The organism is Myroides sp. C15-4 (assembly GCF_050522745.1).
Classification (GTDB): domain Bacteria; phylum Bacteroidota; class Bacteroidia; order Flavobacteriales; family Flavobacteriaceae; genus Flavobacterium.
Map to the genome: position 1 here is coordinate 1 of NZ_JBMVQX010000023.1, position 57,671 is coordinate 57,671.

The window sequence follows — 57,671 nt, forward strand, 5'->3', positions numbered from 1 at the left end:
TTGTGGTGCCTCCAGGAATCGAACCAGGGACACAAGGATTTTCAGTCCTTTGCTCTACCAACTGAGCTAAGGCACCAATTGGCTTTTAGTAAGTGAACTTTTGTTCTCTTAAGCGGTTGCAAATATATAATACTTTTTTATTCTTACAAAACATCCAAGTCAATTTTTCTTTAATTATCTTTGTTCTACAAAGCAATGGAACCATGATTTACACCCTTGATATCGGCAATACAAGAACCAAACTCGCTATGTTTGAAAACGATAGCCTTGTAAACACCACTTATCTTTCAACGAAAAACCTACAAAAAGAATTATTATTTTTTTTTCAAAAAAATAGTAAAAAACCTAAAATTGTCTTGGCAAGTGTCGGTCATTTGGACGATACGCTTCTCGAATGGCTCGAAAAAAACACCGATTTAACCCAAATTACCCATACAACCCCCTTGCCTTTATCCAACAAATACAAAACTCCACATACCTTAGGCATCGATCGCCTAGCCGTTGCTGCTGGGGCAACCATACAATACCCCAATACGGCCCGCTTAATTATCGATGCAGGCACCTGTATTACCTATGATTTTGTCAATGCTGAGAATGAGTACCTGGGTGGATCCATTTCGCCTGGTTTACAATTGCGATATAAAGCTTTACATGACTATACGGCTAAACTACCTTTATTGGAAATGGAAGATATTTCGTATTTCATTGGCCAAAATACACATGAATCGATTCAATCCGGCGTGATCAATGGAATTATTGCAGAAATCGATAATATTATTAACCGTTATAAAAAAGATTATGCTGATTTAACAATAATTTTAACGGGTGGGGATGCAGTTTTTTTGGCTAAAAGATTAAAAAATATAATATTTGCTAATCCAAACTTTCTTTCCGAGAGTTTGAACCATATATATCAATACATAATTGAAAATGATAAAAAGAATCATTCTTAGCTTTAGCCTTATTTTATCCGCTCAAGCTTTCGCTCAGCAAGGAACTGCGTCTCCTTATTCGTTTTACGGAATTGGAGATTTAGGTTACAATGGTACAAATGAATATAAAGCTATGGGAGGTAATAGTGTCTATTCAGATAGTTTACACCTAAACTTAATGAATCCTGCTGCTATTAGCCAACTAAAGGCGACGACCTTTTCGGTTGGAAGTACCTCAAAATTCTATAATTTCAAATCCGATCAAGGATCTGACAATATCAAACGTCAATCCCTCGACTATTTCGCCTTGGGATTGCCTCTTACGAAAAAATACAGCGTTATTTTTGGATTACAACCCTATTCGAATGTAGGTTATAAAATCGAAAATGAACAAACCAACACCCTCAATCAGAAGACCAATAACCAACTCGAAGGAGAAGGTGGGGTAAACCGCGTTTTCTTGGGGGCTGGATATGAAATCAACAAAAATATTCAAGTAGGAGTTCAGGCGAGCTACTATTTTGGTAATACCAAACACACGGATTTAATTACCATGACTGATGCGGGGGATGGATTTGGTCTAACTTCTAGAACAAGTGAAGTACGTCGAATTGACTATACAGGATACGAAATCCGAGCAGCAGTGCAGTACCAAGGAAAATACAAAGAGTACGATTGGCAAGCCAACCTAACCTATAGCCCTGAAACAAAACTTACTGCCGATAATTTGACTAATTTAAGAATCTTAAATGCCAATGGTGGAATTGTTGACTCTAGAGAAGTATTCAATGGAAGTACAAACCTAAAGAAACCACAAGAACTCGCTATTGGAGCCGGTATTGGTAAAAATTTAAAGTGGTTTGTTTCAGGACAGTTCACATACCTTGAAAATAGCAAATTGGGAAATAGTTGGAATCAATCTGCTTATTCAGGATTTGAAGACACAAAGCGCTATGCTATTGGTGGATTCTACATCCCGAAATACAACTCATTTACGAGCTATTTTGATCGCGTTGTGTATCGCGCTGGATTTCGTTATGAAAATACTGGATTGGTGTTGAAAAACGAAAGCATCAACGATTATGCCGTATCTGTAGGTGCAGGATTTCCATTATTTGGACGTACGTTATCCAACGTAAACATTGGACTTGAATACGGAAGTAGAGGAACAAAAAACAGTGGATTGATCAAAGAAAACTACTTCAACTTATCGATTGGTTTATCGTTGAACGATTTCTGGTTTATGAAACGCAAATTTGACTAATACCATTTGGGCATGTTATTCACAAAGAAAACACCTTTAATTCTTCTAGGATTTTGTATCCTAACCCTGTTGTCTTGTGAAAGCAATTTTAGAGATATTCAGAAAATACACCACAAAGCTCCCTTTTATCCTGCGGGAATTGCGGAAAATATGCAAGGCCAATTTGTGGATTCAGGGAGAGTAAAAGCGATACTAGTAAGTAATAAAATGCTTGATTACTCTACGGTTAAATATAAATTTACCGAATTTCCTGAAGGCATTCACCTGACTTTCTTTGACAATGACAACAATAAAAACACCGTAGTTGCTGATTACGCCATTCAGTATACAACAACTGAATTAGTCGATTTAAGAGGAAATGTAGTTATTACAACCCACGACAATAAGAAGCTAGAATCAGATCAGCTGTACTATGATCAAAAACGCGATTGGTTTTACACCAACGGAAAATACAAAGCGTCAACAGACAAAGAAAACTTTACCCAAGGCGTAGGCGTTGATTTTGACGGCAAACTCAACGTAATTAAAGCTAGAAATAGCTATGCAGAAAGTATTAAAAAAGAAAACTAAATTATGAAAGCATTACAAATTATACCTTTTCTCTATTTATTCATTGCAGGTTTATTCATTTATGATGCCATCACTAAAATTGCAGTAAACGAACCTTTCTCCAGTTATTGGTTGAGTTTTGCAGCGGCAGCATTGTGTATTTTTATGTTTTTATTCAGAAGAAAATACAGCAAAAGAATGGTAGATCATTACAAGAAAAAATAATATTCCATACAAAATAACCAAGAGTCGTCCTGCTAATTTCAGCTAGACGACTTTTTTTTGCGGTTCTTCCTCTCTTTTAATTTTTATAATTTTATCTTTTTCCTTTACCTAAATGCTTATTTTTACTAGGTCAAATCAAGCTTTAGCTAAAAAATTTTATTTTTTAACAGTAAAATTCATTGAGAAACGTATTCTTTCTTCAAAATAATGGGTTTACCCCTTTTATTATTAAAGAGATAATTGTATTTTCGCTCTCTGAAAAAAATTACACATAATAAAAAAACATGGCAGTTTTATCAAAAATTAGACAAAAGTCGGCGCTGTTAATTGCAGTAATTGGTATTGCTTTATTAGCATTCGTTATTGGAGACGTGGTTAGAAGCGGTGGTGCTGGTGCTTCAAGAAATATTGGAAGCGTAAATGGTGAAGATATCAATACGCAGATCTTTCAACAGAAGGTTTCCCAAGCAGAGCAAGGGAATCAAATGAGCAGAAATCAAGCCTTTCAAATGGTTTGGAATAACGAAGTGAATAATATACTGCTAAAAACCGAGTTCGAAAAATTAGGTTTACAAATTGGAAAAGACCAATTAATGAACGTAGTGAAAACCAACCCTATGTTTGCTAATAGTCCAGAGTTCCAAAATCAATTAGGACAATTTGACATGGCTAAGTTTAATGCTTGGGTTATGGGAATGAAACAAGCTGGTCCAGAACAATGGCAAGCTTGGTTAAACTATGAAGTTGAACTAGAAAAATTTGGTCTTCAACAAATGTATAACGCTTTAGTTAAAGGAGGAATCTATACTACTCAAACCGAGGCGAAATACTCTTATCATGGAGAAAACAGCAAAGTAACTTTTGATTACGTTACTGTTCCATATAGCACAATCAACGATGACGAAGCAAAAGTAAGTGATGATGAAATCGTTGGTTACATGAAAAAACACGAGAATAGATTCAAATCAGAACCTACACGTGAATTGACTTATGCCTATATTGAAAGCAAACCATCAGACAAAGACAAAGAAGATATCAAAGAAACAGTAGAGGCGTTCTTATTGCCAACAGTGCAATACAATGCTGAAACAAAAAAGAATGATACAATCGCAGGTTTCAAAGCAACGAGAGATTTAGCTGCTTTCATCAACGCGAATTCTGATGTAAAATTTGACAGTGTATATTACGCGAAAAAAGATTTACCACTAGAATACCAAGAACAACTATACAACCTACAACCAGGAGAAGTATTCGGTCCTTATTTATTTAATGATCACTACTGTATTTCTCGTATTGTAGATAAAAAAGCAGGAGCTAAAGCAAATGCTGCTCATATTTTAATCTCTTATGCAGGTGCTCCACAAAGTGCAGCAACAAGAACAAAAGAAGAGGCTAAAGCAAAAGCAGACGAAATCTTGAAAAAAGCAACTGCTGCTAACTTCGCTGAATTAGCTGCTGCTGAATCAGAAGATCCAGGATCTAAAGCTAATGGTGGTAAATATGAAGATATCGCTAAAGGACAAATGGTAAAACCATTCGAGGATTTTATTTTCAACAATGCTACTGGTAAAATTGGTGTTGTAGAAACTGATTACGGTTTCCACGTAATTCAAGTATTAGGGAAATCTGAAGGGGTACAAATTGCTACTTTAGCTAGAAAAGTAGAAGTATCTGAAGGAACAGCTGACGAAACATTTGCTAAAGCAACAGCAATTGAATCTGCAGCTAGTACAGCTAACTTTGTAGCTGAAGCAGAAAAATTAAATGCAATCGTTCAACAAGATGTAACTGTTCGTCCTTTTGATGAGTACTTACAAGCAGTTGGAGCTAGAAGCGAAATCGTTTCATGGGCATTTAACAAAGAGACAAAAGACGGAGAAGCAAAGCGTTTTGACATTCCTGATGGCTATATCGTTGCTAAATTAACTTCTACAAACAATACAGGTCTATTGCCAATTGAAGAAGCTAGAAAAATAGTTGAGCCCGTTTTAATGAATGAGAAAAAAGCGGTGATGATTAGACAAAAGATGACTGCTTCAACAGTAGAAGAGGTATCAAAACAAACGAATGCTTCTGTTTCGTTAGTTATGGATGTAACAAGACAGAATCCATTAATTACAAATATTGGTAACGAACCATTAGTAGTAGGAACTGCATTTGGAACACCAGTGAATCAAAACTCAAAACTTATTGATGGAGTAAAAGGAGTTTACATGGTAAAAACAACAAGAATTAATCTTGCTCCAGAATTAGATCACTACAACAGTTACAGAACTAAGACAGACAATGTAGTTCGTGCAAGTGCATCGACTAAAGTATTACAAGCTTTAAAAGATCAAGCAAAAATTAAAGACAATCGAATTGGAATTATCCAATAAATCATATCAAAAGCCATCTATCTTCAGATGGCTTTTTTTATTCCTTTTCGTTTAACTGAGAAAAATACCTTATTTTTGCCTCGAATCTATATTTTAATACTAAACTTATGAAAGCATACGTTTTCCCTGGTCAAGGTGCTCAGTTCACTGGAATGGGTAAAGATTTATACGAAAGTTCAGCAATTGCAAAAGAGTTATTCGATCAAGCGAATAACATTCTTGGTTTCGATATTACAACTATTATGTTTGAAGGAACTGCAGAACAATTAAAAGAAACCAAAGTGACGCAACCTGCTGTATTTTTACATTCAGTGATTTTGGCAAAAACAATCGAAAACTTTAAACCAGAGATGGTTGCTGGACATTCATTAGGTGAATTTTCTGCTTTAGTTGCCAATGGTACTTTAGCATTTGAAGACGCCTTGCGTTTAGTATCTCAACGTGCAATGGCCATGCAAAAAGCATGCGAAATTACTCCTTCTACCATGGCAGCTGTGTTAGGATTAGAAGATGCAATCGTAGAACAAGTATGCAATGAAATTGACGGTGTTGTAGTCGCTGCAAACTATAACTGTCCAGGTCAATTAGTAATTTCAGGAGAAACTGGAGCTGTTGAACAAGCTTGTGAAAAATTAAAAGAAGCAGGAGCCAAAAGAGCGTTATTGCTTCCTGTAGGTGGTGGTTTCCACTCTCCTATGATGGAACCTGCTCGAACAGAATTGGCTGCAGCAATCGAAGCAACTACCTTTAATCAACCAACATGTCCCATTTATCAAAATGTACCTGCTACTGCAGTAAGTGACCCAGAGGTTATTAAGAAGAACTTAATTGTTCAATTAACTGCACCAGTGAAATGGACACAATCCATACAGCAAATGATTGCAGACGGAGCTACTAACTTTACTGAAGTAGGTCCTGGAAAAGTGTTAACAGGCTTAATCAAAAAGATTGATAAAGAGGCTGAAACCTTCAATATCTAAAAAAATCAACAACAATATAACGAAATCCTTGATCCCAAAAACATCAAGGATTTTCTATTTCATTTAAAACTGTGGATAAATTATCACTTCAAGAGTGGGTTTTAATCTTTACTTTGGCGAGTCTTACCGCATTAGGTCCTCTAGCCATTGATATGTATTTACCTGCTTTTACCAAAATAGCTGCAGACCTACAAACTGATGTTAGCTATGTTCAAGTATCTTTGTCAACCTTCTTAGGTGGCTTAGCTGTAGGTCAACTCTTTTGGGGGCCTATCTCGGATAAATACGGAGCCAAAAAACCAATTATCCTATCCTTGAGTATCTTTATTCTAACGTCTTTTGCTTGTCTCTATGTTACGGACATCAAAATGATGTGGGCCTATCGCTTTTTACAAGCCTTTGGAAGTAGCGGTGGACTTGTGATTGCACGTTCTATTGTCAACAAGCGATTTGACAAAGATAAAACGCTAAAAATATTCAGCATCTTGGCACTCGTAGGAGGAGTTGCTCCTATTGTTGCTCCTATACTCGGTAATGCCGTATTGAAATACTTTGATTGGCCGCATATTTTTACCGCCATGGGACTATTTGCCCTATTCAGTATTGCCATGACCTTTACCTTTTTAAAAGAAGATTTTTCTAATCGATTGCCTACTTTGGAAGTCAAGTCAATTATTCAGAACTACCTGAGGCTATTTAAAAATAAAACCTTCATTACCTATACCCTAATTGGAAGTATTGCCTTCAGCTGCTTGATGCTTTACATTTCCAATTCACCCGTTCTTGTCATGAAAGTAGGTGGATTAAGCAGCAGTGCCTTTAGCGTCGTTTTTATGGTGAATTCCTGCGGATTAATGCTAGGATCATTCCTTACCTCCTCTTTTTTGAGAAAACGCCTAGAGCCTAAGCAAATCATCACCTTAGGTACGAGCATACAAGTAATTGCGGCTCTTACCTTACTGGGGTTCATTTTGATAGAAGCCTCTATCTACTATCAACTGGTTCCTCTGTTCTTTTTTGTACTGCCATTAGGTATGCTTTTCCCCACCGCTACAACATTAGCACTTTCGCCCTTTAAAGCGGAATCAGGAATTGCTTCTGCCCTATTCGGCGCTTCCCAATTAGCCTTTACTTTTGTTACTTCTGTATTGCTAAACACTTTAAACGACGGATCCATGTATATCGTCGCCCTATCCTTGGCCGCCTGTGCCTTGTGTTCCTTACTAATCAATACATCTACCAAAAGAATATAAACTAAAAAAAGCCTTGATTACTCAAGGCTTTTTTATATCAGGTAAGGAGAAATTAAGCTAAAAACGCTTTAATCTCGTCTGTGATAAATTTAATTTGATCTTCCTCTAATTCCGAGTGCATCGGCAAAGACAATACTTCTTTTACCAATTGATTGGTAATTGGAAAATCCTCCTCTTTATAACGAGGATCTAAGTACGCCTTTTGATTGTGTAACGGAATTGGATAATAAATAGCACAAGGAATTCCTTTAGCCTGTAAGTGCGCCATTAACGCATTGCGATCTGCATTGACAATACGCAATGTATATTGATGGAACACGTGACTATCTGCATCTCCTTCTACTTTTGGCGTAATTACATTAGGATGATTAGCCAACGCTTCAGAGTACTGCATTGCTGCAGTTCTTCTTGCTTTATTATACTGATCTAAACGCGGTAATTTTGCATTTAATACTGCTGCTTGTAAGCTATCTAAACGCGAGTTAACCCCTACTACATCGTGGTGGTAACGCTCGTACATGCCGTGGTTCACAATTCCGCGAATAATATGAGCTAAATCATCGTCATTCGTAAAAATAGCTCCCCCATCTCCGTAGCAACCTAAGTTTTTAGACGGAAAGAAAGACGTTGCTCCAACGTGAGCAATTCCTCCCGTTTTTACTTTTCTGCCATCTGAAAACGTATAGCTAGCACCAATACCCTGTGCATTATCTTCAATTACATATAAATTGTGTTCTGCAGCAATATTCATGATGGCTTCCATATTCGCTACTTGCCCAAATAAATGTACAGGAACAATCGCTTTTGTTTTAGGTGTAATTGCCTTTTTAATTGCTTCTACTGAGATATTCAAACTATCTGGGCAAACATCAACTAATACTGGTGTTAATTGTAATAACGCAATTACCTCAACTGTAGCAGCAAAAGTAAAATCAGCCGTAATAACCTCATCACCAGGTTGTAACCCTAGTCCCATCATCGCAATTTGCAATGCATCTGTTCCATTTGCACAAGGAATAACGTGCTTCACTCCTAAATACTGCTCTAAATTCGCTTGAAAAGTGTGCACTTGTGGGCCATTAATAAAGGCCGAAGTCTCTAACACTTCTTGGAACGATTGATTTACTTCTTCTTTAATTCCTTCATATTGACTTTTCAAGTCAACCATTTGAATTTGTTTCATCGCCTTGGATTTAGTATATCTAAGTCATCTGCTCTTCTCAATTTTAGAGCAAAACAACTTGAATATCGATATGTTTTACAACCACAAAAATACTAATTTCTTTACTTCAAAAACCTTTTCTTTACTAAAAGAAACGTAATTTCGCTAGATAAACTATTCTATATGCTATTTCTTTACAATCTACTTATTCATATTGCTACGGCTATCTTACCCCTAGTTGCTTTATTCCATGCTAAGATTAAGTTATTTGTTCAGGGCCGTAAAAGGTCTTTTTCCATTTTACAGCAAAAAATTCAACCAACCGATCGGGTATTTTGGATTCACGTAGCCTCTTTAGGAGAATACGAACAAGGTCTTCCTATTATGGAAGCCTTAAAACAACGATTCCCCTCACACAAAATTGTACTTACCTTTTTTTCTCCTTCAGGTTATGAAGTAAAGAAAAACAATTCTTTGGCGGACGCTACCCTGTATCTTCCAATGGATACCAAACAAAATGCAAAAACTTTTTTAAAACTAGCTCATCCAGAAAAAGTGTTTTTTGTCAAGTATGAATATTGGCCTAATTACCTTGATCAGCTAAAAAAACAGTCCATTGAGACCTATTTGGTTTCAGGGATATTCAGGCCTGATCAAGTCTTTTTTAAATGGTACGGTGGATTTTACAGAAAAGCATTAACAGCTTTTACTTATTTCTTTGTTCAAAACCCACAATCCCAACAATTACTTGCCACATTACAATTAAACAATAGCGAAGTAGTAGGAGACACGCGCTTTGACCGTGTAAGTCAGATTTTAGAACAAGATAATACACTTTGTTTTTTAGAAGAATTGACCCATGGAAAAACAAAACAAACCCTTGTAGTCGGAAGTTCTTGGCCACAAGATGAAAAAATCATTGTGGACTACATCAATCAAACGACAGATCAAGAATTAAAAGTTGTCTTTGCTCCTCACAACATAAAACCAGAGCAAATCAACCAACTATACGAATCGATAAAAAAACCTAAGCAACTCCACTCTCAATACACAGCAGCTAACACCGACTTATCCGAGGTACAAGTGTACATTATTGACGCTTATAGCTTATTGACCAAAGCCTATAGTTATGCCACTATTGCTTACGTTGGTGGAGGATTTGGCGCAGGCATACACAATATTCTGGAAGCTGCAACGTTTGGCGTTCCCATTCTCATTGGCCCGAATTACAAGAAATTTCAGGAAGCCAAAGACTTGATTCAGCTGGGTAGTTGTATAGTTATTAACAATGAGACGGACTTTATTAACAATTTATCAAAGTTATTAACAAACGAAGCTTTACGTTGTGAATTAAGTCAGGTGAGTTCGACCTTTATTCTAGCTAATAAAGCTGCAACCACAAAGATCATATCAAATGTATTTAATTAATATAAAGCATTTTACAAAATAAAACAAACAACATATTAGACTAAAAAAGTTATTAACAATCTAAAAATAAATAAGAATTAAAATTGTTGATAACCTCATAAAAGATCGAGTCTAAACTGTGGAATCTCATAAAAAAAGGCAAGTAAACGCCTTTGTTTACTTGCCTTTTATACTGTGAATTAATAATTACGCTATAGGTAACTTATAGAAAGTTAGAGGTATATATAATTTAGTTCAATACCGAACGAGCAAGATAAGTCAAATTATTCATTGTCACAATAGCTCGAGGTTAAATTCTGAGAAGTTATCGAACTAGAGTTCTCATTTTTACCGTAAACTATCTTATTTACGAAACCAGTAGCCTTTTTATTTATGTAGTTGGACCAACACCTGTGATATCCTCTTTTTTTTAACAGGGTCTTTTTTTTTGGAAAAGGGAAAAGGGAAATGGGAAATGGGAAAGCTTACCATCACTCACCATTCACCATTCATCAGTAACTCACTTACCATGAACCACTCACCACTCACCACTCACCACTTACCACTCACCACTTACCACTCACCCTTCTCCCATCACCCTTCTCCCATCCCCCTTCTCCCATTTCCCATCTCTACTCTTCACCATTCACCACTAACCCTCCATTTAATTGAATTATACTATTAAAATGTACATTTTCCTATATTTCGTTAGGTAGGTTCGCTGTTTTTTTCTCAAAATAGACTTAAAAGAGAGGATGAACAATCAAACATACTTCCCTATTAGCTGAATAGTTGTATCTTGGCTCGCATAAAAATATAACGAACAATTTTATGAACTTAAGATTTAAAAACGCATTTAAACTGCTCGTTGCACTTCTTATTGTTCCCGTTTATGCACAACAAGGAGGGATGTGGATTCCGTCGTTGTTAGAGGGAATGAACGAAAAAGAAATGACGACGTTGGGGATGAAAATGTCTATTCAAGACATCTATGATGTGAATAATTCGAGCATGAAAGATGCTGTACCTCATTTCAATGGGGGATGTACAGCTGAAGTTATTTCTGCACAAGGCTTGTTACTGACGAATCACCACTGTGGTTACGGACAAATTCAATCGCATTCATCTGTGGAACACGATTATTTAGCGGATGGATTTTGGGCTAAATCACAAGCAGACGAATTGCCGAATGACAATTTAGAAGTTACCTTTATTGTGCGTATTGAGGATGTTACTGCTGCAGTGATGCAGGGAGTAAAAGCCAAAGACACAGAGCTTCAAAAACAAGAAAAAATCAATGTAAATATTTCTCGTACAGTTGCTACTTTTCCAAAAAAGGATTGGCAAGAGAACAAAATCAAATCGTTCTACGAAGGAAATCAATACATTTTATTTGTTACTGAAACCTTTACAGACGTTCGTTTAGTAGGAGCGCCGCCTTCTTCTATTGGAAAATTTGGTTCAGATACGGATAACTGGGTATGGCCTCGTCACACAGGTGATTTTGCTTTATTCCGTATTTATGCAGATAAAAACAATCGCCCTGCAGCGTATGCCCAAGATAACGTTCCTTATACGCCGAAGCACTTCTTCCCTATATCCCTTGATGGGGTAGCACAGGATGATTTTACGATGGTATTTGGTTACCCTGGTCAAACACAAGAATACTTACCTTCATACGCGATTGAGCAAATCATCAATGATTTGAACCCAGCTAAGATTGGCATACGCGACGTTGCCTTAAAAATTACCGATGAATATATGCGCAATGATCAAGCGATCAAAATCCAATATGCATCAAAATACGCTGGAACAGCAAACTATTGGAAAAAATGGATTGGCGAAAGTCAAGGATTGAAAAAGAGCAATGCTGTAGCAGCTAAAAAAGCGTACGAACAAGACTTTATAGCAAGAGCGAAGAAAAGCAAAAATGCCAAAGAATACACGGCAATTCTTCCTCAATTTGAAAAATTATACCAAGAGATTGCGCCATACGCTTTGAGTAGAGACTATTTTATGGAAGTAGCCCTGCGCAACGGCGAGTTATTAGCTACTGCTTGGAGACTATTTGCTGTGGAAAATGCATTGAATAATGAGGCACAATTCCAAAGCAGAAAGAAGAACCTATTACAATCGCAAGAGCGCTTCTACAAAAACTACAATAAAAATGTAGATGAAGATGTATTCAAAGCCATTGTTAGCTTATATAAAGAGAAAGCACCAAAAGCGTATTTAGCGCCAGCTTTAGTTGATGCTGATGTTGAGGCGTTAACTAAAGAAATTTATGGACAAAGTAAGTTGACTTCTTATGAAGGATTACAGGAATTATTAAGTGGCGATGCCAATCAGGTAAAAACAGCCTTATTAGAAGATAAAGGATACGTATTTGCCAAAAGTTTAATTCAAAACTACCAAGCAAATATTTTACCAAAATACGAAACGTTAGATCTTGAAATAAAAGCATTACAACGCACGTATATGAAAGCACAATTGGAACTTTATCCAGATGCTAGAATCTTCCCTGATGCAAATAGCACTTTACGTGTAACCTATGGTAAAGTAGATGGCTATGCACCGAAAGATGCTATTTACTATGAACCGGTTACCCATTTAGAAGGAATCATGGAGAAATATGTACCTGGCGATTATGAATTTGACGTACCGGCTAAGTTAATTGACTTATACAATGCAAAAGACTATGGAGTGTATGGGGAAGATGGCAAACTACCTGTCAACTTTATTGCTACCAACCACACAACAGGTGGGAATTCAGGAAGTCCAGCGATTGATGCGCATGGAAATTTAATCGGATTAAATTTTGACCGTGTATGGGAAGGAACGATGAGTGATATCTATTACGATCCAGCTATTTGTCGAAATATTATGGTGGATGCACGCTATATTTTATTCCTTATTGACAAGTTTGCAGATGCAAAACACTTGATAAATGAGATGAAATTGGTAAATCCTAAAAACGACAAAAAATAACATATTGATTTACAGTATTTTATAAAATAAATTTTTATATAAAAATATTTTACAAAAACAAATTATTGAATGATATATTTTCTATATTTGTATCGAATTAATAATTAACTTTTATAACTTTAGTAAAATGAAAAAAATCGCATTAAGCATTGCTTTAGTAGCTATGATGGGTGTATCTTTTGTTTCTTGTAAAGACACTGCAAAAGAACCAGCTCAAGAAGAAGTAACAACAGAAGAAGTAGCAGCTCCTGCAGAGGAAGTTGTAACTGAAGAAGTTGTAACTGAAGAGGCTCCAGCTACTGAAGAAGCTCCAGCTACAGAAGAAGCTCCAGCTACAGAAGAAGTTGCTAAATAATTTTAGCTAGCAATAAAAAAAGCTCCCACAAGGTGGGAGCTTTTCTTTTTTATACTCGTTTCAATTGATTTAATTCTAGTAATTCTTCCATAATCATTCTTTCATTTGATAAACGCGGTACCTTATGTTGTCCCCCTAATTTATCGCTCTCTTTTAACCAATCATAAAATAATCCTTGACGTGCTTGGTGTAAAACCAAAGGATTTAATGTCATATTATTATATCGCTTAGCTTCGTAATCGGAATTCACTTCCTGAACGCACTGATCCAAAACTTCAGCAAACTTTGCTAAGTCTTCTGGTGCTTTTGTAAATTCAATGATCCATTCATGGGCGCCTTTTTCTCTGTCTACCATAAAAATAGGAGCTACCGTATATTCTGCAATTTCTACATGGAACAATGCACATGCTTTAGCCAACGCTCGATCTGTATTTTCAACCATTAACTCCTCACCAAAAACATTAATATGGTGCTTCGTTCGACCCGTAATCTTAATTCGATACGGCAATAAACTAGTAAATCGAACTGTATCGCCAATTAAATAACGCACTAAACCGGCATTGGTAGTAATGAGCATGGCGTAGTTCTTCCCTACTTCAACGTCGCGTAGCGAAACAATTTTCTGTGCGCTTGTTCCAAAGGTCTCCATGGGAATAAACTCATAGAAAATACCATAATCCAACATCAACAAGAGTTCATTACATCCATTTTGATCCTGAATGGCAAAAAAGCCTTCTGATGCATTGTAAATTTCATAGTATTTAAAATCCGCACTCGGCAATAATTTGTGGTACTGATCTTTATAGGGTTCAAAACTAACTCCTCCGTGAAAATACACCTCAGCATTAGGCCAAAGATCTAGCAAACTCCCTTTTCCCGTTTCTTGCATAATTTTGTTGAACAAGACCAACATCCACGAAGGGACTCCCATAAAACTAGTTACGTTTTCATCGCGTACTTCTTTAATAATCGCGTTCATCTTGGTTTCCCATTCTGACATTAACGAGGTTTTATTGGATGGTGTACTGCTAAATTCAGCCCAAAAAGGCATATTATCAATAAGAATTGCCGATAAATCCCCAAAGACCGTATTGTTATCCTCATAGAGCTGTTTGCTTCCACCTAAGCGAAGACCTTTTCCCGTAAATAGCTGTGAGTTTTCATTGTTGTTCAAATACAAACAAAGTAAATCCTTAGCTGCTTTATAATGGCAATTCTCTAATGCTTCATTACTAACAGGGATAAACTTACTCTTTGCGTTTGTTGTTCCACTAGATTTGGCAAACCAACGGATTGGTTCAGACCAAAAAATATTGTTCTCCCCTCTTCTTGCTCGTTCAATATAAGGTTCAAATGCTTCATACGTGTATATGGGTACGCGTTCTGCAAATGCTTCATAACTTTTAATACTAGCATAATCATACTGCTTTCCTAATAATGTTTTCTCATTTGCTTTAATCAAACTTAAAAACACATCGTTTTGTACCTCATTGGGGTATTTTCGAAATAAATCTATTTGATGAATTCTCTTCTTAAGAATCCATGAAGCAATAGAATTAACAATTGTCAGCGCCATATATACATTATTAATAAGGGAACTACCTTTTCCTTGTAAAAAGAGAATCTAAACAATAAAAATTGTTTTTGTACTTTTACTCCTTACCCAAAAATAACAATTTTATTTATGCTATACGAAGGAGTTTTAAACAAAATGCAAACGGAATGGAGTAGTCCAATTGAATACTATTTGGTCTTTCAAAATAACTTCATCAACTTAAATCAAGTATTGGATCGTCAAGTCTCAATTACATTTGTTGATTACGAATGTTTAAATTGTGGGGGACACAAAAAAATATTCCGTCAAGGCTTTTGTTATGACTGTTTTTACGCAAGTCCAGCTGTTGGAGATTGGATTATGCGTCCCGAATTGAGTACGGCTCATTTAGGGATTGCCGATCGTGATTTAGAGTATGAAAGTAAAGTTCAATTACAACCGCATATTGTGTATCTAGCTGCAGCAAGTGATGTGAAAGTTGGTGTAACACGTAAAACACAGGTACCAACCCGTTGGATAGACCAAGGAGCTTCGAGCGCTATTCCCATTGTAGAAGTACCCAATCGCTACTTGGCCGGAATTACAGAAGTAGCACTAAAAGACCTCTTTACCGATAAGACCAACTGGCGCAAAATGTTGCAAAATGATATCATTCACACGGATCTAGTAGAAATCAGAAACACATTGGTTTCCAAATTACCCGAAGAAGTACAAGCCTACTTTGCTTCAACAACGGCAGATCTATGGGAGTTAAATTACCCCGTTTTAGCATTTCCTACAAAAATAAAAAGCTTAAACCTAGATAAAACCCCATCCTATCAAGGGGTATTAAAAGGGATTAAAGGACAATATTTACTATTTGAAGATGGTACGGTCTTTAATATTAGAACCTATGAAGGCTATGTGGTTCAAATTGATATAGCATAAAATAGAGGCTATCTAAAAGCCTAAAAAACAAACCCCGGCTAAAAAAGGCGGGGTTTTTACCTTGTTTGTCCTTAAAAAAAATTAGCTACATGGTGTACCTAAACAAGAAAGACAACTATAATGTTCAAATCTGAACGTTTAAAATCGCCAACACTATTGCCTGAAGATCGTTTGGCTAAAATTCCTTTAGCCCCTCTTTCATTTTTCCCTAGCTTTGCACGTTACATGCTTCTTACTTTTTTAAGCGTCAAACCTCGTAGCTAGCTTTCCTATTCCGCTGGAAACAAAACTAAAAAAGTAGAAAAACAAGGACAATCTCCTTCCGTTTCCTTCTCTTTATGAGCTAAATAAAGCATTTTTTTACTTTCTTTTTTAAATTAAAAGCCTTAATCAATTGAATTTCAATCCATTGTCATGGATTAGTGAAGTGCTTGTAAAGGGTTTGTAAAGGGTAAGTTAATACCAGCAAGGGTTTTAGGCCTTTTTACCAATGTTTCCCCTTACAATCCCCTTACTATCCCTTTACTATCCCCTTTGTAGAATAAAACTTTTTTTCACAGCCATTCCTCTATGTAACAAGTCTACTAAAACACTAGTAGCGCATGCATGTGTCCCTGTATAGCTATCCTCATGATCTCTTAAATTTGAGGCAAAACAACTTCAGCACTCCGGCCATCTGTTCCTGATTCATCCTTCGGATATCCTACACCTACTTGACTCGGTTTACCCTAAGAAGATGAGAACTGGTCGAAATTGAAGTTGGGCGAATACCTCTTGCGCCTAATCTAAGAAAACGTATGAAGAATAGGTCTAATATTCGTTTTAATAGCCTGAATTTTTAATCCAAGAGAAAAGTCCTATTTTATATCATACAAAAGAGGGTGACCTTTTGGACACCCTCTTTTGTATTATTCACTTTTCTTTTTTCCAAAAAGATCTTTCAATCCTTTTCCTATTTTCTCTACAGCTTCTTCCGTTTCATTTTTCTTCTGTTCACCTTCACCAGGCTGTTCTCCTTCTGCTTTATCTTTTTTTCCGCCACTCAACAAATCTTTTAAAGCATCCTTTCCTTTATCGATATACTTGTTTGCCTGATCTTCTGCAATTTGTTTGGTTAGGTTTGTTATCACCTCATTCATATTAGTTCCTACTTTTGGTGCACTAAAATCACCTGTTAGTCCAACTTTCACTGGAATCGCATCGTATTTTGCACTTTCTTGAGGACTTAATTTCGCCAAGAGATTTGCTACATCAGACCCCAACATTTTAGCAGGAACGTTGAAATCTAGATCATAATTCATCTGTTGATCAAAACCGTGCTCTCCTGAAACTTGTACATTCATATCTTTCAATTTCAAATCAAAAGGAGAGACTTGTACTTTTCCATCCTTAAACTTCAAATGGATGCGTTTATTATTCAAATCTAATTTACTTAAATCAACAAATTTTACGGCTGAATCTAAAGAAGAAAGCAGTTTTGAATTAGCAACATTTACTTGAGAGTTTAGGATATCTCCTGTTAAATCTCCTGAAAGCGTATTCATAATTGGCGAAAAGTCACTGCCTTCTAGCTGTCCGTTCAATTTTATATTCGCATTGATATTTCCAGCAATAATCCCCGCGATAGGAGCGATTTTCTTCAAGAACTCAAATTGAGTAAATGTATCCTTGATATCCAAGGTTTTCAGTCCTAAATCCATATTGAACTTGGGTTGTGTTTCCTTTGTTGATACATCTCCTGCAAACAACAATTTTCCGCCAAAAATATCTGTCGTCATATTTTCTAAACGAGCGGTTTCATCTTTGACAATTAAACGACCTTTTACGTTTTTCAAAGTAAGGTTGTCATAGACTACCGTTTTAGCATCTGCATTGATGGTACAATCTAAAAACGCAGGTATTTTCAAAGCTTCTCCTTGTGGAGCAGGTTTAGCTTTTTCTTCTTTCGGTTTTTCAGCTGCTTGGGCAGTATCCCCTTTCAAGAGATCCGCTAGAATAAAGTTCGTAGAACGCACGTTAAAGTTCCCTTTTAGCGTTTGTTTATTGAACAAGAAGCCATATAAATTATCCAAACGCCCATCAGCTGCTATATCCGTTTGTCCTGTTGCCAAAGCAAATTTATTCAAGCTCACATGGTTGGTATTAAAAGAAATAGCGGCTTCTTTAATATCCAATGGCTTAGCCATTGCAACTGAAGCAAAATGGAAATTCGTTAAGCTAATATCTCCTGCATTTTTGATGTTTTGGTATTGACTTTTCTCAACCGAATTCATATCAAAATTCGTCGTAACATTGGCTTTTAAGATTCCCGTTAAGGGAACATCGAGTTTCACAGGATAAGCTTTGGTCACATTAGCCAAATTAATCACCCCATTTAATTTCGCATCGACTAGCGGATTTTCAGCTAGGTTCTTGATATTAGCACTAGCATTGAATACATCTTGATCAATTTTAAACGACAATTTATTCAGGTCAACATACGTATCTTTCATCAACCCTGTCGTATTATTGATTTTCATATCCAATACGATTTGCTCCACAGCTTTAGGTAAGTCAGGATATTTAAATGATGCCTTATTTGCGGCCATTTCAATAGCCAAAGTAGGAATTGTCGTTTCGGTCAAGTTCCCTTTCACCTGACCTGCTACTTTGAACTCTCCTGTAGTTGTCACTCCTTTTAATCCACCTGCATACGCCTCAGGAATCAACCCTAAAAAGTTTTTAAAATCGGAATCAGGTGTTGCGAATGACAGGTCAAAAGCCTGTCCTGCTTCTAGCAATTGCACCTGACCGTTAAATTGTAAAGGCAATTGATTAATTAGCGCTTTATTTTCTTTGAAGGTGTAAATTTGCTGATCCATATCCATACCAATCATCGCATCTAAAGACAGCTGTACTTGATTCAAAAACGACGTTCCATCCATGATAAAAGATACCTTTGCCTTTGATTTCGTATCGAGATCCAAAACATTAGCCGTTAGATTTCCTCTTCCCTCGTGGTTAAATTCATCGATAACAACTTGCATTTTAGAGCTTAAATCGGTGTAAACAAGCTTAGTATTTTCAATTTGATAATGCCTTAAAGCTAAAGAAAAGGGGGTATCTTCTTTATCCTTATCCTCTTCTTTTTCGTCATCCTCTTTCAATGCAATATCATAATTGGCGAGGCCTTCCTCATTAACCATTACATTGATCTTTGCTTCTTTCAATAAAATTTCTTCGATATTCATGGGCTTATCTGCTCCATTAAACAATTCCATGACGGACATTTTTAAGCCAATGGTTTGCGCATGTACCAATGTATCCCCTTCAAAAGGTGCTGTATTGACAATGGTCAGCCCGTCAATTGTTACTGTTGCTTTGGGAAAGTTTTTCAATAAGCTCAAATTCACCTGATCAAACGACACCGTAGCTGTTAAGTTATCGTTGATTGTTTTGAGAACTAAATCTTGAATTTTCCCTTTGAATAAAAATGGAGCTGCAAGGAGTACTAGAAATAGTCCACCAACAATTCCACCAACCCATAACCAAATTTTCTTTTTCATAATCAATTTATTTTTTATACAAAATAACAAAAAAAAGAGTCAACTCAAATCATATGAGTTGACTCTTTCGCTATCTTGTAAAATTCTTATCTTATTGAATTTTAATTTCGAAAGGCATAATAGCTTGCGCTCCTTTAAGTGAACTAAAATAATTTAAACGTTCCATCATCTCAAAATTTTCTTGTCCAATTTTCTCTTTCAGCAATTCATCTTGGGTTTGCATGATTGAAGCACCTAGATAATTGCGTAATAAGTCATTGATTTTCAATTCATATTCTGGATAGTTTACCACTTTATATTCCTCGATTTCAACTTTTTTCGCTGCATAGGCAATGGCATCGTTTAATCCGCCTAATTCATCAACTAATCCCTTTTCTAAAGCATCTACACCCGTCCAAACACGTCCTTGTGCAATCTCATCTACTTTTTCAAACGTCATACCACGACCTGTAGCTACGCGATTGACAAATGTCTCATAGATAAACTCAATACTCTCCGTGATCTCCGATTTGAATGACTCATCTACTTTACGGAATGGACTATAAGAAGCTGCGTTTTGATGCGTTTTTACTTGCTCTGCGTTTACCCCGTATTTAGTTGCTAGGGTACTGAAGTTTGGCAACATACCAAACACCCCGATAGAACCTGTAATCGTTGCTGGATCGGCAAAAATATGATCCGCTCCACAAGAGATATAGTATCCTCCCGAAGCAGCCAAATCACCCATAGATACAATTACGGGTTTAACTTTTTTCGTCAATTCAATTTCTCTCCAAATTAACTCTGATGTTAAAGCACTTCCCCCAGGGCTATTTACGCGCAATACAATTGCTTTTATTTTATCGTTTTTACGCGCTTTTTTCAACGCTCTGTTGATTGATCCCTCACCAATATAGTTTACATTTCCTTCTCCACTTAAGATTTGTCCTTGGGCATAAATCACCGCAATTTGGTCTGTACTCGCCTTTCTCATTGGACTATCTGCTTTGATGTATTCTAAAACATCAATTTTATTGTAGTCTTTATCTTGTGCAAGATCCAACGCTTTTTTAATGCCCGCATGATACTCATCCTCATAGGCAACTTTGTCGATCAACTTCACAGCTAACGCGCGCTCTGGTGTTCTAGCGGCTAAGTTCGTTGCAATGTCATTTAGACTATCAACCTCAATATTTCTACTTTTTGAAATATCAGCAACCAACGTAGACCAAATTGAATTTAAGAATACAGTAATTTGCTCTCTATTGGCTTCACTCATTTGTTTTTCTAAATAAGGCTCTACGGCACTTTTGTATTTACCATGGCGAATAACCTCCATGTGCACGCCTGTTTGATCCTGTAGTCCTTTTAAATATAAAATTTCTGTTGATAATCCACGGAAATCCACGGCTCCTACTGGATTGACATAAACCGTATCTGCTACTGAACTCAAATAGTATTCGCCTTGTGATAAAGCGTTAGCATAGGATACAACAAATTTTCCACTTGATTTAAAATCTTGTAATTTCTCTCTGATTTCTCTGCGCTGAACAAACCCCAAAGAAGATACATTGTTCAAGATAGAAATTCCCTTGATGCGATCATCCCCTTTCGCTTGTTCGATTGCCATCAATACATCCGAAACTCCATCCTTACTTTCATCGTTAAAATTAAAGTCTTTATAGCTAAACTTTCCTCCATAGTCATACTGAACCGTTGATAAGTCCAACTCAAGTACAGAATTATTCTTTACGATGACTTTTTCACTACTTCCAGCTACTGTGATAATAGCCATAAAACCAATAAACAACAAGCCAAAGAAGATACATAATCCCAGTAATGTTGCTAATAAATTTCTTAAAAACTTCATAGTATTATATTTTTACTCAATTAGTAGAAGCTACTAAACAAATGTTACACCAAAGTGTATTTTTTCATTTAATATCTCTACAAAGTTAGCATTAATTAAAATTTCTTTTACTTACTTTTGTGACATGAATACGCAAAACATGCTAGTTTTATCTCTTGGCACCAATCAAGGGGACAAAAAAGCAAACCTTATAAAAGCTATAGACTTCATTCACAATGAAGTAGGAACTGTTATTACTGTTTCTCCTATTTATGAATTTCCTGCCTGGGGTTTTGAAAGTGAGCCTTTTTTTAATTGTGCTTTGGTTATTCACAGCCTTTTGGATGCACAACAGGTACTAGAGAAAACCTTAGCGATTGAAAAAAAACTAGGTCGAATCCGCAAACAACAAGTGGGATACGCTGCTCGAATAATTGATATTGATCTCCTTGTTTTCAACGATGAAGTGATTGATACTCCAAGCTTAACGATTCCACATCCTTTGATGCAAGAACGCCTTTTTGTACTGCAACCACTAAGTGATTTGCACTTGGATTGGATTCATCCGATCTTCAAAAAGACCTGCAAGCAACTACTGGAAGAATGCACCGATATAACAACCTTTAAACAGGTGGACCTCTTGGTGTCTAACTTGCACAACCACCCGTTGAAAAAATTAAATTTTGTGGCTATCGAAGGCAATATTGGAGCTGGAAAAACAACACTTACCCATCGCATTGCAGAAGATTTTAATGCAAAGAGTATTTTTGAGGGTTTTGCGGATAATCCTTTTTTGCCGAAATTCTATCAAGATGCTAGTCGATATGCTTTTCCGTTGGAAATGTCTTTCTTGGCTGATCGTTATTCTCAACTATCAGATGATTTAGCCCAATTCGATTTATTCAAGGAATTTATTATTGCCGATTACTACATTTTCAAATCGTTGATTTTCGCACAAATCACCTTGGAAGAAGATGAGTTTCGCCTGTACCAACAAGTCTTTGATATTATGTATAAAGAAACGCCTAAACCTGATTTATACGTTTTTTTATACCAAAACACCGATCGTTTGTTGGAAAACATCCAAAAAAGAGGTCGTTCCTATGAAAGTGATATTTCTGGTCAATACCTAGATAAAGTAACCCAAGGTTACTTTAATTTTATGAAGACTATCCCTTCTGAAAAAGTCTTATTGATTGATATCTCAGATTTAGACTTTGTGGCTAATCAAGGAGATTACATCCATATACTAGATCGAATAGCTGAAAAGCTTACGTCATAAAAAAGCTCCAATACCTAGATATTGGAGCTTTTTTGCTATTGCTATTTTCTTATTATCCTTTATTACTGCTGTTCCTTTTGCTGCATTTGTTGAAACAATTCCCAAATAACGATTCCCGCACTAACAGAAATATTCAGCGAATGCTTGGTACCTAGTTGGGGAATTTCAATCACACCATCACTTAGATCCACCACACCTTGTGAAACGCCTTTGACTTCATTTCCGAAAACTAAGGCATATTTGGTTTGATCTACTACTTGAAAATCGGTAAGCATAACGCTATTCTCCACCTGTTCGATGGCTTGAACGCAGATCCCCTCCTCTTTTAATTGCTTGACTACCTCCACTACATCTTTGGCATACTCCCAAGTAACGGTTTCTGTTGCACCTAGTGCTGTTTTGTGTATTTCTTTATTTGGCGGTGTAGCGGTTATGCCACATAAAAACACTTTTTCAATCAAAAAAGCATCGCAGGTTCTAAATACTGATCCAATATTATGTAAACTTCGAACGTCGTCTAATACAATGATAATAGGCGTTTTATCGGATGACTTAAACTCGTCAATACTCTTTCTTTCTAATTCGCTATTGGCTAATTTTCGCATAGGTAGTTACTATATTTCTGCAAAAATATTGATTAAACCAATACTAGTCCATTATTTGAGGGATGAAAATCAAAAACAGCACAAAAACTATTTTTTTATCTAAATTACAATCAATAAAACATTATTTTTAACTAATCTTTGATAGAGAATACTTGCCTACCCTAGGGGAGTTCAATAATTTTGTAGGCTAAAAATTGAATATGATCCGCGAATTAATCAAAAGACTAATAACCTCTGCCGTACTAATTTACACTGTTAGATGCCTGATTGGATTCTGCATAGGCTACTATCTTTTCATCCACTTCAAGGATCATGAAACGCTTTGGACCATTATTTCGATCATCCTAGTAATCTCCCCTGAAGGGCAAAATTCAAAGAAACTGTCTATTGAGCGATTCAAATCAAATTTAGTAGGATCTATAGTAGGACTTATTTGTTTGGAGATTCACACCCCCAACCTATATGTGATTCTCTTTGGGATCATTTTGACAATTTTGATTTGTTACTTTTTTAAGATTCTAAATATGGCCCGTGTAGCCCTAGTTTCTCTGGTCATTATTTTGGTACAACCCAGTACGGGGCTAACAGAAATGACTCCTTTATTTCGCTTTGTAGCAGTGACCATCGGCTGTTTAATAGGCTTATTAATTGTTATTTTCACTTCTATCCCCTTGCGTCAACTCAAGCGTTACTATCAGATTCCGTTGTCGTAAAAAAACTTTTGCTTTTAGCTATCTCGCCAATCTTACTGTATATTTGTAACTTCGTGTTATTCCCAAAAAAGAAAAGATATGGCTGCTAAAGAAAAAGCGACAAAAGAAACTCCATTAATGAAACAATATAACGAGATAAAAGCCAAGTATCCCGATGCTTGTTTGTTATTTCGCGTAGGAGATTTTTATGAGACTTTTGGAGAAGATGCCGTTCGAGCTGCTCAAATTTTAGGTATTACTTTAACCAAGCGTGGAGCAGGCACCTCTAGTGAAACAGCATTAGCAGGATTTCCGCATCATGCGGTCAATGTGTATTTACCCAAATTGGTCAAAGCAGGACTTCGCGTAGCGATCTGTGACCAATTGGAAGATCCTAAGATGACAAAAACGATTGTAAAACGAGGAGTGACAGAATTGGTTACCCCTGGCGTAGCGTTAAATGACGAAGTATTACAATCCAAATCCAACAACTTCTTAGCTGCTATTCACTTTACTAAAAAAACACTGGGTATTGCTTTTTTAGATGTATCTACGGGGGAGTTTTTCACCGCACAAGGAGATGAAGAATACATTGACAAGCTGTTGCAAAACTTCAACCCGAGTGAAATACTAGTACAAAAAAACAACAAACTCACCTTTCAGCAATATTTTGGCTCGGCCTACAACCTATTCTTTTTAGATGATTGGGTTTTCAAAGAAGACTTCGCATTTGAGTCCTTAACCAAACAGTTTCAAACCAACTCCCTCAAGGGCTTTGGCATTGAAGAATTAACAGAGGGGATCATCGCCTGTGGGGCCGTATTGCATTACCTTTCTGAAACACAGCACACGCGTATTAAACACATTTCAAACATACAACGCATTGCAGAAGATGCTTATGTTTGGATGGATCGTTTTACCATTCGCAATTTAGAACTATATCAAAGCAGTAATTTCAATGCGATTACGCTACTTGACGTAATTGACAAAACACTTTCTCCCATGGGGGGGCGACTACTCAAACGCTGGTTGGCTCTGCCATTAAAAAGGAAGAAAAACATTATTGAACGTCATGAAATTGTAGAGCTACTAACGCAAAAACAAGAAACGCTCGCTCATTTTCAAGGGCAAATAAAAAAAATATCCGATTTAGAACGCTTGACTTCTAAAATTGCAACAGGCAAAATAGCTCCTCGTGAACTTTTGTATTTAAAAGATTCCTTGGATGCTATTATCCCCATTAAAGAGCAAGCCCTAAAAAGCAAAAACGAATCGTTAAAAACGATTGGTGATCAATTACACGATTGTGGATTGTTGCGCGAGCGTATTGTACACACCATTCATTCCGAGGCTCCTGTGGCAATAAGCAAAGGCAATGCAATTGCCTTTGGAGTAAATGAAGAATTGGATGAATTGCGCAATATTTCATCTACAGGAAAAGGATACCTCGATGAAATGGAGCAAAGAGAAAGCCAAAATACGGGAATTCCCTCGCTTAAAATTGCATTTAACAATGTCTTTGGATACTACATTGAAGTGCGCAATACACACAAAGATAAAGTGCCTGAAAATTGGATTCGCAAGCAGACCTTGGTCAATGCGGAACGCTATATTACGGAAGAATTAAAAGCCTATGAAAACAAAATATTAGGCGCAGAGGAAAAGATTAGCCAGATCGAAAGTAGACTTTATGACGAATTTGTTCATTGGTGCGCCCAATATATTCAGCCAGTACAATTAAATGCACAACTCATTGCCCAATTAGACTGCTTGTCTTCTTTTGCTCAACTGGCCTTAGAAAACAACTATGTCCGTCCTGTTTTAGATGACAGCTATGATTTAGAAATAAAAGAAGGTCGTCACCCTGTGATTGAAAAGCAATTGCCTTTTGACAAGCCCTATATTACCAATGATGTATTTCTCAACAATACAAATCAACAAATCATTATGATTACAGGGCCAAATATGTCTGGAAAATCGGCCATACTACGACAGACGGCCTTGATTGTGTTACTAGCACAAATGGGATGTTTTGTCCCTGCCGCCGCTGTTCGAATGGGCGTTGTCGATAAAATATTTACGCGTGTAGGTGCTTCTGACAATATTTCAATGGGGGAATCCACCTTCATGGTAGAAATGAATGAAACGGCTTCTATTTTGAATAATATTTCAGATCGCAGTTTGGTTTTACTCGATGAAATTGGACGTGGAACAAGTACGTATGACGGAATTTCTATCGCTTGGGCGATTGCCGAATTTTTACATCAACACCCATCTAAGCCTAAAACACTTTTTGCCACACACTATCATGAACTGAATGATATGCAGGAATATTTTGACGGAATCAAAAACTACAATGTATCCGTTAAAGAGCTGAAAGACAATGTACTTTTTATTCGAAAATTAATTCCAGGTGGAAGTGCGCATAGTTTTGGAATACACGTGGCTAAAATGGCAGGAATGCCGCAACTTGTTATTAATCGCGCTCAAAAGATGTTGAAGCAATTGGAAAAAACACATCATAATACGGAGGATAAAACGGGATTACAACCTGTAGAACAAGACTTGCAATTGAGTATTTTTACGATTGATGATCCGTTATTAAGCAGTATTAAAGATGAATTAACAGCACTTGACATTAATACTTTAACACCGGTGGAAGCTTTGATGAAGCTACATGAATTGAAAAAAATGATGCCCTAATCATCGATTAAAGCTCAAAAATAAGATAAAATGCCTGTTCCAATAGGAACAGGTATTTTTTTTATAAAAAAAATCACACATTACTAACTGACTACCAAATGCTTGAAAAAAAAGATCAAAAATAATAGGTTGGCGTAGTTGTACAAGTAAAAAATTATCTTAGATTTGCACTCGCATTACAGAAATAATGCACGATCATACAACGCTTGCGAAAATAGCTCAGTTGGTAGAGCGCAACCTTGCCAAGGTTGAGGTCGCGGGTTCGAGCCCCGTTTTTCGCTCGAGAGTATTTATCAGCTCGAGTGGTGGAAGTGGTAGACACGCTGGACTTAAAATCCAGTGAACAGTAATGTTCGTGCGGGTTCAAGTCCCGCCTCGAGTACAAAAAAAAGGCTATCTCTTTGAGATAGCCTTTTTTCTTTTATTCCCATGTTATTTTATTCTTTCACAATAAACTGAATGCTTTTTTGCATTTCATTTCCTTTGAGGACGATGAAATAGGATCCTGCCGCCACTGTTGCAGGAATTTCAATTCCTTTCTCCCTTGATCCTTCAACAAATTCACCCGTTTGAATGACTTGCCCTTTTAGATCGTATACTATATAACTAACCGCTTGTTGTTGATTGTCATCTAAGCGAACAAACAATTGTTGACTTTTTTGTACTGGGTTTGGATATACACTCCAATTTGCTTCTGCTTTATTGTCGATGTAAATCGGGCAACTTACAATCTTATCTCCTGTATGCAAGGTTAATACTACGTGATACGTTGCGCCTGCCTCCAATACATCAGTTGAGCTTCCACCTGCAGAATACGCTTGTTTCTTCCCTACAGACACTCCGTTTTTAAACCATTCATAAGCCGTAAACACATATCCTCCATTGCTATTTTTATCATTATTTACCAAAAGTAGATTATTGTATTTCTGATAGACAAGCTGTTCTGTACCTATACGTTTCACAAGGTGAACCGTATAGGTTTCATGATCAGTTCCACGAGAAGAAGTTACGGTAATCTCTTGACTATACGAACCGTATTCTTTTACAGGTACTACGATGTATTTTGATGGGATAACACTCATTCCTTCGTCAACTTCAACCTCAATAATCACTTGATTTTGTTGCGTATCACATCCAATTTCAACAAAGACATCTTGTGCTGGTTTCCCGTAAGAAATACCATCTACAATTAAGTTTTCAATACCGACTGCTCGGCTTGTTACTTCAATAGTTCTATCAACTGCTATGGCAGCATTATAATTTGCATTCCCCTCTTGGTAAGCCGTTACAGTTACAAATCCTGGTTTCAAGAAACGCATTAGTCCACGTTCATCAACAGTAGCAACATCAAGTTCTGTTCCATTGTCAATACGATAAGAAACAGGTAATCCAGCAGTACTCTCAGCATCTAATTGAAGTGTTGGAGTATCCTCTAGCACTACTGTTGATACATTAGCAAAAACAATTGCTTGATCTGCTTTTGTAATTGTTAACCTTCCCTCTAAAGTCAAAGGCTGAAATTCTGTACCATAATCAACTGTTGCAGTGACTTGATACACCCCAACATTCATTTGATTGTTGTTAGTATACGTGACAACGGCTTCTGGGTTTGTCAATCCAACTACAGCTAAAGATTTTGGCTCGCCGTCATAAACATAGCTTTGAGAAGGTAAGGTTATGCCCGTAATTTGTCCTTGTTTAATTTCGAAATTCGCACCTACAAATGAGGCTATATAATAGTTTGGACGTGTCACTAAACTCCCCTGATGAATGGCATATATTCCGAGGTCTTCTCCTGCTTCACGTTCAAGGCTCCCCATCATTGCATTGACTTGAAAATCTCCTGGGCGCAATCCGTTTAAGCTGTACGTCAATACAGGATCTGTTTGTCCATACAATTTGCTTTGATTTTCATTCACTACAACACCTAAAGGGGCAGCTACAATCTTAAATCTTTCTTGATTAGCCATCGCAAAACTATAGTTTTGATGTGTTGTGGTCAAAGTCCCTGGCATATAGAGATACTCTCCAACATTTTCACCTACTGCCCTACCTAAGCGTCCACTTACTACAGATTCACGAGTATCATTATATTTAAACCCTGTTACTGTAAATTCAAACACAGGATCATCTTGTCCATATACTTTTTGTACGCCCCCTACCGCATATAGATGTAAAACTGCTGGAGTAATCGCAAATTGATCTCCTTCGTATATCATGCTATAACGGGGGTCTATAACGCTTACAGTTCCTTTATTAATAGCATAACGTCCCACATTTTCACCAGCAACTCTAGTCAATGTTCCCGTTATAATATCGGTTGCTACCTCCTGATCCTCCAGCCCAATCACTTGATACGTCAAGGTTGGATCTGTTTCTCCATATTCTTTTTGTATTGCATTGGCTTTGACGATTAACTCTTTGGCCTGAATAGTAAAGTCCGCGCTTTCGAAAGTAATCTCATAGTTTGGCTCTGCGATTAACGTTCCTTTTGTTATAGCATAAACCCCTAGCTCTTCACCTGCAACTCTACTTAACAAACCTGTCACAACGCTTCTCGTATCTGTATATTGAAGCCCTGTAACATCGTAAGTAAACACAGGATCTTCTTGACCGAATTGCTTGCTAAATCCACTATCCGCAGCTACCGTCAACATTGCTTTTGTGATGGTTAGCGTAAATGTTACATCTTCTGCAGGTAAAAAGGATTGATTCCCCCCTTGACTAGCAGTTACTGTGGTTGACCCCACTTGTTTAATAGTGAGTTTTCCATTTTGAAATTTTGCAATCGTTTCATCTGTTACTACATAAGTCAATGCTAAACCGCTATCTGATGTTCCATGAATGAAGGGTTCATCTCCATAAACTTTGGTTATATCCTCTGCCGTGATCACTTGCTCAGCTAATGGTGAAGTAGAAAAAGCTACAGGACCATACCAATCTCCACAAGGTAATGCATGCACATATACCTCATAGTCTGTATCTAACTCTAAATCAACAAATTCATAGGTTGACCCAACATTATTTATGGTCGTTCCTTCCCCTAGTTCAAATCCTGCAGGACCATATTCTAGCACAAATGTTGTTGCTTCAGACTCAATGTTTAGTCGTAGTTCCCCTCCTTCCACTTCTATTTCAGCCTCAAGAATTTCCTCACAAGAATCAGTATTTGAGATATCAAAATCATCTAATATAATAAAAAACTGCTCAAATATATCCTCAACATTCCCTATGATTTTTATTTTCACATAGAGCCCAACGTAATCTTCAAGATCAAAAGAAAAGTTTTGCCACCCCTCTTCTTCATTACCATTAATTGTTTCGATTATCGAGTAAGAAGCCCCAAAATCTGTTGATAAGTGAACCTCAACATTACCTAATTCTTCATAGGCTGGATCTTCAAAGCTATCCAACAATAAATAGTCGAAAGAAAGCCTATCTCCAGGGCGAATTGGTCCAACATTAATCGTAGCCACTTCTGATTTCAAATAACCGCCTAAGAAAGAAAAGTCATACAACGCGGTTATGATACTCCTTCCACGGTCTGCATCATATTCATCAAAATTCCACAGCGAATTATTTAAAGGTTTCCATGCTAATGGATAGCTATCATCAGTTTCAAAATCCTCATGCCAAGGCGATGGCGTAGTAAGAATTTCGTCAAAATTCAATGGACCTGCCCAAGCACTTTGATCCTCTTCTTCCTCTGAACAAATTCGACGTACATAAAACTGATAGACTGTATCGTTACTCAAGTTTTCAAACGTGTAGGAAGTCGTTGCAATAGACGAAACAATAGTTCCCTCATCGCTACCTTGTACAAAACCTAGGGGCCCGTACTCTATTTCAAACGCATTTCCACCACTCATCCAAGTAAATGTAAATCCATTGGCTGTAATATTCGTTTTATTTAATCCTCCTGGTTTCAAACATCCTGGAGGGCATGAACCAAGTTCTATTGTTTCAGAAACGACTTCTTCACAGGCTGTTACTGTTCCCGATTGGTCTTCTATACCGCCTACGGTAATAGTGTATTGCACTTCATTGTCACAAAATTCATAAAACGTATCATCAATCTCAATCTCCAAAGCATAGGGGTGATTTGTTCCATAATAATCTTCCTGGATTGTAAAATCTTCTCCTTCTTCATAAGGGCCACCGCGCAGCACAACAATTCCATCGGCATCTACTAACTTCCACGTTGTAACATCGCCATATTCAGGGAAGGTCAGGGTAATACCAATTTCACATCCTTCTCCACCTTCGGGAGGAGCTATACCGTCACCAATATCGAGAGTAAAGTCAAGGGCTTGACCATATGAGTCATCAACTTCCTCCCAATCAGGATCATACAAGCTAATAAAACACGGATCTGCAACTAGCAAGGCACCATATTCTGGCCACGTCCACGTTTTCGTAATTCTAATGCGTGTTTGTCCAAGCAAAGCTGTAGTTGGAATTGAAATACTGAGTGAAACATGTTGACCATCCACTCCATCAGATTCAATAAGTTCCCCAAGGTTATATACCTCCCCCTCATCATCTAATACGCCATTTTGATTCCAATCAATAAAGGCGACCAACTCATTTACCTCATCAAACGTATTCCCTTCTACTTCAAGGGTGTAGGATTGACCAGGAGCTACATAAGCAACATCGGCAATGCGATTAACTAATAGATCCTCATCATTGAGATTGACAATGGTTAAACCTGCAAATTGGACTTTGGTTATTTCTTCTACAGCTAAGCCATCCACATCACAATAAGGCGCGGGAAACTGGGCAAAAGAGACTTGTCCCAAAAGACAAGTAATAAACAAGAGAAACAAGCGAAGTCCTCCGGTTTTTCTTTGCTTTTTTTTGCACAAAGCAACAAGGTTAGTAGTGATATTCATATTTTCTTATTTAGTTCAAACGCTTATAAAATCCAATTTAAAAAAACACTTTGATTACAATTTTAACTCATACAATGAAAAATTAAATTATAAAAAAACAAAAGACATACCAATTTAGTATTTTAAACTCACCTCACCACCAATAAACTGTTAATTTTTTTAACTTATTTTCACTATAAATTACAGCTGTAAGAAAGCAAAGGTTATGCGCATTAATTTTTGGACATACCTTCTCGTATTGAAGTATAAGAATACACTACCCTTTCATTTTTTAATGTGACCTCATAAAAAATAAAGACCCAAAGCTTTCATTATCAACCCAAAACAAAGAACCTCTACTTTTATATTTAAAAAAGCTTGCAAAACAATATTTTCTATTCTATATTTGCACTCGCAATACGGAAGTAATGCACGATCTTACAAACATTCGCGAAAATAGCTCAGTTGGTAGAGCGCAACCTTGCCAAGGTTGAGGTCGCGGGTTCGAACCCCGTTTTTCGCTCAAGTAAATTTATTTACGCTCGAGTGGTGGAAGTGGTAGACACGCTGGACTTAAAATCCAGTGAACAGTAATGTTCGTGCGGGTTCAAGTCCCGCCTCGAGTACAAAAGTCCTAAGTTAACGCTTAGGATTTTTTTTTGCTCTATAGTGAAGAAAACAATTCGACCACCAAGAGATCTAACCGATATAAGCTTTGAATTTATTACATTTTTACTATGAGCGCAATCGTTATTAGCCAGAAAGAAAATGAAACGTATAAGTTCACTTTTGAACATCGTAGAGGGCGAACTCTACTTACAAGCCAAGAACACACAACAAAAGACGATGTCTATAAAACAATTGATTTTTTAAAAGAACATTTCGCTTCTGTTGAAAGTATACGATTCAAAACACCTAGTGGTAAATTTTATTTTAAAATCGTTATTGAAGGCAATACCTACGGCACAAGTCGTCGTTTCAATACAGAATTGCGCTTCGAAAATGGAATTGAAGAAGTCGTAACAAATTTTGTTTCCGCAGAAACACTCGACTTATCACTCGATATTTTTGGAGATTTTCCCGAAGACTAATGCGGATTCAAAAAAAAGAGTTTTTCAACATACTGACAATCAATAATTAAATAGGGAATTTGAAAAAAACATCTATTTTTTCGTTTTTTTTCTTGTCAACCCTTATTTTTATTCTATATTTGCACACGCAAAACAGTTCAACAACTGATGAGCAGAGGCTCGAGTGGTGGAAGTGGTAGACACGCTGGACTTAAAATCCAGTGAACAGTAATGTTCGTGCGGGTTCAAGTCCCGCCTCGAGTACAAAAGTCCTAAGTGAACACTTGGGACTTTTTTTTGTTTACAACTGATTGTAAACCGAACCGTAAACTAATCAACTCCTCTCTCAGTTAAATTTTCTATTTCAATCCATTCTCGCTTCTATTATTTTTATTTTTTTTCTGCAAAAACAAAAATAAATAGATATTTTATCCTTATTTACAGAATAATTGTGGATAAAAAATCTAATTCTTACTTTTGCCCTGTTGATTTCCAATCACAAAAACAACGAATGATATGCAAAAATTAATAAGTCCTTTTGTAGTTCCATACACAATGTCGATTCTATCGACTGATCTCGCTATGTCAATGATGGCGACAATGTATGTTCCATAAAAGGAAAGCTCTATTCATTTTTTGTTTTAAAAAACAGAAAAAGGAGGCTTTCGTAGGGCCTCCTTTTTTTTATATCGTTTTTCTAAGCAGCAAAAAAACGATATGCATGTGTGTGCTGCTAAAAATAATAAATTTTTTAGTCTAAATGAAAAGTATTAAACTTCGGCTACTTCTAGGTAGCTTGCTCTTGCTATGTAATATTGCATTGGCGCAGCAGGTAAAAGTAAGAGGAACAGTGAGAGAACACAATGGTGAGACACTACCTGGTGTATTGGTGACAATCAAAAACACCACTAAAGGGGTTCAAACAGATTTTAATGGTAACTACACCATTGAAGTTGCCCCAGACGAAACCCTACAATATGAATATGTAGGATTCAAGTCTCAAGCCATTTCAGTAGGTACAAAGCGCCTTATTGACATTACCCTACAGGAAGATGTTGTAAGCTTAGATGATATTGTAATTGTCGCTTATGGCGCTCAAAAACAAAAGGCGATTGTAGGTGCAATTAGTCAAGTCAAAAGCGATGTTTTGGAAAAACAAGTCGCTACTTCAGTTGTTACGGCATTGCAAGGAACGGTATCGGGCGTTAACATCGTCAATTCCAACTCTCAACCAGGTGAAAATCCGACTATACGCGTTCGCGGAATCGGTTCAATCAACGCTTCAGCAGACCCCTTAATTATTTTGGATGGTGCTCCCTATATGGGAAATATCAATGCGATCAGTGCAGATCAAATTGAAACAATCAACGTTTTAAAAGATGCTTCCTCTACCGCGCTATACGGTTCTCGTGGTGCCAATGGCGTGATCTTAATCAAAACCAAAATGGGCAAGCGAAATGCAGAACCCGAAGTCAATATCAACCTGAGTACTGGTGTTGCTTTTGATGCAGTAAAAACCCACAAAGTCCTCAATACGCAAGACTACACCAGCTATTTATGGGAAGGTAGAAAAAACAACTATCAGTACGTGATAGGACAAGATGAACTCACCGCACGTAAAAATGCTTCGGATGGTTTGGTGAGCTACTTTGGATACAATCCCTTTGGCACCAATCAACCCGTTGATTACGATGGAAACTGGACAGTAAAAGATCCTTTGTTATGGGAAACGGACTGGAAAAAAGAATTACAACGCAACCAAGCCTTTCGAAAGGAATATAATTTTAATATAACAGGAGGAAGTGATCGCACAACGTATTTCTTGGCGGCGAATTACCTCAACCAAGATGGCATGATTAAAACGGCGAATTTTGAGCGTACAACTGTGCGTCTAAATCTAGAAAGCCAACTAACCGATTGGTTACAATTGGGCGCTAATACCGCTTATTCCGCTTCCAACCAAAACTTTCCAACACAGAGTGGTACCAATTTATACAGTCCAATGAACTGGATCTACGCCATGCCTAGTGTATATCCAGTTTACAAAAGAGATGCTGCAGGACAAATCGCCTATGATGCACAGGGAAATAGCATCTATGACTATGGTAATGCCTCTAGTAAAGATAGCAATAGCATTCGCCCCATCATGAGTGGAGAAAACGCAGTGGGTATTCTCTACAACAACCGAACAGTAAACCGCAGAGGTTCATTAAATTGGAATGGTTTTGCAAAAATTGATCTAGCAGAAGGTCTTTATTTTAAAACGAATTTATCCTACGAAAAATACGACTACGACGTCAAAGAGTACAACAATTCGCAATATGGTCAAGCTTCAAGTGTAAAAGGTCGTGTACGCAAAATTAAAGACACTTCTGAAACGCTGAACTTCATCAATACGTTACACTATGATAAAACGTTTGGCAATCATCACTTGGCCGCAGATGGAATTATAGAAGCTTATCAATTTAAAAAGGATTTATTCAATGCATCTGCTACGGGATACTTACCAGGAAACTCCGAAATTGGTGGAGGTACTTCACTAGAAAACATCAATGGTTATACAGTAGAAGATCGATTAACGAGCTACTTAGGTCGACTGAGCTACGACTACAACAACAAATACTTTATAGAGGGCTCATTTAGACGAGATTCAAGCACGCGTTTTGACAAATCTGTACGCGCAGGAAACTTCTACGCCATAGGAGGGTCTTGGATTGCATCCTCAGAGTCTTTCTTAGCTGACAGTCCTTATATTGATTTACTCAAATTGAGGATTTCCTATGGAGAACTTGGAAATAACAACCTGAAAGACAAATATTTCCCCTATTTGCGTTTATTTGAAACAGGATATAATCAATTAGATAATCCAGGTGTACTCTTAGGTGATGTAACAGATCCTTTGCTTACTTGGGAAAAAACAGCTTCTTTTAACGCAGGTTTGGATTTCAGCTTGTTTAACAATCGCTTAGAAGGATCTATTGACTACTATAAAAAACGCTCCATCGATTTGCTTTTTGCTATACCTCAAGCGTCCTCTACAGGAAACCTTGAAGTATTATCTAACGCAGGTACAGTAGAAAATTACGGATTAGAAGTGAGCTTAACCACACATATTATTCGCAAACAAGATTGGAAGTGGGATGCCTCTTTGAATTTTTCTATTGATAAAAACAAAGTTACCGCTCTAACACAAGATAGCTTTATCAGCGGATTAAACCGCTGGGAAAAAGGTCGTTCATTATATGATTTTTACCTTAGAGAATGGGCAGGCGTCGATCCCAATGACGGCTATGGAATGTGGTATAAGGATGTTGTTGATGCCAATGGTCAGGTCACAGGACGAGAAACAACCAAAGACTATGACGAAGCGACTCGCTATTACAATCACTCCGCCTTGCCTAAATTAGTAGGGGGATTCAATACGAGTTTGACGTACAAGAACTTCGACTTTAGCGCTTTCTTTACCTTTAGTTTAGGTGGGTACATTTATGATAATGATTATGCTAGTTTACTTGGCGGTATTTCAAAAGGATACCAAAGTTCGCCCGATATCGCTGACCGTTGGCAAAAACCTGGCGATATCACAGACACGCCTATTATTCTGAATTCTTCGAATAATTTTGCCGCTACCTCAACGCGATTCTTATACAAGAATAATTATGCGAGACTAAAAGCATTAACCCTTGGTTATACCCTTCCAATTGAGCAATTGGGTAAGCTAAAATTAAAACAAGCCCGCGTGTATATTCAAGGAGAGAATTTACTAACCTTCCAATCACACAAGGGAATCGATCCGGAACAAGCAATCAATGGGGTTACCGATTATCGCGTACCACTATCCGCTACCCTCTCAGTCGGTTTAAACATCAATTTCTAAAAAAGTAAACACGTGAAAAAATTATACATAAAAAGCATCCTATTCTTAGTTATTCTAAGCTTTACTACTAGTTGCTCTTCTGACTTCCTAGATGACCCACAACCCAAAGACAGTATTTCTCCAGACGTCGTTTTTGGAAGTAAAGAAGGGGCAAATTCTTTTCTATCGGGGATCTTACGTCTACAGCGTACCTCCTTAATCAATGATGAAGCGTCGGGTTTGCACAGCATCTTATTTGCACGCAGCGTTAAAGGAGCCGATTTAATACAAAAACAGATTTGGTTTGGCGACGATTATGATTATCAGGTGTACTTGAGTACAGGTACACGTTCTATCTTCTCTTGGCGTTTGCCCTATAAAATCATCGATCAAGTAAACAACTTGATTCAAGGTGTTGAAGCGAGTACAAAAATCAGCGCAACAGACAAGGATGAATTGTTGGGACAAGCCTTAGCACTTCGTGGCTATTACTATTTTCAACTGGCGATAGAATTCGGAGAGGCCTATAGTGCAAATCAAAATAATACCTTCCCTCCTATTTACACAGAACCCTCTACACCCCCTAATCCCTTTACAACAAAGGAGGAGTTTTTTAATCGCATCGTAACAGATTTGGAGGAAGCGACCAAGCGCTTGGATGACAAGAGAAGTAACAAATCCTATATCAATAAAGCTGTTGCACAGGCCTTCTTGGCTCAAGTGTATCAATACATGGGGCAATGGGAACTAGCCAAGAAAAACGCATCCTTAGCCTATGGTGGTCAACCCGAAAGCGTTTTACACCCAGAAGAATACGCCTTAGGTTTTGATTCCATGAGCGCTAAAGAATGGTTATGGGCCTTGCCACAAAGTGCAGATCAAACCGTTTATTATCGCTCCCATCCCCATGCGATGATGGATCACGTAGCCGTAGCCTATCACGGTACATTTATCAACGATGATTTTGTCAAACAATTTAGTACTACTGATATTCGCAACCTCTTCTCCAACTTCTATGAAAAACCCACAGGCGATTGGCAAGAATACGTCACCTCAAAGTTTACCTTCACCTTTGAAGCCGATATTCCTATCATCCGATATCCTGAACTGATTTTGATTGAGGCAGAAGCGAACTATCACTTAGGCAATGAGGGTCAGGCAAAAAAACTACTCGATCTCTTACGTCAGAATCGCGATGCACAAGCAACGGCAACGACAAACACTGGAACAGCTCTTTTAGAAACCATCTTGCTAGAACGAAGAAAAGAACTCTATGGTGAATGTGGGGTAGAATGGTTTGATGCTAAGCGTTTACTAAGAGGTATAACACGCACTGGCAATCACCGAACAGCCCTTTCTTTACCCGCACAGGATAAGCGTTTTCAATTAGTCATTCCGCAAGAGGAACTCGATGCGCGCAAGTAATATATGTTTGGGTAACACTAAAATAACCTGAAAAAAAAATCCTACAGCAAAATGCTGTAGGATTTTTTCTTTATCTACTATTGTTCGCTTAACTCGCTGCTTCCAATCGTTGCATTAAATTTTTGTTCAATGCTTGTTCGGTATAAGCTAAATCTACGACCAATTCAGTCACATCTTCTTTACTTGGTAGTTCATACATCGCATCAGTTAAGATCGCCTCGCAAAGCGAGCGTAATCCCCTTGCACCTAATTTGTACTCCAGCGCTTTGTCTACAATATAATCCAATGCTTCATCTGTAATAGAGAAAGCGATCTTGTCCATATCGAACAACTTCTCATACTGTTTAATTAGCGCATTTTTAGGTTCTGTAAGAATAGCGCGTAGCGTTTCTCTATCCAGTGGATTCATGTACGTTAACACAGGCAAACGACCAATGATTTCAGGAATTAAACCGAAATCTTTTACGTCTTTCGGAATGATATACTGCATCAAGTTTGTGCGATCTACTTTATCTCCTTCTTTAATTGAGCTATATCCTACTGCTTGGAAATTCAAGCGCTTGGAAATAATGCGTTCAATGCCATCAAAAGCGCCACCAGCGATAAAGAGAATATTTTTGGTATTCACTTCAATAAACTTTTGATCTGGATGTTTACGTCCTCCTTTTGGTGGAACGTTAACAACACTTCCTTCTAAAAGTTTCAATAACGCTTGTTGTACCCCTTCTCCAGACACGTCACGTGTAATCGAAGGGTTATCGCTTTTACGGGCAATTTTATCAATTTCGTCAATAAAAATAATTCCGCGTTCTGCTTTTTCTACATCGTAATCCGCTGCTTGTAGTAACTTGGTCAAAATACCTTCAACATCTTCCCCCACATATCCTGCTTCTGTTAAAACGGTTGCATCAACAATAGCCAACGGCACATTCAACATTTTAGCAATGGTTTTAGCTACCAAAGTTTTACCTGTTCCCGTTTGTCCTACCATTAAGATATTGCTCTTTTCGATTTCAATATCTTCATCTTCACCATTCATTTCTTGTAACAAGCGCTTGTAGTGATTGTACACTGCAACAGCCATTACTTTTTTGGTTTGATCTTGACCGATAACATACTCATCTAAAAAAGCGCGGATCTCCATGGGCTTTTTCAATAGCAACTCATTGGATAAGCTTTCTAAGTGTTTTGCATCTTCTTCTTCCAGAACAATACCGTAGGCTTGATCCACACAACGATCACAGATGTGTGCATCAATCCCCGCTATAAGAATATTGGTTTCTGATTTTGGACGTCCACAAAAGGAACATCTCATCTCTTCTTTAGCCATAAATTATTCTCTAATTAGAACCTCATCAATCATACCATAGGCTTTTGCCTCCTCAGCGATCATCCAATAGTCTCTATCACTATCGTGATGTACTTTCTCCATGGTTTGACCTGAATGTTTGGCTATGATTTGATACAATTCGTCTTTTAATTTTAAAATTTCTCTTGCTGTAATCTCGATATCAGAGGCTTGTCCTTGTGCTCCACCTAATGGTTGGTGAATCATCACGCGTGAATGTGGCAAAGCAGAACGCTTTCCGTCAGCTCCCGCACAAAGTAAAACAGCCCCCATAGAAGCAGCCATACCTGTACAAATCGTAGCAACGTCAGGTTTGATGAATTGCATTGTATCGTAAATACCTAATCCAGCATATACACCACCACCTGGTGAGTTTACATAAATACTAATATCTTTTTCATTGTCTACACTTGATAAAAACAACAATTGTGCTTGAATAATGTTAGCAACATAATCGTCAATTGCCGTTCCTAAAAAGATGATGCGATCCATCATCAAACGAGAAAAAACATCCATTGAAGCGACATTCATTTGACGTTCTTCAATGATGTAAGGAGTCATACTACTTACGATTTTATCGTAATACATACTATTTATACCGTGATGCTTGGTCGCATATTTTTGAAATTCTTTTCCGTAGTCCATAAACTATTGCTTTTTATGATTAAAAAAATAAGCGTCTATTCATTCAAATAGACGCTCAAATATACTTATTTTTCAGGAAAGAATTATTCTCCGTACATTTCCTTAACGAAATCTTTGTAAGAAATTTCTTTCACTGTTGCTTTTACTTTATCTGTAAATAAAGCTAACATTTTTTCGTTCATTGCTTGTTCAGAAATACGTCTTACCTCATCTTGGTTTGACATTACTCTAGCAACAATATCTTCTACTGTCTTATCATCAGCATCTGCTTGACCGAATTGAGCCAATTGTTCTCTGATTAATTTTGAAGTATACGCTTTAATATCTTCGAAAGTAAGTTGTAATTCATATTGCGTCATTACTTTTCCTTCGATCAATTGGTAACGTAAACCTTTTTCAGATTTTTCGTACTCTTCTGCTGCTTGTTCTGCAGTCATTGGAGTTTCACCAGCTGTCATTAACCATTTTTTCAAGAATTCAGCAGGTAAGTCAAACGAAGTCGTTTCTAATAAGAATTCAAAAACGTCATTTAAATATTTTTGATCTGCTTGAGAAGCGAATTGTTTTTCAGCATCTTCTTTGATTTTTTCTTTCAATTGTTCTACTGAAGTAACAACGTCTTGACCGAATAATTTATCGAAAAGCTCTTGGTTTAATTCTGCTTTTTCAGACTCGTTGATTTCGTTGATTGTAAATACAACATCCACTTCTAATCCGTGAACTTTATCGTGATCGATTCCTAAAACATCCATTAATTTGTGATCATCTTCAAATAAACCTTTTGTATTTACTGTAACTTGATCACCAACTTTTTTGTTTAAGAATTTCTTTTGGTTTGTTTTTGTTCTGAAATCTGTAACAGCAATTGTTACGTCTTTGTTGATTCCTTCTTCTTCGTTTACGAAAGTACCTACTAATTCAGAAGTTTCTTCAACTGCTTCTTTAGAGATTAATTTTCCGTATTGTTTTTGGATATATTCCACTTGTTCATCTAACATCGCCTCATCAGCAACGATGTTAAATTTAGTAACGTTTGTTTTTCCTTCTAAGTCTAGAGAAAACTCTGGCGCTAAGCCTAATTCGAAATCAAATTTTAATACATCAGCATCCCAGTCAAAGTTCTCATTCATTACTGGAAGAGGATTTCCTAAAATATCTAATTTTTCATCTACAAGATAATTGTTTAATTTCTCTTGCAAAATTTTGTTTACTTCTTCGAACAACACTGATTTTCCGTATTGTTTAAGAATTAAACTCATAGGTACAGCACCTTTTCTAAATCCAGGAACATTGGCGTTCTTTTTGTAGTTAGATAACACAGTATCTACATTACCTTGGTAATCTTCTTTTGCAAGTTCAATAGTAACAATTGCATTAAGAGCATCTACGTTATTTCTTGTAATATTCATTTTTTGATGTATTTACATATAAAATTGGGTTGCAAAAATAAATTATTTTTACAACCCGTCCAACTTTTTAAGTGTTTGTCTTTCAACTATTAAATTTTTCACCTGTTTCTCGGTTCCCCTTTTAAGAGAATCCCATTTACGATGGATTGGCAAAAAGCGAGAATCAAGCTGAATAATAAGGCATACCAAAATCCGTTCACCTGAAATCCATCGACAAAATAGGCACTAAGCATAATGATGATGGCATTGATCACGAATAGGAATAACCCCATGGTAACGATTGTTGCAGGTAGTGTCATAAAAACCAGCACTGGTCGTAGAAACATATTCAACAATCCCATCACTACAGCCACCCACAACGCGGAGGTCCACCCCGTGATGTGAACGCCTGGCAACAACCAACAAAGGAAAACTACTAAGGCTGTTGTAACTAATAATCGAACGATAAAACTCATTTATTTTATTTTTTAATTTTGTAATACTAGCGTTGGTCCTGGGTAAACCGCAGGATTTACTAGTGGGATATTTGATTTATAGTGTCTGTTAATTACACGTAAGATTTCAGCTGCAATAAAGGCATATCCTCTTGGATTCAAATGCACGCCATCTAAGGAGAATAACACTGTATTTAAATTCCCCATTCCTTTAAAGTAATCTGCCGTATAAATTTGTCCGTCTTCTACTCTTAATCCACTTACAGCTTTGTGTAACAATTCATTCATATCCGCCACTGCTAATCCTTTTTCATCTGCTATCCCTCGGATAATCGAATTAAACGCAATCGTAGCTGTTTGAACTTTTTGTTGCTCTACTTGATTCAGCACATATTCATCGCCAATAGGAAACGTAATCCCTTTTATTAACATTGCATCCATTTTTGGATTACCTGTTGCAAAACTTGCGCCAATTTGTGCTCTACTTGTCAACAGCATTAAATCTTTTGCTGTTGCGTGTCTTGCTTGACCAAAGCTTTTAGCAATAAATCCGATTTCTTGTTCTGAGATATCGAATGGAAATTTACCAGTAGCGACTAAATACTTTATAGTAGCAGCTATTTGGGGTTCTAAATTTGTTAGCGTTTTATCTTGAATCAAGAGTGGATTTGCCTTCGTTTTATCCAATAACTGCAAGCGATCTCCTTCCCCGAACTGCCCTAAGATTTCTTTGAACATTCCAACCAAAAGATTGAGCTGACCAAAAACCTCATCTGGATTTTGACCTGGTTTCACCACAGCATCCGCTGTAATGGGATTATAAGGCACTGTTGTAAAGAACGGAATTGTCGTTACATCTGGAACTGTAGCCACTACTCCTTTTGCACCACCACTTGTCAAGGTATTGATAATACCTGTGTACGTCATCTTAAATACAGCCACATGAGTAATATCATTTCCACCATATTGTGTCAGGTCGGTTCCATTTGCTTGTTCATTTTGATCCAATCCTTCACCTCCGGAAGTCGCATAGGCTAATACATCATTTGCTCCAATCCAGTTGGTAAAGAACGTTGGTTGTAGGGTCATAACATCTGCCATAACAGTTGTTTCATCTGAGGTAGCCGTACGCACAAAGTACGGATTAGCTTTTCCAGCAGCTAAATTCCCTATACTTCCATAGCCCGGTGCTAGTAGATGAAACGTTTTTGCTCCAGGTACTCCTGCATTATGATAGGCTTTTTGGCTTCGTTTTGTTACGTCCATCGTTACAGCCCCTTTTTTATTTTCTGGGCTACTCGTCGACATATTCATGATCAATTTTGTATCGAATCCAGGGATTGGGTTTCCTGCCATCAACATACCTCCTACATCATTAGTATCATCATCTAAAGGGGGTTGTGTAAATTCACCTCCTCCAACAACTTTAAATTGTTGTGCTAAAATATAAGGAAAGGAATACGCTTGACCTGAACGGTAGAGTGTTCCATCCATATACCCCGCTGTCAATGAGTTACCAATAGCGACATAGGAAGAGAAATTAGCTTCCCCTGCATAATACGTCTCCGAGTTAATTTCATCTTTGATAGAAGGCTCACAAGCCGCAACTATAAAAGCAAAAAGAGGAGCGATATATAAATATTTTCTTTTCATCTTAAATCAATTTAATCATTAAAAACTATAAGTTACGCCAATTCCTCCACTTGTTACTGCAGATTTATAGGTTCCTCCAAATGAAACATTTTGTCCATCTTCTTGATAATAATCGTATGAATTATGGGTATCGCTAAAATGTAAGTAAGAGAATACGAGATCTACTCCAATACCGTTTTTAAACTTATACGTCAATCCACCAGTATAGGCACGCGAGTCGTTTCTTGGTGTTTCTGGTGCGAAATAACCTTCTTGAACCGGGCTCTCATCATAATACCAACCAGCTCTAAGCGTTAATTGATCGTTTAGGGCGTATTGTGCACCGATTCGATACGTACTTGAATCTTTATAATTCCTAGGGTTTACTGATGTCCCTAAGGCACTATCAACGAAGTCTATGACTAAGGCATCGTATACTTTCCAGAATGTTCTGTTATAATCGAACGCAACCACCCATTTATCCCATGAGTATGAAGCTCCAACCGTTAACTCTGCTGGTAAAGGCATTTCTGCTTTAATTTTACCATCTTGAAATAGAGCTCCTCCAAAAGCAGGTGCATTGGAAAACTTCGCTTTTCCACTATTTTCTTTCATGATAATTTCGGATCGGTAATTCATACCCAAACGCAAGTGATCATCTACATTTACGAGATACCCCGCAGTCCATCCCCAAGCTGTAACGTTTTTAGCATCAATTTCTACACTTGTTCTCTTTCCTTCTTCATTGGTCATGCTACGCGACACATTTCGGTCAAAGGTAACGCCACCATTAACAAAGATAGGTCCCCCACCGAAACTAAAATGCTTGCTTACTTTAACTGCGACAGTCGGTTGAAAGTAAAAAGCTTTTAGATCAATATTATTGACTAAATGTGACCCTTGCCAATCGCGATCCCAATCTACTGCACTTCCATAAGGCGTATAAACGGCTAGACCAACTGTTAACCAATCCGTTGCCTTATACGTTCCATAGAAATAAAAGGGAGTTCCAGGATTACGCGTATCATTCTCCCAACCATATGTTTCATTTTGAAACTTGGTATCAGCAACCAAATAGTTCATCCCAGCCGAGAAATTGAACTTATCATCCAAATAAACCGATGCTGCAGGATTGAAAAATAGCGATTCTGCACCACTACTAATAACAGCTACCCCAGCATGTCCCATCGCAAGCTGTCTGTTTCCTTGCATACTAACTCTATAACCTCCTGCATACGTTGATGCGGTAATTAAAGTTAGAAGGGATAATGACAATACCTTTTTTATCATAATTAACTATTATTTTATTTCTTATCTAGTAAATATAAAAATATATAATAATTTGACAAATTTTTAATACACACTTTAACAGTGAAAAAGAAAAATTAGAAACAATTCTACTGATTTTTAAAAAATTACAAATCAACTTCACTTTTTTTTTACCATTTATTCAACCACTCTTTTTATTTTATTTTTTTGTTTTATTTTTTTTGGTAAACTCCCTCACAGCGTGAATGACAAACAAAAACGCTGTCTTCCAAATGGGAGACAGCGCTTTGAACTATAAACTAAAAACGTAAGAATACTAAATTAATATTGCAAGTAGATCCATCCGGTATAGGTATCTCTCAAAATGTTTTGCATCACGTAAAAGTAGGTACCAACAGGAAGTAATTTAGTACCTGAATCAGATTGACCATACCATTCTTTTTCATACTTACCGGCTTTGTAAACCAATTTACCTAATCGATTGTATATTTTCAAACTTTCGACGCTGTAATTACTCAAATCTAAGAAGTCATTCAATCCATCACCATTAGGTGAAATTCCCTTGGGAATAAATACGTTCTGGTAGTTAATATCCCTACAAGTATCGCAAGCTTCAACTGGATCCTCATTGTCAGGAGCCTCTACAGTTACGACGTTGATAAACGTTTGTGTATGCTTTAGCGGAATCGTTAAGGTCACTTCATAGTTTACCGTATCCCCTACGTCTAATAGAGAAATCGTATCAATTAAATCACCCGTTCCAGAAGTTCCTTGTGAGCTTGACCAGCGCATTTCTTGTACACCTTCTGGCATTTGATCCACTACTTCTACATTAACAGCAGAACCAGGTCCTTTATTTTCCACTACTATCGTGTAAGTTGTTTCTTGTCCTGGGGTGTAATACTGCAGTCCATCATCTTTTGTGGCGTGCAAATCCGCTTGATACAGCAGTACAGCTATGGTAGGATCATTGCGTTCTGGCGTTGTAGGATCATCCGATAGTTGTTCCATTGTTCCACTTGATGTTTGCGCAACTAGAACCGCTTGATTGACTACTTTTTTTGCATTAAAATCTGCCTCTGTAATGGTATGATACGCCTTAACAGCTTGAGATTCGCCTGGTTTTAGTTCTGTAATATTCGATGGCACTAGTGTTCCTACATCCGCATTCTCATCCGTAAGCACTATATCTCTCACTATTGTTTCTCCAATATTTTTCACTGTGATTTCATATTCAATTTTATCGCCAATGCGATTATATTCGCGAACCACGACTTTTTTAGTAAACTCTAACTTCCCTAGTGCCACAATTGCTTCTGCGGTATTGTTGTCTGGATGAGGATCAATATTGTCGCCCTCTACTGTAGCGATATTGAGATACTCCCCATTTTCGTTGATTTTTACTTTGATTTCAATACGTACTTCTTCTTGAGGAGCAAGCGCACCAATAGTCCACTTTCCTGTTGTCGCGTCATAATTCCCTTTATCAGCACTATAACTTACAAACTCATACCCCGAAGGCAGTACATCTGTCATCGATACTTCAGGATCTGTAAAAATCTCATCTAAATTCTTAACTGTAATCACAAAAACAGCATAGCCATCTTCTTGTGATTTTACTGCTTTAGTAATAGAGAGATCCGTACACGGTTTGACGATTACATCCAATGGTAAAGAACGATTACTCCAACCACATTCTTTTTTTATCTTCACTGAATACAACCCGCTTTCCATAACATCCAGAAAATTATCCGTTGTTACCTCTATCGATTCTCCATTTAAAAACCATTCATATTCAATAGAATCTTCTTCTGACTCAAGTCTTACAGTACAATTTTCATTTTGTTTGACTTCTATAGGTGCTTGTGCTGCTTGTCCAAAAGAAGAGAAAAAAGCAGACATAGAGAATCCATCTCCTTGTTGCACTAGACTAACCGTTAAGGGTAGATCCGATCTCAACACAATATTCGCTGGATTTCCGATAGCGGTATGATTAAAAGTAATCATGTACAATCCGCTATCACCTAAAGGAACGCGCGTTCTTGTAGTCAGTGTTTCAATATTTTGATCATTGATAAACACGGGTTGTGTTGGGTGTTCAATAACCGCAAATCCCATATAAGGCAATCCACCATCATTGTAATTAACAAATTTTGTCGTTTGTATATTAATTGATCCCGCACATCCACCGATAGGCAATACGGTAGAGATATCCGTTTCACACTCTACTGCTGTTCCTGCGTAAACAATTACTTCATTATCTGAAACAATCAAGCTTGAGGAATTGGCATTCGTTCCGTCTCCATGGTAGAAAGAATAGTAATCTCCTGCATTGGCCAAAACTTGGGTAACAGGAGTTCCTGTTGCTACACCTTGAGCAGTAAAACTTCTAACTGTAACAGTTGTATTGTCTTTTGTCGCTACGATTAAACTTTGTTCTGAACCTAGGAATTGACTTCGTTGTGTATCATTGGGAATTGATCCTTCTCCTCGAACCACCAAATAGCGACTTCCTAACATGTGAACTGGTGCGACCTGATCAAAAGTTCCATCTTGTCCATTCACTCCTCCTGGCCCACATAATCCTGGTGTATCTCCCCAGTTCCCAACATTAACCACCACTGATTTATTTGCTTTCAAATAAGCACCTAAAGGCGCTTTAAACAATCTACTTTGTCCTTTATCTAAAGAAAATGTACTCACACCAGTCTCTTGTTGTACTTCAATCTCTGTTTCATCTTCGGTTGCCATCACGGAGTAAACGGGCGCATTCAAATAAAGCCCTTGGGTACTTTCTCTGTAGTATCCCAGGCGAAATTCTACACCTAATCCCTCTTCACCAAAACTAACAAGTGATGCATTTCCCTTTATATTTTCAACACCCAATGAATTCCATCCGACTGTAGCATCCGATGCAATATTGCGAAGATTAACTAAGACAGGTTCACTTGCCTCTACCAACAATCCTTGGTTATCATAGGTGGTATCTATTGCATTTCGGTTCAATGTATTTGCCTCTCCAACAAAACGATAAGAAACTGGATTATTAACCGTTACCGTTAAAGTAGTTAAATCCGTTCCATCACTTTTTTTCAAAACCACTTCGACAGGTTCTGTGGACAGCGTACCAATCACAATCTGATTTGCTGTACTCCAGTACTGCCATGGAGCTGGTGCAATATGATGGTTTTTGTAGTATTGCGCAAAAACAGCATTACTTAACAGCAATAAAATACCGAGTAGGAAAACATTTTTCTGTTTCATAATAGAGTTACTAAGGTTTGTTATCAAAAAAGAAGGAAATGCAACCGTTGCATTCCAAGTAAGCGTAAGGATCGACATCCTAAAATCCACTCAAATTAAGTTAAAATAAACTAAATAACAAGAAACGAAAAAAATCCTAATAAGTAAAAAAAATATTTTAAAAGTTATTTTAACAATTAAAACATACATTTTCACATAAAAACAATATTTTAATTTAAAAATCAAACAAATCAAAAGCGTCAATTAGGTTCGCTATCTATAGTTACCTACTTTTACTTAATCTAAATAAAAACAAATAACTTATAAATAATCTAAAAAAACAATATGCGTTTTCTTTTTGACCGTGTATAGACCAAGTATTGCTGATTTTTCTGTCTCAATCACGCGTAAAAAGAAACAATAAAGGGATAGCTCAACAAGAAGCTAGAGCAAAGTTAGCTTATCGCTTCGTTTCGCTCTAGTTGGTAAGCATAAAAAACAAAAGAGAAGCTTAGCTCTTGTTTGAAATAAGAAAAGAGCAAAGAGGAAAAGGAAATGATAAGTGATGTACAAAAAACACCTTCAAAACAGTCATCTACTTACTCGATTGAAGGTTTACTGTTGGTGATAAAACCTAAAAAAGAAGAGAGTACCCCAAAAGGATACTCTCTTTTTATATAACGGGTTAACCTATAGGTCTTATGCTATATACTTAGGACAAAAACCCTGATACGAGTTCAAAAAACATTTGTGGGTTTTCTGCATGTAACCAATGTCCTGCATTGGGAATCGTTTCGATCACCGCTTGTGGGAAGTGCTTTTTAATACTTACCTCATCTTTCTCTTGAATATACTTAGACGCTCCACCGCGAACAAAAAGCGTAGGTTTATCATATCGTGCATCTTCAGCTATGCCTTCTCCTACAACATGTTCATCTCGATTAAATACGTCCAAATTAAATCGGAAAGCCAACTGATCGGGTTCTTTCCAATATAAACTCTTCAATAAAAATTGTTTGGTACCAAAATCTTGAATACGCGCACTGATACATTCATCCACTTCTCTTCTCGAAGGTTTTTGAGAAAAATCAACTGCATTCAAGGCTTCTAAGATATCTTGATGATGAGGCGCATATGCACGAGGTGCAATATCTGCAACGATCAACTTTTCAACACGTGTAGGATACTTTGTTGCTAAATGCATAGCAACTTTACCTCCCATGGAATGTCCTAGTACAATAGCATCGCAGATATTATAATGCTCCATATAGCGAATAACATCTTCGACCATAACATCATACGACCAAGCATCCGAATGAAAACTACGTCCGTGATTTCTCAAATCCAACAAATGCATTTCATATCCTTTTTCAACCATTTGTTTACCAAAGGTATTCCAGTTATCAGACATACCAAAATACCCATGGAGTACAATCATGGGTATTCCTCCTTCTCCCTCTATTTTTGAATATAAAATTTCTGCCATTAACTCAATTTTTGAATATACATATTAACTACATTTTCCAACCCTAAATACAACGATTCGGCAATTAATGCATGTCCAATAGACACTTCTAGCAAATTAGGCATATTCGCCTTGAAAAAAGCGATATTGTCCAAACTTAGATCATGTCCTGCATTAATCCCTAAATCTAACTCCACGGCTAATTCAGCCGCGCGAATATAAGGATCAATTCCCTTCTCATTTCCAAGCCCGTATTGTGTTGCAAACTCTTCGGTATACAACTCAATGCGATCCGTACCTACAATTTTCGCTCCTTCAATCATCTCAAGTACAGGATCCACAAAAATAGACGTGCGAATTCCCTGTTGTTTACACTCTTGAATAACCTCTGTCAAGAAATCTTTGTGTTTCACCGTATCCCAACCAGCATTTGACGTTAAAGCATCTACGGCATCAGGTACTAATGTTACTTGTGTCGGTTTACACTCGTATACCAGTTTTAAAAAGTTATCCATCGGATTTCCCTCTATGTTGTATTCTGTATACACAACCTGCACTAAATCTCTTGCATCTTGGTAGCGAATATGGCGTTCATCTGGACGTGGGTGAATCGTTACTCCTGCCGCTCCAAATTTTTGAACATCTTCAGCCACTTTTAATAAATTAGGTACATTTCCCCCTCTTGAATTCCTTAAGGTAGCAATTTTATTGATATTTACAGATAGCTTTGTCATAATTAAGATATTAAAAAACAAAAATACAAAGTATAAGTAAGGCTTATTGGTTTATTTTTAATTATTTTGCAGTCACATTTCAATTGAAGCGATTTTGACAACCCTAACCACTTTACTAATCCACCTTCCAACCTTCACGCCTTCTAGTGCGGTAGCTGAGGGTATTGCCTTTTTAGATGCGCATGATTATTCGCATCTAGCCCTTGTCGATACAGACAACAAATGGATTGGCAATCTTCCATCTGCCCTACTTTATGAAATTGATGAAACGGAAACTTTGGCTTCGATCAGCTATCTAGTTGAGCCTTTTTTTGTATTCCTGACGGATGGTTTAGCTAAGATAGCCGATACCTTCATCCAGAACAAATGTGATATTTTGCCTGTCTTGGATGAGACAATGCAGCTAAAAGGAATGTTGCCAAAGTCTGCCTTAATGGACTATTTATTAGAGAGTAGCTTTTTGACTGAAGCAGGTACAACAGTAATTATTGAAACAAATACTGCAGCTTGTAGTTTTTCAAGCATCGCTCAAATTGTCGAAAGTAACAACAACAAATTACTTGGTATTCTTGTTTTAAGTACCCTTGACAACAAAACTCAACTGCTTTTGCGTTTGACACAAAAAAACATAGAGACAATTATTTACGACTTACGACGTTTTGATTTTACGATTATCTCGCAACACGACGAAGACTTACATCAAAACAAATTAATAGAGCACTCCAATTATCTAAACAAATTTTTAAACATATAGCATGAAATTTGCAATTTACGGGCAAACCAATAAAGCCATTGTACAACAAATCGTTCATCGTCTTTTAAACGTTTTCGAAACCTATGCGCCCACTATTATTTTTGAGCGCAACTTTTACGATCTCTTAAACGAAAAAAACATCCTACCAACGATGTACGAGACGTTCGATGACGCGAATGAATTACCGTTAGATGTCAACTTTTTCATCAGTATTGGTGGGGATGGTACGATGCTACGTGCTGCAAATTTTATCAGAGACAAAAATATTCCCATCGTAGGAATTAATGCGGGTAGATTGGGATTCTTGGCCAATATTCAAGAAGACACAATTGAGGAGCATTTGCCTCATCTGTTTAAACATACCTATAAACTATCGCGTAGAGCACTACTGACCATTGCCTGCGATCCTGTGTCAAATTCGAATTTCGACATCAATTTTGCCTTAAATGACATTACTGTATCGAGAAAGAATACAACATCGATGATCACAGTAGAAACCTATTTAGACAATGAATATTTAGCCACCTACTGGGCTGATGGTTTAATTATCTCTACTCCATCAGGATCTACGGGCTATTCTTTGAGTTGTGGGGGTCCTATTATCGAACCAGAAACGGGTTGTTTTGTACTAACACCTTTGGCCCCGCATAATCTCAATGTAAGACCTTTAGTAATTCGCGACAATTTAACGATCAAACTAAAAGTAAACGCTAGAGAAAGTCAATTTTTGCTATCGGTGGACAGTAGTACACAAGCTGTAAATAACGAAACAGAAGTAACTATTTCTAAAGCGCCTTTTACCATTAATTTAGTTGAATTTCCTCAACAGAGTTTTATTAAAACACTGCGAAATAAATTACTTTGGGGCGAAGACAAACGCAATTAAAAAAAACGACAGACATCCTTTTTTTTATTACATTTATTTTTTATTACTCATTTTTGTTTGAATTTGTTAGAACAAAAACTTTTTTTTCAAACAAAGAGAATTCATTATTATTATATTTGTGAATTATTTTAACAAAATGAAAAAGGCTTTACTTACATTTATCACACTGCTTAGCATGCCTTTAGCACACGCTCAGATCCATGAGGTGGGCTTTGGTTTAGGTGGCACAAACTATGTCGGAGACATTGGTTCTTCTCAGTTTATCAATCCTACAAATCTAGGCTATAACGTTTTTTACAGATGGAATAAAAGCCCACGGCATTCCTATCGCGTGAGTTTCAGTCAACAAAAGTTAACTGGTAACGATGCTGATGCTTCAAGCGAAAGCAGAAAAGCAAGAGGGTTGCGTTTTGATAATACCATACAGCAACTGAGTTTAGGTCTTGAATTTAATTTTTTTGAATTCGATTTACATCAGGAAAATTTTGCAATGACTCCCTATTTATATGCAGGAGTGTCTGGAATTCGCTATAATGACTTATACTTTAGAGGTTCAAGACTCACTAAAGGAGACAAGAAGTACACAGCAGCAATTCCCTTTGCTGCAGGAATGAAAATCAGAGTTAATCCTCAAATTAATATTAATGCAGAAGTTACTGCGACTTATAGTTTTACAAATAACCTTGATGGAAGCTACCCTTCCGAATCTAAATTGGAAAATTTTCGATTTGGAAAAAACGGAAATGATTGGTTTTTCTATTCTGGAATTACAATAAGTTATACTTTTGGACATAATCCTTGTTATTGCGCAGATTAAATGAAATTGAAAGAACAAATTAACATGAGCAATCTACCAAAGCATATTGCAATTATCATGGATGGCAATGGTAGGTGGGCCAAACAACGCGGTTTCCTTAGAACAATTGGACATGAAAATGGAGTCAAATCTCTGAGAACCACGCTAACTACATGCAGAGAATTAGGTATTGAACACTTGACACTCTATGCCTTTTCTACTGAAAATTGGAATAGACCCAAATATGAAGTAGACAAGCTAATGGAATTACTTGTGAAATCGCTCGCGAAAGAACTCCCTACTTTTATGGAAAACCAAATTGCTCTTAATGCAATTGGAAATCTAGAATTACTTCCAGAAAAAGTACGCCAAAAATTGGTAGCAACAATTGACAAAACGAAAGAAAACAAAAGGATGACTGTAACTTTAGCACTAAGTTATGGCTCCAGAGCAGAAATAATACACGCAATTAAGGAAATTTCTATTAAAGTTAAAAATAATATAATTTCAGAAGACAGTATTGACGAATCAATTATTAATGAGCATCTTTACACGCATAATATGCCTGATGTTGATTTGTTAATTCGCACCAGCGGGGAGCAGAGAATTAGTAATTTCTTACTCTGGCAGATCGCTTATGCTGAATTGTACTTTACGGAGGTATTATGGCCAGACTTCTCTGAAGACGAACTTTATCGATCGATTATATCGTATCAACAAAGGGAGAGAAGGTATGGAAAAACTAGTGAACAAATTAAATAAAAACGAAAATAATGTTTCAAAAAGGCATCTCACTTTTTGCCCTGTTTATTGCAGGTCTAATTTGTAGCAGTGCTCAAGCACAACAAGGGGACTATATTCCTACTCTAGAAACCCCTAAAACATACATTTTAGGAGATATAAAAGTTACCGGTAAAATCAATTACAACCCACAAACGGTTGTTACTTTTACAGGGTTAAGTAAAGGACAAAAAATTGCTGTTCCGGGAGAAGAGATTAGCGATGCTTTGAAAAAACTTTGGAAACTTGGTTTCTTTAAAGACATCAACATTTACGAAACATCGGTTGTTAATGATACGATTAATTTAGAATTGTCTTTGAACGAATTACCTCGTTTAAGCTCAGCTAAAGTAAAAGGGTATAAAAAAGCAAAATCAGAAACGGTAATCAAAGAAGCTAAATTGACAAAAGGAAAAATTGTCAACGAGAACTTGCTTTCTACAACCAAATACTACCTTTTAAACAAGTACAAAAAAGACGGATATTACAATACCAAAGTAACCCTAAACACAGTACCTACCGATTCAACAGGTCGTTATGTCGATTTAATCGTTGGGATTGACCGTGGTAAAAAGGTGCGTATTTCGGATATTACCTTTGACGGAAATCAGCAATTAACCAATAAACAATTGCGTAAAGCTTTAAAAGACACGAAAAAACGCAGTCCTTTTAATCCGTTGCGTATCTTCAAACCTTCTAAATTTATTCAAACAAAATATGAAGAAGATTTGGATCGTTTGGTGGATAAATACAAAGAAAAAGGATACCGCGATGCGCGTATTCTTACAGATACAACTGCATATGATCCTAAAACCAATCGCATTGCGATTAACATTGATGTAGAAGAAGGAAACAAATACTATATTGGTGATATCCGCTTTATCGGAAATACCGTCTATACCAATAGCCAACTGAATAACGTATTGGGAATTGGAAAAGGAGAAGTCTACAATGGCGTTTTATTAAATAAACGAATCAACGATCCTGCAGATCCAGATGGTTACAACTTAACTAACCAGTACCAAAATAATGGTTATCTCTTCTCTAACATTACCCCAGTAGAGGTAAAAACAGCGAATGATACGATTGATTTCGAAATCCGAATCACAGAAGGCCCTATTGCGCGTTTCAACAATATTACCGTACGCGGCAATGAATATACGCACGATCACGTTATTCACCGTACATTGCGTACTAGACCAGGTGAAATCTGGAGTAAAGCAATGGTAATGGAAACAATGCGTCGACTAGGACAATTAAATATTTTTGATGCTCAAGCTATTGTTCCAGATATCCAAAATGCGGATGCAGCTTCAGGAACAGTAGATGTAGAATGGTCAGTAGCTGAAAAGGGATCAAGTCAAGTTGAATTACAAGGAGGTTACGGTGGAGGAGGTTTCATCGGAACCTTAGGATTGTCATTTAACAACTTCTCTTTGCGCAATATTTTCAATAAAGAATCTTACAATCCTTTCCCTATGGGAGATGGCCAATCTTTAGCCTTGCGCTTACAAGGAAGCTCATACTTCCAAACCTACAGTATTAGTTTCTCTGAACCTTGGTTGGGTAAAAAGAAACCAGTTAACCTTTTCGGTACCATTGCCTATAGTAAACAAAACTTATACGATTACTACAGCAGAAGAACAGACCGCAGTAGAGGATTTGACATTACAACAATTAACCTAGGGGTTGCCAAGCAATTAAGCGTTCCTGATGATTATTTCGTTTTGTCACATACGTTGAGTTTCCAATACTATGATATGAAAAACTACAACACTGGACTTTTTACATTTGGTGATGGTTCTTCGAGAAACTTAGCATATGAAGTTGAATTAAGAAGAGATAACCGAGGAATGGATCCAAACTTCCCTACTTTCGGTTCTTTCTTTAGTATCAGTGGTAAATTTACTCCACCCTATTCCTTATTCAACAACGTTGATTATAAGAATCTTGCCAACCAGCAAGAATACAAATACAAATCAAGACCTGGACAAGTGGATCCCAATACTGGTTTAGTTATTCCAGAAGGAACTTACTTAAATGCATCAGGTCAACCTGTAAGTAATTGGCAAGATGCGACTGCTGATGCTAGTAAAGTGGATCAAAAAAGATTCAACTGGTTAGAATTTTACAAATTAAAGTTCAAAGGAGACTGGTATACCACAATTTATGATAAATTAGTATTTAGAACAGTTGGGGAATTTGGTTATATGGGTGCCTACAACAACAACCGTGGTGTTGTACCGTTTGAGCGTTTCTACGTTGGTGGAGATGGATTGGCAAACTTCTCTTTAGATGGACGTGAAGTGATCCAATTAAGAGGGTATAAAAACCAAGCTTTAACACCAATCAATCAAAACGGAGAACAAATTGGAGGTACGATATACAATAAATTCACCCTAGAATTACGTTATCCTATTACACTAAAACCAAGTGCATCTGTTTATGTATTGTCATTTGCAGAGGCTGGAGCAGCATTCGATTCATTCAAAGAATACAATCCATTCGATTTAAAACGATCTGCTGGATTAGGTGTTCGCGTGATTATGCCAATGTTTGGTCTCTTGGGTATTGACTTTGGATATGGGTTTGATGCACCTCCAGGATTACGTGAGAAAAACGGCTGGGAGGTTCACTTTATCCTTGGACAACAGTTTTAGTGATACACTTTGCTAAAATTTAACAACTTATGAGGTATCTTTTTATTTTTTTAATCAGTATTTTTGGTTATTCCTTTTCCTTTGCACAAGGAGGGTCTGCTCGAGTTGCCTATATTGATATGGAACTAATCTTGCGACATGTACCAGAATACACCGAAGCAAGTGCGCAACTATCGACTCGTGCTGAAGGTTGGAAGCAAGAAATTGACAAGAAAAAGGAAGATATAAAAAACCTCAAAACAGCTTTAGCCAATGAACGCGTTTTATTGACACGTGATTTGATTAATGAAAAAGAGGAAAGTATTAGCGAACTCGAAGACGATCTTTTAAAATATCAACAAAAATATTTTGGTACTGATGGCGAATATTTTTCGCAAAAAATTAGTTTAGCTAAACCGATTCAAGATCAGGTTTTTGCGATGGTTCAGGATATTGCTGAAGCGAGAAAATACGATTATGTATTAGACAAAAATGCAGAAACTACGATGTTGATAGCAGACAAACGTTATGATATTAGTAACTTAGTCATTCGTCGTATGACCTCAGCACGCAGAAAGCAAAACATGACTGCAGAACAAGTAGAAGCAGTTGAGCTAGAAGAAAAAGAAGAGGATGCGATTGCACTTAGACAAAGTAGACGGGAAGAACAGCAACGCAGACGCGAAGAGGCTGAACGTCAAATGCGCAAGGAACAAAAAGAGGAAAAGCAGCAAAAACAGCAAGACAAAGAGCAAAAAGAGCAGTCTACAAAAGAAGACATGCTAAAAAGCCAACAAGAACAGAAGCTGAAAGAACTGGAAGAAAAAAGAGAAGAAGCGGAACGCCTTAAACAAGAAAAAATCGAAGCTCAAAAACAATTACTTCAACAGAAACAAGAGGAGATTGAAAAAAGAAAGCAAGAAGATAAAGAAAAGCGAGAGCAACTTCAACGCGATAGAGAAGAACAAATCAAGCAGCAACAAGAAGAAGCTGAACGAGTAAAAGCAGAACGCGAAAGAAAACAACAAGAAGAAAAAGAACGCCGACGCTTAGAAGCTGAGCAGCAACAAAAAAACGACAAGAACGACGAACTTGAAAAGCTTATTGCTGAACGAAAAGCTGCAGAAGAAAAACGCAGAGAAGAAGTCGAACAAAAGAAAAAAGACGCTTTAGAACAACGTCGTAAACAAATAGAAGAAACGCAGCGCAAACAAGAAGAAATTAAAAAGCGTGTGCAAGAGGAACAAGAAGAAAAACGCAGAAAAATGCTTCAAGAACAAGAAGAAATGAAAAGACAAATTGAAGCCGCAAGAAACAAATAATTAAGTAACAAGTAAAATAATATAAAAAACGAATACAATGAAAAAAATGAAATCCTTATTGATTGCAGCAGTAATGTTTTTTGGCGTTAGCGCAACAACAGCAACAGCGCAAACTAAAGTTGCACACATTGATGTTCAAGCTTTAATTACAGTAATGCCTGCTATGAAATCAGCGGAGGCAGAACTGAAAGCATTAGGTGAAAAATATCAAAAAGAATACGAAACAATGGTAACTGAGTATCAAACTAAAGCTCAAAAATACCAAACAGAAGCTGCTACAGTAGGTGATGCAGTAAACGAAGAAAGACAAAAAGAAGTTGAAGGTCTTCTACAAAGAATTCAACAGTTCCAAACTACAGCTGGACAAGAATTACAAAAGAAAGAAGTTGATTTAACTCAACCTATTTTTGAAAAAGCAAGAACAGCTATTCAGAAAGTTGCACGTGCACAAGGTGTTCAA

The 57,671-nt window shown here is 37.1% G+C and carries 39 protein-coding genes and 6 tRNA genes (1 of these 45 running past the window's edge); 29 read left to right on the forward strand and 16 right to left on the reverse strand.

Annotated features, from left to right (window positions below; translation table 11 throughout):
- Nucleotides 1-3: 3 nt before the first annotated feature.
- Nucleotides 4-76, reverse strand: a tRNA-Phe gene (locus ACPDHL_RS10805).
- A gap of 127 nt (nucleotides 77-203) precedes the next feature.
- Here ACPDHL_RS10805 and ACPDHL_RS10810 point away from each other — a divergent pair.
- The 7 genes from ACPDHL_RS10810 (at nucleotide 204) to ACPDHL_RS10840 (ending at nucleotide 7,581) form a co-directional block, all read left to right on the forward strand.
- A complete protein-coding gene (locus ACPDHL_RS10810) occupies nucleotides 204-953 on the forward strand; it encodes a type III pantothenate kinase (protein ID WP_430532773.1) in 750 nt (249 codons plus the stop codon).
- A complete protein-coding gene (locus ACPDHL_RS10815; protein ID WP_430532774.1) occupies nucleotides 931-2,196 on the forward strand; it encodes a hypothetical protein in 1,266 nt (421 codons plus the stop codon). The genes ACPDHL_RS10810 and ACPDHL_RS10815 overlap by 23 nt, the downstream gene beginning before the upstream one ends.
- Nucleotides 2,197-2,208: 12 nt before the next feature.
- A complete protein-coding gene (gene lptC / locus ACPDHL_RS10820; RefSeq protein ID WP_430532775.1) occupies nucleotides 2,209-2,766 on the forward strand; it encodes an LPS export ABC transporter periplasmic protein LptC in 558 nt (185 codons plus the stop codon).
- Nucleotides 2,767-2,769: 3 nt separating this feature from the next.
- A complete protein-coding gene (locus ACPDHL_RS10825) occupies nucleotides 2,770-2,970 on the forward strand; it encodes a hypothetical protein (protein ID WP_430532776.1) in 201 nt (66 codons plus the stop codon).
- A 284-nt stretch (nucleotides 2,971-3,254) separates the two neighbouring features.
- Nucleotides 3,255-5,348 (forward strand): peptidylprolyl isomerase, encoded by a 2,094-nt coding sequence (locus ACPDHL_RS10830; protein ID WP_430532777.1) that lies wholly within the window; start codon nucleotides 3,255-3,257, stop codon nucleotides 5,346-5,348.
- 107 nt (nucleotides 5,349-5,455) lie between these two features.
- Entirely contained in the window at nucleotides 5,456-6,328 is an 873-nt protein-coding gene (gene fabD, locus ACPDHL_RS10835; RefSeq protein WP_430532778.1) for an ACP S-malonyltransferase, read from the forward strand.
- 71 nt (nucleotides 6,329-6,399) lie between these two features.
- Nucleotides 6,400-7,581, forward strand: a complete 1,182-nt coding sequence (locus tag ACPDHL_RS10840) for a multidrug effflux MFS transporter (protein ID WP_430532779.1) — start codon at nucleotides 6,400-6,402, stop codon at nucleotides 7,579-7,581.
- 52 nt (nucleotides 7,582-7,633) lie between these two features.
- On the opposite strand, the gene ACPDHL_RS10845 is transcribed toward ACPDHL_RS10840, so the two are convergent.
- Nucleotides 7,634-8,764 (reverse strand): DegT/DnrJ/EryC1/StrS family aminotransferase, encoded by a 1,131-nt coding sequence (locus tag ACPDHL_RS10845; RefSeq protein ID WP_430532780.1) that lies wholly within the window; start codon nucleotides 8,762-8,764, stop codon nucleotides 7,634-7,636.
- A 162-nt stretch (nucleotides 8,765-8,926) separates the two neighbouring features.
- Between ACPDHL_RS10845 and ACPDHL_RS10850 the strand changes: the two genes are divergently transcribed.
- The 3 genes from ACPDHL_RS10850 to ACPDHL_RS10860 all read left to right on the forward strand — a co-directional run bounded on the left by ACPDHL_RS10850 (nucleotide 8,927) and on the right by ACPDHL_RS10860 (nucleotide 13,493).
- Nucleotides 8,927-10,171 carry a 3-deoxy-D-manno-octulosonic acid transferase gene (locus ACPDHL_RS10850; protein ID WP_430532781.1) on the forward strand — a complete coding sequence of 415 codons (1,245 nt, stop codon included), beginning with the start codon at nucleotides 8,927-8,929 and terminating at the stop codon, nucleotides 10,169-10,171.
- A gap of 810 nt (nucleotides 10,172-10,981) precedes the next feature.
- The gene (locus ACPDHL_RS10855; RefSeq protein WP_430532782.1) at nucleotides 10,982-13,138 is read left to right on the forward strand and encodes a S46 family peptidase; all 2,157 of its coding nucleotides are present in this window, start codon (nucleotides 10,982-10,984) and stop codon (nucleotides 13,136-13,138) included.
- Nucleotides 13,139-13,265: 127 nt separating this feature from the next.
- A complete protein-coding gene (locus ACPDHL_RS10860; RefSeq protein ID WP_430532783.1) occupies nucleotides 13,266-13,493 on the forward strand; it encodes a hypothetical protein in 228 nt (75 codons plus the stop codon).
- A 49-nt stretch (nucleotides 13,494-13,542) separates the two neighbouring features.
- Here the strand turns inward: ACPDHL_RS10860 and ACPDHL_RS10865 are convergent, their stop codons facing one another.
- Nucleotides 13,543-15,069: a GH3 auxin-responsive promoter family protein gene (locus ACPDHL_RS10865; protein ID WP_430532784.1), complete on the reverse strand. Its 1,527-nt coding sequence runs from the start codon at nucleotides 15,067-15,069 to the stop codon at nucleotides 13,543-13,545.
- Between the two features lie 108 nt (nucleotides 15,070-15,177).
- Here ACPDHL_RS10865 and ACPDHL_RS10870 point away from each other — a divergent pair, with 108 nt between their 5' ends.
- On the forward strand, nucleotides 15,178-15,975 hold the full coding sequence (locus ACPDHL_RS10870) for a DUF2797 domain-containing protein (RefSeq protein WP_430532785.1): 798 nt from the start codon (nucleotides 15,178-15,180) through the stop codon (nucleotides 15,973-15,975).
- A gap of 908 nt (nucleotides 15,976-16,883) precedes the next feature.
- Here the strand turns inward: ACPDHL_RS10870 and ACPDHL_RS10875 are convergent.
- Nucleotides 16,884-19,520 carry an AsmA-like C-terminal region-containing protein gene (locus ACPDHL_RS10875; RefSeq protein ID WP_430532786.1) on the reverse strand — a complete coding sequence of 879 codons (2,637 nt, stop codon included), beginning with the start codon at nucleotides 19,518-19,520 and terminating at the stop codon, nucleotides 16,884-16,886.
- A gap of 91 nt (nucleotides 19,521-19,611) precedes the next feature.
- Entirely contained in the window at nucleotides 19,612-21,369 is a 1,758-nt protein-coding gene (gene sppA, locus ACPDHL_RS10880; protein ID WP_430532787.1) for a signal peptide peptidase SppA, read from the reverse strand.
- A gap of 124 nt (nucleotides 21,370-21,493) precedes the next feature.
- Between sppA and folK the strand changes: the two genes are divergently transcribed.
- On the forward strand, nucleotides 21,494-22,630 hold the full coding sequence (gene folK / locus ACPDHL_RS10885; RefSeq protein ID WP_430532788.1) for a 2-amino-4-hydroxy-6-hydroxymethyldihydropteridine diphosphokinase: 1,137 nt from the start codon (nucleotides 21,494-21,496) through the stop codon (nucleotides 22,628-22,630).
- Nucleotides 22,631-22,692: 62 nt separating this feature from the next.
- On the opposite strand, the gene ACPDHL_RS10890 is transcribed toward folK, so the two are convergent.
- Entirely contained in the window at nucleotides 22,693-23,235 is a 543-nt protein-coding gene (locus ACPDHL_RS10890) for an RNA methyltransferase (protein ID WP_430532789.1), read from the reverse strand.
- A 200-nt stretch (nucleotides 23,236-23,435) separates the two neighbouring features.
- On the opposite strand from ACPDHL_RS10890, the gene ACPDHL_RS10895 reads away from it, so the two are divergent.
- From ACPDHL_RS10895 to ACPDHL_RS10910, 4 genes are all read left to right on the forward strand, one after another.
- Nucleotides 23,436-23,948 (forward strand): FUSC family protein, encoded by a 513-nt coding sequence (locus ACPDHL_RS10895; protein ID WP_430532790.1) that lies wholly within the window; start codon nucleotides 23,436-23,438, stop codon nucleotides 23,946-23,948.
- Between the two features lie 78 nt (nucleotides 23,949-24,026).
- Nucleotides 24,027-26,630, forward strand: a complete 2,604-nt coding sequence (gene mutS / locus ACPDHL_RS10900) for a DNA mismatch repair protein MutS (protein ID WP_430532791.1) — start codon at nucleotides 24,027-24,029, stop codon at nucleotides 26,628-26,630.
- 208 nt (nucleotides 26,631-26,838) lie between these two features.
- Nucleotides 26,839-26,911 (forward strand) — tRNA-Gly (locus tag ACPDHL_RS10905).
- 15 nt (nucleotides 26,912-26,926) lie between these two features.
- A tRNA-Leu gene (locus tag ACPDHL_RS10910) sits at nucleotides 26,927-27,012 on the forward strand.
- A gap of 55 nt (nucleotides 27,013-27,067) precedes the next feature.
- On the opposite strand, the gene ACPDHL_RS10915 is transcribed toward ACPDHL_RS10910, so the two are convergent.
- Nucleotides 27,068-31,525, reverse strand: coding sequence for an MBG domain-containing protein (locus ACPDHL_RS10915; protein ID WP_430532792.1), 4,458 nt, complete (start codon nucleotides 31,523-31,525; stop codon nucleotides 27,068-27,070).
- 429 nt (nucleotides 31,526-31,954) lie between these two features.
- Between ACPDHL_RS10915 and ACPDHL_RS10920 the strand changes: the two genes are divergently transcribed.
- The 6 genes from ACPDHL_RS10920 (at nucleotide 31,955) to ACPDHL_RS10945 (ending at nucleotide 37,855) form a co-directional block, all read left to right on the forward strand.
- Nucleotides 31,955-32,027 (forward strand) — tRNA-Gly (locus ACPDHL_RS10920).
- 17 nt (nucleotides 32,028-32,044) lie between these two features.
- Nucleotides 32,045-32,130, forward strand: a tRNA-Leu gene (locus tag ACPDHL_RS10925).
- A 111-nt stretch (nucleotides 32,131-32,241) separates the two neighbouring features.
- Entirely contained in the window at nucleotides 32,242-32,595 is a 354-nt protein-coding gene (locus tag ACPDHL_RS10930) for a hypothetical protein (protein WP_430532793.1), read from the forward strand.
- A gap of 157 nt (nucleotides 32,596-32,752) precedes the next feature.
- Nucleotides 32,753-32,838: transfer RNA gene (locus tag ACPDHL_RS10935), tRNA-Leu, on the forward strand.
- Nucleotides 32,839-33,334: 496 nt separating this feature from the next.
- Nucleotides 33,335-36,451, forward strand: coding sequence for a SusC/RagA family TonB-linked outer membrane protein (locus ACPDHL_RS10940; protein ID WP_430532794.1), 3,117 nt, complete (start codon nucleotides 33,335-33,337; stop codon nucleotides 36,449-36,451).
- Nucleotides 36,452-36,463: 12 nt separating this feature from the next.
- Complete coding sequence (locus ACPDHL_RS10945; protein WP_430532795.1) at nucleotides 36,464-37,855, forward strand: RagB/SusD family nutrient uptake outer membrane protein; 1,392 nt, start codon at nucleotides 36,464-36,466, stop codon at nucleotides 37,853-37,855.
- 88 nt (nucleotides 37,856-37,943) lie between these two features.
- On the opposite strand, the gene clpX is transcribed toward ACPDHL_RS10945, so the two are convergent.
- From clpX to ACPDHL_RS10990, 9 genes are all read right to left on the reverse strand, one after another.
- Complete coding sequence (gene clpX, locus ACPDHL_RS10950) at nucleotides 37,944-39,185, reverse strand: ATP-dependent Clp protease ATP-binding subunit ClpX (RefSeq protein ID WP_430532796.1); 1,242 nt, start codon at nucleotides 39,183-39,185, stop codon at nucleotides 37,944-37,946.
- Nucleotides 39,186-39,188: 3 nt separating this feature from the next.
- Nucleotides 39,189-39,848, reverse strand: coding sequence for an ATP-dependent Clp endopeptidase proteolytic subunit ClpP (gene clpP / locus ACPDHL_RS10955; protein WP_410878682.1), 660 nt, complete (start codon nucleotides 39,846-39,848; stop codon nucleotides 39,189-39,191).
- An 83-nt stretch (nucleotides 39,849-39,931) separates the two neighbouring features.
- Nucleotides 39,932-41,257, reverse strand: a complete 1,326-nt coding sequence (gene tig, locus ACPDHL_RS10960; RefSeq protein WP_430532797.1) for a trigger factor — start codon at nucleotides 41,255-41,257, stop codon at nucleotides 39,932-39,934.
- Between the two features lie 98 nt (nucleotides 41,258-41,355).
- Complete coding sequence (locus ACPDHL_RS10965) at nucleotides 41,356-41,712, reverse strand: phage holin family protein (protein ID WP_430532798.1); 357 nt, start codon at nucleotides 41,710-41,712, stop codon at nucleotides 41,356-41,358.
- 12 nt (nucleotides 41,713-41,724) lie between these two features.
- A complete protein-coding gene (locus ACPDHL_RS10970) occupies nucleotides 41,725-43,344 on the reverse strand; it encodes a hypothetical protein (protein WP_430532799.1) in 1,620 nt (539 codons plus the stop codon).
- An 18-nt stretch (nucleotides 43,345-43,362) separates the two neighbouring features.
- Nucleotides 43,363-44,613, reverse strand: a complete 1,251-nt coding sequence (locus tag ACPDHL_RS10975) for an OmpP1/FadL family transporter (protein ID WP_430532800.1) — start codon at nucleotides 44,611-44,613, stop codon at nucleotides 43,363-43,365.
- A 300-nt stretch (nucleotides 44,614-44,913) separates the two neighbouring features.
- Nucleotides 44,914-47,856, reverse strand: coding sequence for a DUF7507 domain-containing protein (locus tag ACPDHL_RS10980; RefSeq protein ID WP_430532801.1), 2,943 nt, complete (start codon nucleotides 47,854-47,856; stop codon nucleotides 44,914-44,916).
- Nucleotides 47,857-48,547: 691 nt separating this feature from the next.
- On the reverse strand, nucleotides 48,548-49,321 hold the full coding sequence (locus tag ACPDHL_RS10985) for an alpha/beta fold hydrolase (RefSeq protein WP_430532802.1): 774 nt from the start codon (nucleotides 49,319-49,321) through the stop codon (nucleotides 48,548-48,550).
- Complete coding sequence (locus tag ACPDHL_RS10990) at nucleotides 49,321-50,034, reverse strand: pyridoxine 5'-phosphate synthase (RefSeq protein ID WP_430532803.1); 714 nt, start codon at nucleotides 50,032-50,034, stop codon at nucleotides 49,321-49,323. The genes ACPDHL_RS10985 and ACPDHL_RS10990 overlap by 1 nt, the downstream gene beginning before the upstream one ends.
- A gap of 94 nt (nucleotides 50,035-50,128) precedes the next feature.
- On the opposite strand from ACPDHL_RS10990, the gene ACPDHL_RS10995 reads away from it, so the two are divergent.
- The 7 genes from ACPDHL_RS10995 to ACPDHL_RS11025 form a co-directional block, all read left to right on the forward strand.
- The gene (locus ACPDHL_RS10995) at nucleotides 50,129-50,788 is read left to right on the forward strand and encodes a CBS domain-containing protein (protein WP_430532804.1); all 660 of its coding nucleotides are present in this window, start codon (nucleotides 50,129-50,131) and stop codon (nucleotides 50,786-50,788) included.
- 1 nt (nucleotide 50,789) lies between these two features.
- Nucleotides 50,790-51,674 (forward strand): NAD kinase, encoded by an 885-nt coding sequence (locus tag ACPDHL_RS11000; protein WP_430532805.1) that lies wholly within the window; start codon nucleotides 50,790-50,792, stop codon nucleotides 51,672-51,674.
- Between the two features lie 136 nt (nucleotides 51,675-51,810).
- A complete protein-coding gene (locus ACPDHL_RS11005; protein WP_430532806.1) occupies nucleotides 51,811-52,491 on the forward strand; it encodes a DUF6089 family protein in 681 nt (226 codons plus the stop codon).
- Nucleotides 52,492-53,232 carry an isoprenyl transferase gene (locus tag ACPDHL_RS11010; RefSeq protein WP_430532807.1) on the forward strand — a complete coding sequence of 247 codons (741 nt, stop codon included), beginning with the start codon at nucleotides 52,492-52,494 and terminating at the stop codon, nucleotides 53,230-53,232. It begins immediately after the preceding gene.
- Nucleotides 53,233-53,243: 11 nt separating this feature from the next.
- The gene (locus tag ACPDHL_RS11015) at nucleotides 53,244-55,910 is read left to right on the forward strand and encodes a BamA/OMP85 family outer membrane protein (protein ID WP_430532808.1); all 2,667 of its coding nucleotides are present in this window, start codon (nucleotides 53,244-53,246) and stop codon (nucleotides 55,908-55,910) included.
- 29 nt (nucleotides 55,911-55,939) lie between these two features.
- Nucleotides 55,940-57,211, forward strand: coding sequence for an OmpH family outer membrane protein (locus ACPDHL_RS11020; RefSeq protein ID WP_430532809.1), 1,272 nt, complete (start codon nucleotides 55,940-55,942; stop codon nucleotides 57,209-57,211).
- Nucleotides 57,212-57,248: 37 nt separating this feature from the next.
- Nucleotides 57,249-57,671 carry the 5' portion of an OmpH family outer membrane protein gene (locus ACPDHL_RS11025; protein ID WP_430532810.1) on the forward strand. 93 nt of this gene lie beyond the right edge of the window, so 423 of the gene's 516 nt are visible here — the first part of the coding sequence; its start codon is at nucleotides 57,249-57,251; its stop codon lies off the right edge, out of view.

Bases quoted from the DNA above. Each gene is read 5' to 3' on its own strand.
- ACPDHL_RS10845 (WP_430532780.1), bottom strand. From the start codon at position 8,764: ATGAAACAAATTCAAATGGTTGACTTGAAAAGTCAATATGAAGGAATT.
- ACPDHL_RS11000 (WP_430532805.1), top strand. From the start codon at position 50,790: ATGAAATTTGCAATTTACGGGCAAACCAATAAAGCCATTGTACAACAA.
- ACPDHL_RS10970 (WP_430532799.1), bottom strand. From the start codon at position 43,344: ATGAAAAGAAAATATTTATATATCGCTCCTCTTTTTGCTTTTATAGTT.
- folK (WP_430532788.1), top strand. From the start codon at position 21,494: ATGAATACGCAAAACATGCTAGTTTTATCTCTTGGCACCAATCAAGGG.
- ACPDHL_RS10990 (WP_430532803.1), bottom strand. From the start codon at position 50,034: ATGACAAAGCTATCTGTAAATATCAATAAAATTGCTACCTTAAGGAAT.
- ACPDHL_RS10850 (WP_430532781.1), top strand. From the start codon at position 8,927: ATGCTATTTCTTTACAATCTACTTATTCATATTGCTACGGCTATCTTA.
- ACPDHL_RS10855 (WP_430532782.1), top strand. From the start codon at position 10,982: ATGAACTTAAGATTTAAAAACGCATTTAAACTGCTCGTTGCACTTCTT.
- ACPDHL_RS10965 (WP_430532798.1), bottom strand. From the start codon at position 41,712: ATGAGTTTTATCGTTCGATTATTAGTTACAACAGCCTTAGTAGTTTTC.
- ACPDHL_RS10865 (WP_430532784.1), bottom strand. From the start codon at position 15,069: ATGGCGCTGACAATTGTTAATTCTATTGCTTCATGGATTCTTAAGAAG.
- ACPDHL_RS10875 (WP_430532786.1), bottom strand. From the start codon at position 19,520: ATGAAAAAGAAAATTTGGTTATGGGTTGGTGGAATTGTTGGTGGACTA.
- tig (WP_430532797.1), bottom strand. From the start codon at position 41,257: ATGAATATTACAAGAAATAACGTAGATGCTCTTAATGCAATTGTTACT.
- ACPDHL_RS10810 (WP_430532773.1), top strand. From the start codon at position 204: ATGATTTACACCCTTGATATCGGCAATACAAGAACCAAACTCGCTATG.
- ACPDHL_RS10940 (WP_430532794.1), top strand. From the start codon at position 33,335: ATGAAAAGTATTAAACTTCGGCTACTTCTAGGTAGCTTGCTCTTGCTA.
- ACPDHL_RS11020 (WP_430532809.1), top strand. From the start codon at position 55,940: ATGAGGTATCTTTTTATTTTTTTAATCAGTATTTTTGGTTATTCCTTT.
- clpX (WP_430532796.1), bottom strand. From the start codon at position 39,185: ATGGCTAAAGAAGAGATGAGATGTTCCTTTTGTGGACGTCCAAAATCA.
- mutS (WP_430532791.1), top strand. From the start codon at position 24,027: ATGGCTGCTAAAGAAAAAGCGACAAAAGAAACTCCATTAATGAAACAA.
- ACPDHL_RS10975 (WP_430532800.1), bottom strand. From the start codon at position 44,613: ATGATAAAAAAGGTATTGTCATTATCCCTTCTAACTTTAATTACCGCA.
- ACPDHL_RS10980 (WP_430532801.1), bottom strand. From the start codon at position 47,856: ATGAAACAGAAAAATGTTTTCCTACTCGGTATTTTATTGCTGTTAAGT.
- ACPDHL_RS10985 (WP_430532802.1), bottom strand. From the start codon at position 49,321: ATGGCAGAAATTTTATATTCAAAAATAGAGGGAGAAGGAGGAATACCC.
- ACPDHL_RS10915 (WP_430532792.1), bottom strand. From the start codon at position 31,525: ATGAATATCACTACTAACCTTGTTGCTTTGTGCAAAAAAAAGCAAAGA.
- sppA (WP_430532787.1), bottom strand. From the start codon at position 21,369: ATGAAGTTTTTAAGAAATTTATTAGCAACATTACTGGGATTATGTATC.
- clpP (WP_410878682.1), bottom strand. From the start codon at position 39,848: ATGGACTACGGAAAAGAATTTCAAAAATATGCGACCAAGCATCACGGT.
- ACPDHL_RS10890 (WP_430532789.1), bottom strand. From the start codon at position 23,235: ATGCGAAAATTAGCCAATAGCGAATTAGAAAGAAAGAGTATTGACGAG.
- ACPDHL_RS10830 (WP_430532777.1), top strand. From the start codon at position 3,255: ATGGCAGTTTTATCAAAAATTAGACAAAAGTCGGCGCTGTTAATTGCA.
- ACPDHL_RS11015 (WP_430532808.1), top strand. From the start codon at position 53,244: ATGTTTCAAAAAGGCATCTCACTTTTTGCCCTGTTTATTGCAGGTCTA.
- fabD (WP_430532778.1), top strand. From the start codon at position 5,456: ATGAAAGCATACGTTTTCCCTGGTCAAGGTGCTCAGTTCACTGGAATG.
- ACPDHL_RS10825 (WP_430532776.1), top strand. From the start codon at position 2,770: ATGAAAGCATTACAAATTATACCTTTTCTCTATTTATTCATTGCAGGT.
- ACPDHL_RS10895 (WP_430532790.1), top strand. From the start codon at position 23,436: ATGATCCGCGAATTAATCAAAAGACTAATAACCTCTGCCGTACTAATT.
- ACPDHL_RS11005 (WP_430532806.1), top strand. From the start codon at position 51,811: ATGAAAAAGGCTTTACTTACATTTATCACACTGCTTAGCATGCCTTTA.
- lptC (WP_430532775.1), top strand. From the start codon at position 2,209: ATGTTATTCACAAAGAAAACACCTTTAATTCTTCTAGGATTTTGTATC.
- ACPDHL_RS10860 (WP_430532783.1), top strand. From the start codon at position 13,266: ATGAAAAAAATCGCATTAAGCATTGCTTTAGTAGCTATGATGGGTGTA.
- ACPDHL_RS10870 (WP_430532785.1), top strand. From the start codon at position 15,178: ATGCTATACGAAGGAGTTTTAAACAAAATGCAAACGGAATGGAGTAGT.
- ACPDHL_RS10815 (WP_430532774.1), top strand. From the start codon at position 931: ATGATAAAAAGAATCATTCTTAGCTTTAGCCTTATTTTATCCGCTCAA.
- ACPDHL_RS10930 (WP_430532793.1), top strand. From the start codon at position 32,242: ATGAGCGCAATCGTTATTAGCCAGAAAGAAAATGAAACGTATAAGTTC.
- ACPDHL_RS11010 (WP_430532807.1), top strand. From the start codon at position 52,492: ATGAAATTGAAAGAACAAATTAACATGAGCAATCTACCAAAGCATATT.